The following is a 57,671-nucleotide window of genomic DNA, read 5'->3' on the forward strand; positions in this document are numbered from 1 at the left end:
AATAGGCTTGAGAAATCTGCTTTTGAAGATCTATCTCCATTATCATCTGCTGGAGAATCCACTCCTTCAGTTTCATCTACTGTTAATGTTATATTATTAGCTTGTTTATCAGTTACTACCGTTGCATTTAATCCTGCATCTGGTCCATCATCTTCAATTTTAAAAACATTTTGAGATAAATCTAAATTTGCACTTACTTCATCATCATCAAAATCTGTTATTGTTTGTTTTAATACTAAAGCATCTTTTGCTGCATTTAATACTGAGACATCATCGTGATCTGTTGTATTAGAATGCCATACATTCTCTACTTGTGTAAATGTCACTTTTCCATTTACATCTGAACTAATTGTGAAATATGTTATACCATTTGCTGTACCGCTTATAATACCTGTTCCTAAATCTTGATTAAGTACTATTTCTGTACCTTTAGCTCCATTTATTCCTAAGGCATAAATTCCAGTAGATACATCTGTTCCAGTTAATACTAATGCATAAGATACACTTCCTGCTCCGTCTGCTCCATAATTTACTGGTCCAAAATTATCTGCATAATTTGCAAATGCAGTTTTAATTCCATCACCATCTGTTGGAACAGGAGACTCATCTACTAATATTTCTTCAGCTGATACAATTTCACTATTAACTTTAGGTACATCATCATTAAAACTAATTGCTGAACTAATATCTAATGAATCTGAGCCTGTTCCAAGATCTCCATCACTATCTATTACTGTTACAGTTGCTGTTAAAATTACATTACCTTGTATTAATCCAATATTATTTACATCATTATTTGTTGCATCTCCATCAACTAATTCACCTACATGGTCAATTTCTGCATTCTGTGTTAATGTAATATTTCCTGAGCTATCTACAGAAACTGTAAAAATTGGTTCTAAAATCCCTGCTACATTACCTTCAATTACTCCAGAAGCATTTACTGATAATACAATTGGTAAACCTTCATGTGTTAATCCACTTACTGCGCTTGTTACTGATAATGTATAGTCAATAGTTTTAGAAGTTTCGCCAGTATTATCATCTGCACCATAAGTTGAGTCATCAGTAAATAAGCTTGCAAATGAAGCTGTTGCAGTATCACTATTTGATCCAATTGTATCTTCATCATCTGTTACTAATGTAGGTATTTCATTTTCATTGAAATAAATATTAGCATTTGGAACATCATCTATAATATTAATTACTAATTGTGCACTTGCAGTATCTCCATCTGGATCTTCTACTGTTATAGATATAGTATCTATGATATTATTTACATCATCATTTGTAGCACTTCCATCAGCTAATTCATCGTCATGTTCTAAATTATCTATTAATTCATAAGTATAACTAATTTCAGCTACTCCAGTTGATATTTGAGTATATCCATTAATTACAATATTTCCTTCTCCTGTCGGAATATTAGTAGATTCTGTTGTATTTGTATCCAATAACTGTGCTTCTGTAAATACACGTCCACCAATTGTAATACTTCCTATACCATCCGGAGATTCAACCCTAAAACTTCCATCATAAAATTCATCATTATTTGCACTAACTAAACCACGTTCAAATACAGTACCAATATCTCCAATTATAATAGGAGTATTATTCTCTCCACTCTCAATTTCACCATTAGGGTCATTAGGATCTACAGTTGTACCTCTACCTCTTCCATCAACACCATATACTTGTCCTGAAGGATCAATAGTATCATTAGTGAAACCAGAACCTTGTCCTAGTTCTCCCCCAGCTGCTGCTGCATCTAATCTTTCAAGTAAAGCACCAAAGTCATCAATGATAATACCATTTTGGTAATCTTCATCAGGATTTGTCGTATCAGCTAATAACTCTTTTAATTCACTAATTACTTTATCACCCTGAAAATCATTGTTTAATGCAGTTTCATTAAGTTCTTTCATACCATCATTATCATCCATGATACCTAGAACGGTTTTTGTATTTTCATTAACTGCATCATCAGATTGCTTAATTAATTCTGCCATACCTTTTAGGTTTAATACTAGTCTTTCACCATTTCCAGCAAAAATAAGTTCAACAGATTCATCTCCATCACTTAGATTGAAAGTATATTTTCTACTTCCATCCGTATTATCAAAATAAAACTGTTGTCCTGCACTTGGACTCAGTGTTGTATCCTGAGTAATCTCTTTCGTAGTTTGTGAACCGTCTGGGTTCTTAATTATCAACTTGATCATGACTATATCCTTTGATTTTTTTCTTTTATACCTTATTATATATAAAAAAAGTCTCTAATAAGTCTCTATATATAAATTTAATAATTTTTAATAAATGATAATTCAAGTGGCCATTTTTTGGGAATTTTACCTAGTAATATATTTAGAAAGTAATAAAAATAACTAAATTATTTTTAATTTTTTGGAGTAATTATTTTAAAAAGTGCTCCTTCTTTTGTATTTTCTACCCAGAGTCTTCCATTCATATTATTTTCTATTATTAGTTTTGACATAAATAATCCAATCCCTGTTCCTCCTTTTTTTTCATAAGTAAAAAAAGGTTTGAAAATATTTTCAATAGGCTCTACATTGACGCCACCAGCGTTATCTTCAATAGAAATAAGAACATCCTTTTTTGTTTCAGTAACAATTATTATTATTTTAGGGTCTTTGATTTTTCTTTGAATTAATATATCTTTTGCATTATTTATTATATTTATAAGTACTTGAGTATATTCATTTTTATATCCAACAAGTGTTGGGTTTTTCTTAATTATAATTTCAAGCATAATATTATTTGCTTTTAAACTTGAACTTATAATATTAAGTGAAGCATTTATTTGTTCAGATAATTTAAACTTCTCTTTTTCTTTAGTAGTTGCGAAAAAGTCTCTAAAATCATCAATTGTATTTGACATATATTTTGTTATGTCATTTAATTTTAAAATAGATTCTTTTAATTCTTTTTTATCAAGTTCTAAGTCAAAATCAAGCTTTGCTTGAATTGGGATAAATAAAGACGAAAGTTCCATCAAAGGCTGTCTCCACTGGTGTGCAATGTTATTTAACATTTCTCCCATTGAAGCCATTTTATTTTGTTGAAACATAATCTTGTCTTTCTGCCTATTTTTTTCAACTTCGACAGCAACAAGTTTTTCTAATTCTTTATTTTGTTCCTCTAATTCTAGAAAATCGTCTAATTTAGTTTGTCTCATAATAAATTGATACTATCAATTTATGGTAGGGAGACCCACCATAAATTAGAAATTTTCTCCACGTGAAAAGATTGTTTTAGTAATCTTTTCACCTTCTTCATTAATATATGCAACGTGTCCATTACCAACAACTTTTGCATAACCTTTAGAAAAATCATATGCATATTCATATTTAGGTTCAACTACAACTTTACAATTATCATTGATATATCCCCATTTACCATCTTTAACAGTTCTTGCAAAACCATTATGAAGGTTATATATTTCATCATACACATCATTTATTTTTAGGTCCATATCTTTTGTAATACAACCCCATTTGCCATTTGCATTAGATTGAACAAAAGCTACCTTACCTAAAAACTCTCTAGCATTTCTGAAAATTGGTTTTTGAACAACTTCAAATTCATCATTTAAATAACCAAATTTTTCATCAAGTTTAATCACAGAGAAACCATTAAATAGTTTCGTAATAGAATCATAAATTGGTTTTACAACCATTTCATTATCCTTATTTACGATTCCATATTTTCCTTTATACTCTGCAATTGCATAATCATCGCCATAATAGTTATGAAGCCAATGTAAATTGATTATATGAGGATGATCTGTTTTGATATTTTTATTTTTTCTATCATCAAAATTAGATAATTCATCATATACAGGCTTAATTATTACTTCACTACTATTTTCTAAAGCCCCATATTTTCCTTTTTCATTAACAATTGCAACTTCTTCTTTAGTTGAACAACCAGTGAAGAATAGCACTGCTAATGAAGTTGTTATTAAAACTTTTTTGAACATCATTTATATCCTTATTTATTTGGATCAGTTTCTATTCTAAATTCTACTCTTCTTGATAATTCAATATTTTCCGAACCATCTTCATTAAGAACTAATTCAGAAGAAGACTTACCTTCTGGAACAAATGCTTTCTTGATAAATAATTTATTATCAGAAACAGCAGGATCACTAATATTAGACATATAACCTAGTACAGTATCAGCTCTTTTTTGTGATAAAATTCTATTTTTTTCAAATTTTGCTTCAGGTGTTGGAGCACTTCTATATCTTGAAGATGTATGTCCTTCAACATTTACACTTACAATTTCAGATTCATAATCTTTTAGGATATTGATATATCTTGGGAAAAAGCTATTTAAGATCTCTTTATATTGAGTTCTAATTTTACTACTTCCTCTTGTAAACATAAGCGCTGGATTTTTAAATCTAAAAGTTAATGTATCTTCATCTAATTCAGCATTCCAATCAGAGAAATCTGGTCCAAATTCATTATTTAATGCATTATATAAGTCATTTAATACGTGAATTGTTAAATCATCTTCAGCTTTTCCTCTTTGATTAGCTGAATTAACTGCCATAGCTTGTGCTGTATAATCACCATTTGCTAATTTTTCTTCTACATCTGCACACCATCTGTTACCATCAATGTTACCATCAATTACAGATTGTCCACCATCAAATGATAATTGAACTTTTTGAACATCAGAATCAAGAACATTACCACAAATTTGAGGTGTATTATCATTGATTACTTTATAATCGTCAATTGTAATTAAATTATAAAATTGCTCTTGTGCTACTGGTGCTTCAGCCATAACTTTTTCTGTACACTCAGCTTGAACATTTTCAGCTCTTAACAGTTGTGCAATTTTAACATCATTTGTTTTTGATGCATAATGTAAAGGTGACATGTCATATTTGTCTAATACATCTCTTGATGCACCATTACAAATTAATAACTTTGACATATTTGTATAACCATTTCTAGTAGAGTCAATTAATGGCGTATCACCATACTTATCAATACTATTAACTCCTGCTCCATTTTCTATTAACATAGTTGCTGCATCAAAATGGTTAAATCTAGATGCTAAATGTAATGGAGTATAACCAAATCTATCTTTTTCATTTAAATTGATTTTTTCATCAATAAAAAATTTAACTAATTTTAAATCATTTACTCTAACTGCATCGTGAATTGTTGATTCAGTTAAAATGTCTTTATGACTTAAACCTGTAATTTTATTACCTTGTGCCATGTTTCCTTTGTCGCTCATTGCATTTTCATTTTTAGCTGTACAACCAGTAAAAACAATTAATGCTGCAACACTTAATCCAAATAAATATTTTTTCATTTTTGTCTCCCTTTTTAATTTATCTTTCATGTAATGAATTTTGTTTAACTTTCAATATAGGTTTTAAAATAAAATCCAATATTGTCTTCTTTCCAGTTATAATATCAACACTTGCAATCATACCTGGAATAATTGGAAGTTTATTTCCATTTCTTTCTAAATAGTTCTTCTCTGTTTTGACAATAACTCTATAATAACTCTTTCCCTCCTTAGATTCTTTATCTACGATACTATCTGCTGATATTTCTACAATTTTACCATCAAGCCCACCGTAAATTGAAAAATCATACGCAGTGATTTTTACAATTGCTTTTTGACTTGGATTAATAAATGCAATATCTTTAGGATCTATTTTTGCTTCTACAAGTAATATATCACTTTGTGGAACAATTTCAACTAAATCCATACCAGATTGAACTACACCTCCTATTGTATTAAAGTTAAGTTGTTTTACAATTCCATCAACTGGAGATATAATAGTTGTTTTTGCAACTTTATCTTCATCTCCAACTAATTTTGCCTCAAATTTATTAATCAAACTTGCTGTTTTTTGTAATAAGTCAGAAGCATCTGCTCTAAAAGCATTTAATCTTTCAGATATTCTATTATTTGCTTCTGAAATAGCTAATTCTGATCTTCTAACAGATAAAAGTGCAGCTTCTAAATCTCCACTTACATTTGTATATTCTCTTTCAATATTCAATAAGTCAAATTTTGATTTAACACCTCTACGTGCTAACTTCTGGATTTGAACTCTTTGTTCTTTTATTAAAGAAAAACTCTTTTTTAAGTTTTTAATTGAATTTTTAATTTCTCTTAATTCTTGTCTTTTTTGACCTAATTGAGTTTTTAAAACACTTGCTGATGATTTTAATTCTTTATATCTACTTTCAAGTAAATTCTTTTCTAATTTATCATATCTTGAAGGATCTTCTAATACTTCTTTTGGAAAAACTATTTTAGGTAATTTTTTTCTTACATCAATTTTTGATTCTATTTCAAGTCTTGTTTTGACAGCAAGTAAACTTAAATACTCTTGTTTACTCTCTTCTAAAGTTGCTTGAAACCTCGTAGTATCAATCTTCATTAAAGAAGCACCTTTTTTAATAATCTGTCCTTCTTTTACTAAAATTTCAGAAATAATACCACCATCAAGTGATTGGATTCTTTGAATTTTATCAGAAGGTATTACCTTTCCATTTCCACGTGCTAACTCATCAATCTCAGCTAAGGCAGCCCACGTTATTGCTCCTGCAAAAAATAGTGTTATAAATAAAAAAACAAAATTTGATATTCTATTTGGTTGTTCATTTGCATTTGAATAGCTTGAATAGACAAAATCTAAATCTTCATCTTCTTCATCTGAAAGTCCATACATTCTTCCTAGCCATCCAACTCTCTTTTTAGTTTTTAGCTTTTCAGAAGCTTCTTTATATGTAGAATTATTATCAAAGTTATCACTTGTCATTTTATTCTCTTCAATATCCTGTGGTAATTGATTTTTATTATCCATTTTTACCACCTATATTTGATTTAAAAACTTCTTCTTTTGGTCCATCAAAAGCTACTTCACCATTTTCTATAATAATTACTCTATCTACTAATTGTAATAAAGAAGTTTTATGTGTAACTATTACTAATGTTTTTTCTCCAATAATTTTTTCAATTTTATTAATAAATGCTTTTTCTGTCTGTCTATCCATTGCATTTGTTGGTTCATCAAGCATTAAAATATTTGGATTAGAGATAAGTGCTCTAGCTAAAGTTACTGATTGACGTTCACCACCACTTAAGCCTTCACCACGTTCACCTACCATTAAATCAAAACCTGCTTCATGTTTTCCTAAAAATTCATCTAAGCCAGCAACTTTAGAAACTTTTAGTAACTCTTCATCAGCTACGTATTGTTCTCCAATTGTAATATTATCTTTAATAGTTCCCATAAATAAAAATGGCTCTTGTGGTACACAACCTACTGCATGTCTTAAATCAATAGGATCAATTTGTCTTGTGTCAACACCATCGATTAAAACTGAACCACTTTTTGGTTCATATAAATTTAAAATTAATTTTAATAATGTAGATTTTCCAGAACCTATTTTTCCTAAAATAGCAACTTTTTCACCCTCATTTATAGTAAGATTTAAATTTTTAATAGTTTGATGATTCTGATCTTTGTATGAAAACATCACATCTTTTAATTCTATTTTACCTTTTAAATCAGGTCTGTTAATATATGCTTTATTCTCTTTTTCAACAGGCATTTTCATAACTTCATCAAGATTATTTAAAGATAACATTGTTTTATCAAATTTTATAATTAACCCTACAAGTTGAGAAACAGGGGCAATAACTCTTCCATTTAATATCATAGCTGCAATAATTGCACCCATTGTTATTTCACCCTCACTTGCTAAATATACTCCACCAGCAACAATAGCAATATTCGAAAACTGAGAAATAAAAGCAGTAAAATAAGTAATTGTTTGAGATAAAAAATGACCTTTATCTGCATAGTGTACAGTTTTATTTACTGATTGATCCCAATTAGTTCTCATTCTATTTTGAGCTCTAACACTTTTGATAATTTCTAAACCAGTTACTGCTTCAATTAACGTTGTATGCTTAATCTGCTCTTCTTTTACAGATTTTTCAATAAGTGTTTTAAGAGGTCTTTGCATATACCATGAAATCAATAAAGATATAAAAACTGTTGCAATTGTGATATAAGCTAATGGCCCACCAATATAAAAAATTACTAATATAAAAATAATTACAAATGGAAAATCTACAAAAGCTGCTACAGTTGCACTAGTAAAGAACTCTCTTACACTTTCAAAAGATTGTAATCTACTTACAAACTGTCCAGTTGAAGCTGGTTTTGAATCAATCTTTATATTTAAAACATGATTAAATATTTTATTTGAAATTATAGTATCTGTTCTTTTACTAGCAATTCCTAAAAAATATGACCTTAGTAATTTTAAAATAAAATCAAATACCATTACAAATGTAATACCAATAAATAAAGCCCATAATGTTTCAACTGCATTATTAGGAAGAACTCTATCATATACGTTCATTGTAAATAATGGAGTTGCCAATATAAAAAGATTTATAAAAAGTGATACTATTATAACTTGCTTATAAATCCCTTTATTTCTGAATAGTGTTCCCCAAAACCATTCTTTTGGATTTTCTACTAAAACCTCTTTTTCTACTCTATTATTAAAATCAAATTCAGGTTTTATAATAATTAATTCACCTGTATACTCTGAATTTAATTTATCTAAAGTCAATACTGTTTCCCCAGAACTAAGCCCTGGCATTATTACTTTTGCTAAATTTTCTTCTTCATCATAATCTAATAATATACAAGATCTATTTTTCTCTAAAATTAAAACAGCAGGTAAGGCTAATTTTGTAAGTTTATTAATTTTTCTTTTTACTATTTTACTTACTAATCCTATTCTTCCTGCAGATTGTACAAACATATCTACATCAAAAGATCTATTATGAATAGGTAAGTCAAATTTCAAAGACTCAGCAGAAGTTTCTCTTTTATGAAATTTTGCAAGAAAAAGTAGACACTCTAAGAGCGTATCTACTTTTCTTCTATCTTTTAGGGTGTTAAGATTTTTTTCTGTCTCTTTTATATCTTGCAAATTATGCCTCTAGTATTAATTGTACTTAGCGTATAAAGCTTGATGCTTACTAATGTTATCAATATAAGGTTTATTAGCTAATACTGCTGAACCTAAAGATTTCATTGCTGCTTTAGCTTCTTTAACTGAGCTATAAACTCCATATAAAATTTTAGCACTACTCATACTTGGTCCAAATTCAAATGCATAAGCATCATCACCAAGATTATTGTCTTTTATATATTTACTAGCTGCTGCCATACCATTTTTTGTAGCAACATTAATAGTATAATAACTTTTAGGTGCATCTAAAAATGTTTTATATTCTGACGTAGCCATTTTCATAGCATCACTTGAAGCTTTTTCTGTAACTTCTGTATCTAAACCTAATTCTTCACTAATAATTGAACTATCTGTATTACTAATTAATCCATCTAATTCTGATGTACTTTGTTTATCTTGTTCTTTTGGTGTATAATCTAATACTCTTGGAGCAACATTATCACAGATTTGGTTAGCAGAAGATAGAACTGTATCAGTTAATTGAGACAAGTTAAACATTAAATCATAATAATTATTTAATGCTGCATATTCCATGTTAATTAAACTAGTACTTGAATTATATAATTCACTCTCAGCATCTAAAATATCAACAAATGTTCTAGTACCAGCTTCAAACTCATTTCTATATACTTCAACAATATTTACATTTGCTACAACATATTTTTTAAGAGCTTCTATTCTTTTTTTGTTTTTATAGAATTTGCTATATAAAGATTTGATTTCAGCAACTACATCATTTGTAATTTCATCTAATGTTTTCTTTTGCTCTTGTAAGAAAATAGTTTCTTGTTCAGATCTAATACTATCTCTATTTCCATTGAATAAATTCCAGTTAAGATTTAATCTAGCATATCTATCTTTTTGAGTACCTTGTTCATCTAATTCTAAATCATCATCAATAGAAGCTTTTAATTCTAAATTTAAACTTGGTAAAAATCTTGCATCATATTGAGCAATTTTTTCTCTTTGAAGTTTAATTCTTTCAATTTGTTCTAAAATTCTATGATTTCTAATCACTGCAATTTCTATAGCATCTTTTAAAGTTTCAGGAACTTTAGTTTCGTCTATAGCTGGTCTACAAATAGTTCCAGTTGGTTCTTCTCCAACATATTTAATATATTGTGCAATACCACTCTCTTTACTATCTTGCTCTTCTATATATTTATCCGTAGTAAAATTAAGTTTTGAACTTACTTGATATGTTTCTAAAACTTCACCACTAATCTCTTCTTTTTCTTTTGCAGTAACAAGATTCTCTTCTTGTGTTTTAATCATATCATATGTTAAAGCTAACTTTTCATCAGATTGAACTAAACCATTATAAGCTTTTACTGTTTCTAGAATTGTATTTTCAATTGCATAGAAACTTCTATGTTTATTTGCTAATTCTTGATGTTTTACTTCAGCAACTTGAGCAGGTGTTGAACCTCCATCATATAAATATTGTCTAAAGATAATTGCAGCATTATATCCATCTTCAGTTGTATTAGTATCTGTAAGACCTGAATCATCATCATAATCTTTCTTAACTCTGTTCTTTTCAAGATAAGACTCAATATCAAGAGTTGGCAAATATAAGCCCTCCCTATCATCTACATACTTTCTATAAGCTTCTTGATTTTTCTTTTCAGCAATAATATCTGGATTTGTATTTATTGCTTTTTCTACACTATCCCTTAAACTTACCGCATAAGATGAACTAACTAGCAGTGACAGACATAGACCTGTTAAGGCAATTCTTTGTTTCATGTAATTCTCCCCTAATAGAATTTATAACCCCAAATTTATATAAAAAGTTAAGTTTTTCTTATATTTAGATTAACTTTCCTTGCAATATAAATTATTTTATTATATAATTTCCTATATTTTATCATAAAAAGTTTATAATATGGTTACATTGGACAAAAATAATAAAAATTCTTTTAAAATTATGCTAAAACATCTCAACGTTTTATATATAGAAGATGAAAAGAATATAAGAGAAAATATTGCAAAAACTTTGGAGCTACTCGTAAATAGAGTCTTTTCTTTAGAAAAAGTTGAAGATGCAGTGGAAATTTTAGATAAGAATAGAATAGATATAATTATTTCAGATATTAATCTTCCTAAAATAAGTGGTATTGACTTCATAAAAAAGATACGCGAAATGGATTGTTACATTCCCGTTATTTTATTGACTGCGTATACTGAAAAAAATTATTTATTAGAAGCTACAAAACTAAAGCTTGTTGATTATTTAATTAAACCTATTGACTTTAATATATTAAATGAAGCACTTTTAAAAGCTTCACAAGAAATAATAAACAATGCAAAATATATTGTAGATTTTGAAGAAAACATCTCATATAATGTAATGCATAAAAAACTTTATACAAAAAATGACAATATAGAAATAGATTTAACTGCAAAAGAGATTGATTTATTAGAATATTTTATTCAAAATAATCAAAGAGTAATCTCACACGAAGAGATTAAAACAGAAGTATGGCATGATAATTTCGAAGTTACAGATTCTGCTTTAAAAAATGTATTAAACAAACTTAGAAAAAAAGTAGGCAAAAATACTATTAACAATATTTCTGGAGTTGGTTTTAGAATACAATTTACTTAGTAATTAAATTTTAATTCTTTAAATTCTTCTATTAAATTCATTTCTCTTTGATAAATATATTTCTCTAAAATCTTTTTATTTCCTAAACTAAAATCTAATGAACACATAACTTTAGTAAGAGAATCTGGAAGTTGTATGATTTTCAAAATCTTACCTTTACAAGTTAATCTCTCTTTATGTATAATTTCATTTTCATAAGCAGCTTTATATACTGTAGTAAAGCCCATCACAATATCAACCTCATCTCCAATAGTAAACGGTTCATTAAAATGTTTAGTTTCAAACAAAATTGATTTACTTGATAACGCAACTGGTTCATATGAAAATCTCTCACTATTATAAAAAATTGATGCATTAAATAACTCATCAGGACCTACTGTAAAATCCATAATATCGCTTTTACATATATCTAACTCTATAAAATCTTTAAAAACTAACTCTTGATTTTTTTCATTATAATCATAAAGACTAGCTTGAATAAAAGTTCCATTGACTTCTAATATCGTGCTTTTTTCATATCTTATTGCTTTTACTTGTATTGCTTCAGTTTGCAAAGATATCGTATTACTAGTCATATTACTAATAAAAGCGACATGCACTAAAGGTAAGCCTTTAAATGAATTTATTAACTCAATTTTTTCTCCACTTCTTTTAATATCATTTAATTTTTCTAAAGTTTTATTCTCAAAGATTATATCTTTTGAATTATTATCTATTAACTCTGATTCAAATTCATCTATAGCTTTTATTAAAGATTTTATTAAAAAAGGAAAATCTATAGGTTTTTGTATAAAACCAACAACTCCCATATTTTTAAATTTTGTGACATTCTCTTCATAACCATGTGCAGATACAATAATAATTTTAGATTTAGGACAAACTTTTAATAACTCTTCTACAAACTCATGTCCATCCATTTTTGGCATAGTTAAATCAGTTAAAACTAAATTTGGTTTTTTCTCTTTAAATACTTCTAATCCTACTAAACCATTTTCTGCTAAATAAATTTCTTTAAATAACTTTCCTAGAAAGTTTTTCATCTGTTTTTGAATATGAATGCTATCTTCAACTACTAAAACACTATAATTATTGGCTTTTTCTTTTAAATAAACTAACTCTGACATTTATTCTTCCTTATAAGCTTTAAACACTATTTCAAAACATGCACCATCATCTTTATTGTAGGCTCTAATCGTTCCATTTAAATGTTTCTCTACAATTGTTTTAGACATATAAAGACCTAAACCTGTCCCTGCTAGTTCATTTTTTGTAGTAAAATATGGATCAAATATTTTTTCAAGAATATGCTTAGGAATTCCTCCCGCATTATCACTAATCTCTATGACAACCTTATCTTTATCTAAATATTCATTTATTTTTATAACTTTTTCTTCTATATTATTTTCAATTAATACTTCTTTTGCATTCTTAATAATATTAATAAATACTTGAAGAACTTCCCTTGAAAAAGTTTCAATTTTAGCATCTGAACTATATTCTTCTTCTAATTCAATATTATTATTTTCTAAAGTTTTGCCAATAACTCCTAAAGCTTCAGCAAAAATAGATTTAATTGTTAATATCTCTTTCTCTTTATCTGGTTTAAAGAAGTTTCTAAAATCTTCAATAGTTTGAGACAAGTATTGAGTTTGATTTATAATATCTTCAGCATTTTCTTTTAAAGTTTCATTATCAACCATATCAAGTTCTATATCAGCAAGTATATTATTTGCACCCATTCCAACAACAGATATTGGTTGTCTCCATTGGTGAGCTATCATACTAATCATTTCCCCCATCGCAGCGTGTCTAGATTGGGCAATCATTAATTCTTCTTTATCTTTTAACTCTCGTTTTAAATAAACCTCTTTTGTAATCTCTTGTTTTATAGCTAAATAGTTTTTTATTTGATTATCTTTTTCAGAAATTATAGGAGAGATAAAAGCTAACTCCCAAAACTCCTCTCCGTTTTTATCAATATTTCTAAAAGTTCCACTCCAAGTTTTACCATTTGATATTGTTTGCCAAAGATTAGCATACTCTTTATCTTCAATAAAATCTGATTTTAAAATTCTTGGATTTTTACCAATTGCTTCTTGGGCACTATATCCTGTTACTTTGGTAAATGCTGGGTTAACATATTGTATGTATCCATCAATATCTGTAATTACAAAAGTAATTGGTGCTTGTTCCACGGCTTGTCTTAAAATAAATAATTCATTTTGAACTAATGCAAATTCTGTTACATCTTGGATGGTTCCTATTGAAGTGATATCTTTACCATTTCTGTCTTTTATGTGTTCCACATTACAATCAACATACCTTATTTCTTTGTCATTTTTTCTCACAATTTTATATTCTATTCGATAAGGTTTTCCCTTTTTAATAGAACTTAAATATTTATTCAGTACTCTCTCTTTATCATCATCATGTACTAAAGTCTTTAATAAATCGTTAACATCTATTTTATCCTTCTCATCAAGACCCAAAATATCTTTTATAGAAGAAGAAACCATTAGTTTTTTCGTTTTTATATCTAATCGCCAATGACCAAGGTTTGCCATTTTTTCAGCTTTTTCAAGATTCTTCTGACTCTGTTTTAATGTAAGTTCTAACTCTTTTTGTTTTGTAATATCAGTATGAAAACCAACCATTCTAATAGGAGTACCATCTTCAAAAATAGTTCTTCCTCTATCTAAAATCCAAACCCAATAACCATCTTTATGTTTTAATCTATGAATATTTTCATAATAATGAGTTTTACCTTCATGATTAGCTTTTATATCTTGTCTAGCTTGTTCAAAATCATCAGGATGCACTAGCCATTCCCATGTTTCCAAAGAATTTGCTAACTCATGTTCTTGATAACCTAACATACCCTTCCAAATTTTTGAAAAGTATACTTTATTTGTTAATAAATCCCAATCCCATAAACCATCATAAGAACCATTAATCGCGTATTCGTATCTTTGAGATAATATTTCATGTTTCTTAGACATTTTTATAATTGTTTCATGCTTCGAAAAAATACTATTTATAAACCAAATCAAAATTAAAGCCAATATCAAAGAAATGATTATAATAAACATATAAATATATCTTTTTTTCACCTCTATTTGATTATTAAAATCTCTATACTCAAAAGTAGGAATTGTTACTCGAATTCCTCCTCTAATATCTCCTAACATATAGCCTTGTAAGGCATGACATTGTAAACAAGATTGAGTAACCTTTAGTGCTCCAATATAATTAAATTTTGTTCCACTTTTATTAAAAGCCGAATATTCAAGAATTTTTTCTTTTTCAAATTTTTCTAAAGCTTTTTTTTCGAATTTATTTGCACGATTATCTGGATTTAATGGATTTAAACTAGTGATTTTATAATTATATTTACTTCTAATATTTAATAACTCAGATATTTGTCTTGTCATCCAAGAATGATTCACTTTTACAAGAAGCTCTCCATTTTCAGTATAGTCATGATTATCCAACAAATATTTATTAGGTCTTAAATCATCTCTTGCTTTTATATAAACCCCATTATGTTTATCATTCCAACTTCTTGTTACAACAATATTATCAAAATGTGCACGTGCTTCTTGCAATAGCATTTTTTTAGATAAATCGTGTTGTGAGTTAACCGAAACATAAACATAATAAGCTGATAAAAAAGCACCTATTATAATCAAAAGAATCGTTAAACTAATAGCTTTTAATTTGGTCATTATTTTTCTTTCATATCTAATGTTATTCTAAAAGTAGCACCTTGATATTTTATATTATCATATTCAAAGCTTTCATTTAAAGCCTCTAACTTTCCTTTTAAATGTTTTACGATAATTTCTTCACTCATATAAAGCCCAATTCCTGTACCTTGGGACTGATGTTTAGTACTAAAATATGGTTCAAAAATTCTTGAAATAATATCAGTAGGAATACCTCCTGCATTATCTTTTATTAAAATTATTAATTGTCCATCTTCTTCAAAAGCATCTATTAATATTAATCTTCGAAAACTATCATTTTCAATTTTTACCAATTCATCACGTGAATTATTAAATATATTTAGAATCACTTGTATTAATTCATTTTCAAGTGTAAGAAAATCTATATCTTCAATATTATAAATTATCTCTATATTTTTAGTTTGATATTGTGCTTTTACTAATTTAATAGCCTTTTGAAAAAGCTTTTTTATATTAGTAAAATTCTCTTCTTTATCTGGTTTAAAGAAATTACTAAAATCATCTATTGTTCTAGATAAAAAAGTTGCTGATTCCATTATTCCATCAACAGAATCATTAAAAAGTTTATCACTTAATACTCCAATTTCTTTTTGTACTTTCATCCCTGTTGCAGCAGTTGATATGGAAGATAAAGGCTGTCTCCACTGATGTGCTATATTTCCTATCATTTCTCCCATTGCTGCCATTTTTGATTTTTGAGAAAGTAAATTATGTTGTCTAGTATTATCTTCTATATGTTTTTTTATCTCTTTTTGATAGTTTTTAAATTTTTTTTCCAAAATCACTGAAATATATTTTGATAGCAATAATAATAAAAAAGTTATAAGAATACAAATTAGTATCATATTAGCTATATAATTGTCATATTTATTATCGTACTCTATCCTTTTTCTTTCAATCATCGCCTTTAATTCATCTTCATAAAAACCTGTCCCAATTGACCAATTTAAATCCTCTAAACCCTTTATGAAGGAAGTTTTTAATTCTATATTTTCTTTTTCTGGATTAAATATTCCTGGATATTGTAAATATCCTTCTCCTTTTTTAGCAATAGATATAACATCTTTAGCAATTTGATGACCTGCTAAATCTTTCATATTTAAAAAGTTTTTACCTTCAAACTTAGGATTTATGTGAACAAGTGAATTCCCTTTATAATCTACTACAAATATATAATTTGTTTTTTCAAAGCGAATATCTCTTATGTGACCCAATATCTTATTTTCAATAGAGTTTTTAAATTCATCTTCATATTCTCCTGTACCGATGAACCAATTAAAAGGTTCAAACTTTTTAAAAAATCCTACCTTCTTATATTCTTTCTCTTTATCTGTTGGCTTATTCCAATACCAACTATAATATGTTTCATCACTCTTTTTTAATATTTTATTCATTTCTTGAAGAAGATAGGTTCCTTTTAAATCTTGATAATTCCAAAGATTTTTACCTTCAAGATTAGGAAAACCCGCATTTAAAATATTTTTTCCTTCTAATTCAAAAATAAAAAAATATCCTCTATTATCATTAAACCTTAAAGTTCTTAGAGCATCTTTTATCATTTTAATTGTTTGTTCTTTAGATTTATCAATATTTTGATTATAAATATTTTCTATAATAGAATATGCTTGATAAACTTCATCTTTTAGTGATTTTTTCAATTCTGCTTCAGTTTTATTTATAGTTTTTACAGCAAAATCGTATGTTCTATAGACTCGATTTTTTATCTCATTTTTACGATTTTCTCTATATTCATTTTGTAAATTGATTTTTTCAATTTCAAAACTATTTGTTTTTTCAAAGTATAAAAAAGAAGTTACTATAATAAGCATAATTAAGATAAATAATGAAGGACCATATTTTATAAGATTTAGAATTTGAGTTTCATTTTTATACTGCATAGTTTGCTTTCAAAAATTATTTTCAATAATTAATTATATATTTAATTGCCTTTTATTAAGTTTTTATAGTAATATGTCTTAATATATAAATAGGAGTAGTAATGTCTTTATTTAAAAATATTAACTTATTACTATTCACTATTATTTTTTCTACTACATTATTTTCTAAAGAGATAATACTTACAAAAAAAGAACAAGATTTTTTAAAAAACAATCCAACTATAATATTAGGTACAGATTCTACATGGATACCATATGTAATAAAAACTGATACTGGTGAAATATCAGGCTATGATAATTCTATCTTACAAAAAGTCAACCAATATACTGGTGCAAATTTTAAACTTATAACTGGGAAATGGAAGAATATTGTACAAAAAGCAAAAGATAGAGAAATTGATGGGCTTACAACTAGTGCAATTCATAAAGAAAGAGAAAAATATTTTAACTTTTCAGACTCTTATATAAGTTCTTATAGAGTATTAATAACTTCAAAAAAAAATCCAAAGAATATTAAGTCTATAGACGATTTAGAAGGAAAAACTATTGCCATACAAGAAGAAAACCTTTCTGATGAAAAAATAGTAAAAAATATAAAAAATACAAAGATAATAAAAGTAAAAGATTATAATAAAATTATTGAACTACTTATTTTAGGAGAAGTAGATGCAACTATTGGAAATGAAACATTAAATTATTATATTGAAGAAGAAAAACTCTCTTATATAAAAGTAATTAGTGCTTTTGAAAACTCAAAACTTAATTTAGTATTTTCTATAAGAAATGATTGGCCAGAAGCTTTATCTATTTTAAATAAAGGATTAAGGGCTATTCAAAAAGTAGAAAAACAAAAAATCCAGAGCCAATGGTTTTTATATAATAATCTATCTGAAAACAAAACTATACGAGAGAATGATTTATATAAATTTACAAAAAAAGAATTTGAGTATATAAAGAAAAATAAAGAACTAACTATGTGTATAGATCCAGACTGGATGCCTTTTGAAAAAAATGATAAAGGTAAGCATATAGGAATGACCGCAGATTATTTTAAACTAATTGAAAAAAAGACAACTATTACAATTAAAATGATTCCAACTAAATCGTGGTTACAATCTTTAGCATATGGGAAACAAAGAAAATGTGATATTTTCTCACTAGTAATTCCAACCCCAGAAAGAGAAGAATACTTAAACTTCACAAAACCATATTTAGAAATACCTCTTGTCCTTGCAACAAAAACAAATGAATTGTTTATAAATGATATAACTGCAATTAAAAATAAAAAAATGGGTATTGTAAAAGGATATGCATATGGAGAACTTTTAAGAATAAAATATCCTAATTTACAATTAGTAGATGTACGAAATATTTCTGATGGTTTAGAAAAAGTTAGTTCTGAAGAACTATTTGGATTTATAGGTTCCCTTTCAACTGTGGGATATAATATTCAGAAAAACCATATTGGTCAACTAAAAATAGCCGGAAAATTTGATGATAAATGGAAACTAAGTATAGGAGTTAGAAATGATATACCTATATTAACTTCCATACTGGACAAAGCAATTTCTTCTATATCTTCAGAAAAACACCAAGAAATATTAAATAAATGGCTTTCTGTAAAATTTGAAAAAGTTTCTTATGAATATCTTTTTGAAATATTAGCTTTTTCTTTAGTAATAATTCTAGCCATCCTTTTTATAAATAGAAAACTTTCAATCGAAGTTAACAAAAGAAAAGAAGTGGAAAACTACTTAAACTTAATTATAAAAGGTGCAGGATTAGGTACGTGGACTTGGAATCCTCAAACAAATAAAAATATTATAAATGAAACTTGGGCAAATATCATAGGCTACACAAAAGAAGAAATTGATAAAAAAAATGACTACTTATTTTTTATCTTAGAAGAAGATAAAAAAAATATTAGTAAAGCATTTGAAGAACATTTTAAAGGAAACAAAGATACTTACGAAACAGAATTTAGAATGAGAGCTAAAGATAATTCCATTAAATGGGTATATTCAAATGGTAGTATTGTGCAAAAAGATGAAGAAGGAAAGCCTTTATTAATTGCAGGAATTCATCAAGACATAACAGAAAAAAAAGAACTAGAAGAAGCAATAAGAAAACAAAATGATTTTATTATACAACAATCAAGACAAGCTGCTATGGGAGAAATGCTTGAAAATATTGCACACCAATGGAGACAACCATTATCTGTGATTACGACTTCTGCAAGTGGAGTAAAAATAAAAAAAGAGTTAGATGCACTAACAGAAAAAGAGCTTCTAGAATTTATGGATCAAATACTTAAAAGTGGTACTTATCTATCTCAAACAATAGAAGATTTTAGAGCATTTTTTAGAAAAGATAAAATTCATACTAAATTTACAGTTGAAGAACTTTTTGACAAATCATTACAATTTCTTAAGTCTAAAATAATAAATAAAAATGTACAAATAATAAAATCAATAAATGATAAAACTATCTATTCTTGTGAAAATGAACTAGTTCAAGCTTTAATAAATATTTTTAATAATGCGGTAGATGCATTAGAGAAACTTGAAAAAGATAGATATATCTTTATAGAACAATACTCAGATGAAACAAATACAACTATTATAATAAAAGATAACGCTGGAGGCATAAAAGAAGATATAATCTACAAAATTTTTGATCCATATTTTACAACAAAGCACAAAAGTCAAGGAACAGGAATAGGTTTACATATGACAAGAGAGATAATAATAAAACACTTAGAAGGTACAATTGAAAGTTCTAATGAGGTATTTGAATATGAAAATAAAAAATATAAAGGTGCTCAGTTTTTAATTAAACTTCCTAAAAAACAACATGGTTAAATTATGTTTAGATTTTTAAAATATAGTACTTTCTTTCTAGTTTTAATAATTCTTCTAACACTAAGTATCTCTAATTTCTTACACTATAAAATGAAAGAAGAACTACCTACGTATCATCTACTTACAAAGGATATGAATCTTTTAAATGATACTTATTCTTTATGTAGTGGACTTCTTAAAACAAATCCTTCTGAAGAAAATATAAGCAGTTGTAATTTAGTTTTTGTAAATATCAAAAATAAAGTTAATGAAATAAATGAAAAATGTCCCTATATAACTTTTTATATAAAATTCTTCGATAGCTCAAAAAATAAATAACTTATTTTTTATCTTAAAATAGGACTTTCTTTACATTAATAATTTTTTATGCTAAAATACGTTGTTAGTTGCCAAACCTAAAGTGATTTAGGGACGGAAAGCCACGAGTCTCAAGATAGATAGTCGGGTTGCCAAAATATCCCCTAATATTTTGATATACACACATTTTGAGACTTCTAAATTAAAAAGGAAGAAGTCATGTCATTTTTGAAAATAAGCTCAATAATTAAATTTTTCGGTTCAAATTTTTTTATATGGAGCATGCCACTTGCAGTTATTATCCTCAATATTTTTAAAGGTCGAGAAATATTTGAAACAAACGTTTTAATTGGATTAGTTATGGGGTTACTTATAAATTTTATTTGGGATATGGTAAATACTAAAATAAATAAAAAAGAGTACCATAAGAATTTATTATAGTACTCTTTAGATATGCATGAAATTAATCAAGCTAATTATATGCATTTTTACTTTGTTTTAACTTAAATAAATATAATTTTTACTTATAATACTATCAGTAATTGCTATCCCATTGAGTATAATCCTCTGGAATGCCTAATTTTGATGTATCTATCAACTCTTTTGTTTCAAAATGTTTAACAGATGCCGTTTCATTATTTAATAAACTATCTACTGCTTCTTGTACAGAAGAATAACTTCCTAAAGATTCATCATTATATATAGGATGATATTTTTTATCAACAGATTGTCCTATATCAAAAATTCCTGCGTCTGTAGGATAAGATAATAATATTCTCAAAATAACTCCTTTTCATTCTTAATATATCAAAATATTTATAAAACCATTTAAAGATTATAAAAGGTTGCATATGCAATAATTGCATATGCAACTAAAAAAAGGATTTAAATGAATTATGCTTTAAAAAATTCTATAGCTTATCGATTTATACGTGGAGCAAATAGTGTTAATAAAACATTAAATAAAAAATTAAGTCCTTATGATATAGCAATAGAACAAAGAGCAACTCTAGAAATTATTAAATTTGAATCAAACGTTAATCAAACAACAATTGCAAATCTTTTAGGAAAAGATAAAACTACAATAAGCCGTTCTTTAAACTCTTTAGAGAAAAAAGGTTTGATAAGAAAATCTGAAACCCTAGGGGATAAAAGAAGTAATAATATTGAACTAACAAATGAAGGTGAAATAATACTTGAAGAGACTATATCTGAAGTTACTTCTTTTAGAGAATCGTTAAATGAAAAATTAACTCAAGAAGAAATTAAAATGTTTTTTAAAATTATTGATAAATTAGAACTCTAATAATTTTTTATTAAATAGTTGCATATACAACCAAGAGAAAATATTATTAAAAGGATAAGAAATGAAATACTATGAAAGAATGAATAGATATGTAAGAATATCAAATGAGCTTTTTAAAGAGTTCGAAAAAATATTCAAGAAAGAAGAAGAATGTGAGTTAGTTTATTTAAACAACAATAATGACAAAGTAAACATAAAATCAAAAATCCTAGAGTTTTTGAATATAGAGGGTTCAGAGTACATGGATACAAAAGAAGGAACAAGAATTAGATTAGATAAAATTGTTTCACTAAATGGTGAAGATATTAAATATTTAAACCACTACTAATAAAGTTTTTAATTTATTCCATAAAAAAAGGGAAAAGATTTCAAACCTTTTCCCTTTTCTTCAATATGTTATAAATAAAATATATATTTATAATATTTACTTTATAGTAAATTATTTTTCGTTTAGTTTTTAACAATACTAAAAATGAGAAACCTTCATTTACACCTCCATATTGTTTGTGTTAATAAAATTGTAGCACTTTTTACATATAAAAAGCAAATAAAATTGTAATTTTTTTATAAAATCATAAATCTTAGTGAAATAATTTTGGGAAAGTGGAGGAGCTAGTCGGACTCGAACCAACGCATACCGGATTTGCAATCCGGGGCATTACCAGCTTTGCTATAGCTCCAAAGTTATAAATAAAATTAACAAATTCATTTCTCCCATTTTAACAATAAAAAGATAAAAGGGGATTTTAGTGGCAGAGAGCAAGGGATTCGAACCCTCGGAGGCGTGAACCTCGCCGGTTTTCAAAACCGGTACATTCGACCAACTCTGTCAACTCTCTAGCTATAAAAATGAATTTGTATAATAGTGGTGCGAATGGTCGGAATCGAACCGACACTCCGAAACCGGAATTGGATTTTAAGTCCAACGCGTCTACCTATTCCGCCACACTCGCACTATTGGTAGTCTCTAAGAAGTGTTCTTTCTTAAATTGGACTGGAATTATAATCAAAAAATATTTATTTGTCAAGGATTTTAATAAAAAATTTCAAAATTTTTGTTATAATCTTTTAAATTAAAAAAAATCAAAAGGTTTCATATGAGAAGTGATGAAGTAAAAAAGGGCTTTGATAGGGCTCCACACCGATCTTTATTAAGAGCAACAGGTTTACAAGATGAAGATTTTGAAAAACCATTTATTGGAGTAGCTAACTCTTTTATTGAATTAATTCCAGGACATTTTTTCCTAGATAAAGTATCAGCTATTATAAAAGAAGAGATTAAAGCTAACGGATGTGTTCCATTTGAGTTCAATACTATTGGTGTAGATGATGGTATTGCTATGGGTCATGATGGTATGTTATTTTCACTACCTTCAAGAGAATTAATTGCAAGTTCTATTGAAACTGTTATGCATGGTCATAAGCTTGATGCTATGATTGCAATTCCAAACTGTGATAAAATTGTTCCAGGTATGATTATGGGTGCATTAAGAGTAAATGTTCCAACTGTATTTGTATCTGGTGGACCAATGGAAAAAGGTTATACTAAAGATGGTACACCTATTGATTTAGCGACAGCTTTTGAAGCAGTTGGGCAACATGAAGCAGGTGAAATATCTGATGAAGAGTTACATGATATTGAGTGTAATGCATGTCCAAGTGGTGGTTCATGTTCTGGTATGTTTACAGCAAACTCGATGAATACACTTATGGAAGCTATGGGTATTGCTCTTCCAGGAAACGGTACTATTTTAGCTTTAACTCCAGAAAGAGAAGTATTATATAGACAAGCTGCAAGAAGAATCTGTGAAATTGCAAAAGATAATGCTTCAAGAGAAAAATACAAATTAAGAAATATTTTAAATGAAAATGCAGTAAGAAATGCTTTTGCAGTTGATATGGCAATGGGTGGTTCTTCAAATACAGTATTACATATGTTAGCAATTGCAAGAGAAGCAGAAGTTGATTTTAACTTAGAAGATATCAATAAAATCTCTAAAAGAGTTTCTCATATTGCTAAAATTTCTCCATCTTTATCTACTGTTCATATGGAAGATATCAACAAAGCTGGTGGTGTAAATGCAGTTATGAAAGAGATGACTAAAAGAGGTGATGATATTTTATTAGACAATCCTACTATTTCAGGAGAAACTCTTTTAGAAAAAATTGCAGATTCATATATCAAAGATACAAATATTATCCATACTATTGATAATCCATACTCAGAAGTTGGGGGATTAGCTATTTTATATGGTAACTTGGCAGAACAAGGTGCTGTTATTAAAACTGCTGGTATTACAGGGGAGAGAGTTTTCACTGGGAAAGCAGTATGTTTTGATGGACAACCAGAAGCTATTGCAGGTATCGTTGGTGGAAAAGTTACACACGGTGATGTAGTAGTTATTAGATATGAAGGTCCAAGAGGTGGTCCAGGTATGCAAGAAATGTTAGCCCCTACTTCTCTTATCATGGGAATGGGAATGGGTGATACTGTTGCACTTATTACTGATGGTAGATTTAGTGGAGCTACAAGAGGAGCATCTATTGGTCACGTATCTCCAGAAGCTGCGGAAGGTGGAATGATTGGTTTACTTAAAGATGGTGATGAGATTCACATCGATGTTGATCAATATATTTTATCTGTAAATTTAAGTGATGAAGAAATTGCAAAAAGAAAAGCAGAATTTATTCCACTTAAAAAACCTCTAACTTCAAAATGGTTAGGACAATATAGAGCACTTGTAACAAATGCAAGTTCTGGTGCAGTTTTAAAAACTGACCTATAAAACTAAAAGATAATATAGTTAAAAAACTATATTATCTTTTTCACCTTACAAACTCCATTTAGTATATATTTTACTTTATAATTAAATTTTTAAAACACTAATTGGACACTTATATCAAATAATATATATTATTAAACAATAGGATTTTACATGTTAAAAGGAATCATCACTCTATTAGTATTCCAATTTTTAGGAGAATGCTTAGCAAAACTTTTTTCACTTCTAATTCCAGGGCCAGTTATTGGAATGATTTTACTACTTATATTTCTAATACTTAGAAAAAGTAGCTTCCCTAGTCTTGACACAGCAATATCAGTACATCTTAAATATTTACCACTAATTTTTATACCTACTGCTATGGGGATAATTACACAGTTTGACATTATTGCAAAAGAGTTTTGGGCTATTATAATTTCTTTAGCCTTAGGAACTATACTTGCCCTTGCCTTTAGTGCAAAATTAATGGACTATCTTACAATCAGACAAGAAGAAAAATCATGAATTTTGATGCATTAATAGAATATATAAATACAACTCCATTAACTTGGCTTATACTAACATTGGTTTCATACAAATTTGGAATTATAATCTATACAAAATTTAATAAACATACTTTATTACAACCTATTATCATTTCATATATTATTATTCTAACTACTGTATTAATAACAGATACTCCATATAAAGATTATTTTAAAAGTGTAGAAATAATCAATTTTTTTTTAGGACCAGCAACTGTATCTTTAGCTTTACCATTATTTAACAATTTAAAACATATTAAAGCACTATTTATACCTATTATAATAACACTTAGTATTACAGTGTTATTTTCTATAGCTATTACAGCTAGTTTATTATGGATATTAGATGCACAATTAGCAACTATACTATCAATGACTACAAAATCAGTAACAGCACCTATTGCTATTATAACATCAGAACAAATTGGAGCTATCCCTTCTCTTGCTATTGGGTTTGTTATTATTACGGGAATCCTTGGGGCTATATTGGGAACATCTATTTTTAAATTTATGAAAATCAAACATGATAGCTCAAAAGGTTTTGCACTAGGAATAATCTCTCATGCAATAGGAACAGCAAGAGCAATTGAAATAAGTGAAAGAGCAGCAGCTTTTTCTGCTTTAGCAATGGGAATAGGAGGTATTTTTACTGCAATTATACTACCTCTTTTAATAAGTTTTCTCCCATAATTTTTAAGTTTAAACCTAAAAAAGCTTTAAAATTAACTTTTTTTATTATGATTTAGATTTAAAATCCAAAAAACTTTAAAATATAAAAAGAAATTTTAAAATTTTTTTTTATATTTTTTCTATATTTTTTATTACATTTACTTTCCTCATAAAATAAATTTCAAATAAGTAATACTTTTATTTTTTAACTTAAGTTATTACTCCATTAGTAGATTATATTTTTTATTTATTTTTTCAAAGAATAATTATTTAAAAAAATTCTTTTATATTTTTTTTGCACAAAAATGACTAAATCAAGGGCTCTGTAGTCACTTGTCATTTGATATTAGTCAAGAAGCTTTATTAAAAATGATTTTAAAATTTCAAAGTACTTTAGATGATTAAGTATTGAAAAGTAAATTTAAATAGGTGATTTTACTTTAAACTTTTAATTATTTATAAATTTCAAACAAGGAGAAATATATGGCACTTTCAAGAAGAGAATTTCTTAAAAGTTCAGCAGCAGCATCTGCTGCAGCAGCAGTTGGAATGAATATACCAAGTGAACTACAAGCAGCAGCTAATAATGCTGAAAATAGTTGGAGATGGGATAAGGCAGCTTGTCGATTCTGTGGAACAGGTTGTGGAATAATGCTTGCAACAAAAGGTGGAAGAATCGTTGCAGTAAAAGGAGATCCAGCATCTCCAGTTAATAGAGGACTTAATTGTATTAAAGGTTATTTTAATGCAAAAATCATGTACGGAGCTGATAGATTAAAGCAACCTTTATTAAGAGTAAACTCAAAAGGTGAGTTTGATAAGCAAGGAAAATTTGCTCCTGTATCTTGGAAAAGAGCTTTTGATGAAATGGAAATTCACGCTAAAAAAGCATTAAAACAAAATGGTCCAGAAAGTGTTGGTGTATTTGGTTCAGGTCAATATACTATCATGGAAGGATATGCCGCACAAAAAATGATGAAAGGTGGATTTAGATCAAATGCCATCGACCCAAATGCTAGACACTGTATGGCATCTGCAGTTGTTGGTTTTTACCAAACATTTGGTATTGACGAGCCTTCTGGTTGTTATGATGATATTGAACTTACAGATACTATAGTTACGTGGGGTTCAAATATGGCTGAAATGCACCCTATTTTATGGTCAAGAGTTACAGATAGAAAATTATCTGACCCTAAAAATGTAAAAGTTGTAAATATCTCAACATATAGACATAGAACTTCAGACTTAGCTGATATGGAGATTATTTTTACTCCTCATACAGATTTAGCATTATGGAATTATATTGCACACGAAATTGTATTTAACAATCCAGAAGCTATTGATTGGGATTTTGTAAAAAAACATATTGTATTTGCAGCATCACCAGTTAATATGGGTTATGGAATGAGAAAAGAAAATGAAAAATCTATGGACAAATATACAGCCAAAGAAAAAGAGACTATGGCTAAACAAATGTCTAAAGTAATTTCTGAGACTGAAGCTCCTGCTTTAAAACCATATGGTTATAATGCTGGAGATAACATGGTAAATAAACCTGCTGGTTTAAAACACTGGGAAATCTCTTTTGAAGAGTATAAAAAATTCTTAGAACCATATAACTTAGACTATGTAGCTAAAATTTCAAAAGGTGACCCTGATGAAGATATTAATGAGTTTAAGAAAAAACTTAAAACTTTAGCTAACTTATATATTGAAAAATCAAGAAAAGTTATTTCTTTCTGGACAATGGGAATGAACCAACATACAAGAGGAACTTGGGTAAATACTTTAGCATACAATGTGCACTTCTTGTTAAATAAACAAGCTAAACCAGGTTCGGGAGCATTTTCATTAACAGGGCAACCATCTGCTTGTGGTACAGCAAGAGAAGTTGGTACATTTACACATAGATTACCAGCAGATATGATGGTAAAAAATCCAAAACATAGAGCTATTACAGAAAAAGGTTGGAATATTCCTGCTGGAACACTAAACCCAATTGGAAACCAACATATTATGAAAATCTTTAGAGATTTAGAAGATGGATTTTTAAAATTTGCATGGATTCAAGTAACAAATATTTTCCATACTACAGCATCTGCCTCACATTGGATTAAAGCTGCAAGAGAAATGGATAACTTCATTGTTTGTTCTGATCCATATCCTGGTATTTCTGGAAAAATCTCTGATTTAATTTTACCAACAGCTATGATTTATGAAAAATGGGGAGCTTATGGTAATGCTGAAAGAAGAACTCAACATTGGAGACAACAAGTATTACCAGCAGGTGATGCAATGACTGATACATGGCAAATGGTAGAATTTATGAAAAGGTTTACTATAAAAGATTTATGGGGTGAATATACTCTTAGAAATGGTAAAAAATTACCTAGTGTAATTTCAGCAGCTAAACAAATGGGATATAAAGAAGATACATCAATGTATGAAGTTCTATTTGCAAATAAAAGAGCTAAATCTTACAAGTTAAGTCAAGATGATCCAATCCAAAAAGGTTTTGATAATACTGAATGTTTAGGGGATAGTAGAAATGTTGTTGGTTCAGATGGGAAAGTATTTAATGGATATGGATTCTTTATTCAAAAGTATCTATTTGAAGAGTATGCTGACTTTGGACGAGGACATGCACATGACTTAGCTGACTTTGATACTTATCATAGAGTTAGAGGTCTTAAATGGCCTGTAGTTGATGGAAAAGAGACTCAATGGAGATTTAATACTAAATATGATCCATATGCTAAAAAAGCAAATCCAAATGGAGATTTTGCTTTCTATGGACCATTAGCTAAAGCATTATCGCAAGGTGATTTGCTTGGAGTAAAAGATAAAGCTAAAAAATCTCTTAAAAATAAAGCTAAAATTTTTGCTAGACCATATATGGATCCACCAGAAATGCCAGATAAAGAGTACCCATTATGGATGTCTACAGGTAGAGTACTTGAGCATTGGCATTCAGGAAGTATGACAATGAGAGTTCCAGAATTATATAGAGCTGTTCCAGAAGCACTTGTATATATTCACCCTGATGATGCTAAGAAATTTGATGTAAAACAAGGTCAGCTTGCATGGGTAGAATCTAGAAGAGGAAGAGTAAAAGCTAGAGTTGAAACTAGAGGAAGAAACAGACCTTCTAGAAATCTTATTTATGTTCCTTTCTTTGATGAGAAGGTATTTATTAATAAAGTATGTTTAGATGCAACTTGTCCTCAATCAGGACAAACGGACTTCAAAAAATGTGCTGTAAAAGTATATAGAGCCTAATTTATAAAAATAGAAAAATGGAGAAGAAAATGAAATTAACTAAAATAACTTTAGGATTTTTTACAGCAGCTACTATTCTTATTATTGGATGTTCTGCTACTCAAACAATAAGTGAAGAGTCTTTAGGTATAAGAAAAACTAGTTTATATTCTGAGAATGATGCATTTCCAGTTAAAACAGAATATATCAAAAAAGCAGCAGGGGAAAGTAAACTAATTGAGAGGGCATTTGAAAATGCTCCTCCTATGATTCCTCATAATGTAGAAGGAATGTATCCAATTACAACTAATAATAATGCTTGTACAGGGTGTCACCTTCCTGCTGTTGCAGAAGCAATAAATGCAACAGTAATCCCTCAGTCACATTTTACAAACTTTAGACCAGACACATCTTTAGCAAAAAATGGAAAAATTGCTAAAGAAGGTAAAGCTGTAACTAATACAAGTGATTTTAAAGTTATTGGAAAGCCTTTAACTAAATTATCTGGTACAAGATTCAACTGTACTCAATGTCATGTTCCACAATCAATGACTTCAAGTGCTCCTAAAAATGAATTTGAAGTAAAATTTAGAGCAGTAGAACATAATAAAAAATCTAACTTAATTGATAATATCAACGAAGGTGTTGATACAATTAACTAGTTAAGAAAGAGAGTTTTTCTCTCTTTCTAACTTTTTATTAAATCCCATCAAACAAATCTAAAAAATCTTTTTATATCTTTTCTATATTTTTTATACAATACATATAATAGTCCAATTAATTCATCATAATAAAACATACACCCATACAATATATCCTTTTAATAAATCTAAATTTATATTATAAATTTCTTTATACTTTTTTTGCACAAAATTACGTTTTAATGGTACTTGCAGAAGCATTTTATTTGATTTTAGTCAAGGGTTTTAACGTAAAAGAGTTTTATAATTTCAATGTGCTTTAAAGATATTAAAATGAAAACTTACCGCAGATAAGATTGATTTTTAAATTATACAAAAGAAGAAAACTTTTCCTTCTTATCTTTAAACTAACTGATGGCATTTATTTCTCCTTATAAAAATTTATGCCATCTCCTGATTTTAATTTAATTATATTTTTCTATACCACCAATTGGACACCAAAAATAAATATAGTATATGAGTAAATATAAATTTATATTTTATTACAACCTTTAAATATATATGGAGAATAAAAATGTTAAAAAGTTTAAATGTCTTATATGCAGAAAATGAAGACATTATACGCGAAAATGTTGTGGAAGCCTTAGAATTTATGTCAATGAAAGTGACATCAGTTACAAATGGGGAAGAAGCATATAAAGAATATCTAAAAAATAAACCAGATATCATAATTTTAGATATAGAAATACCAATTTGCAATGGACTAGAATTAGCAGAAAAAATTCGTATAAAGGATAAAGATACACAAATCATAATTGCCACAAAATCCACAAACTTAGAATACCTATTAAAAGCAGTAGAGCTTAATCTTGTAAAATATTTATTAAAACCTGTTTCTTTAAATGATTTAAAAAGTACATTGACAATTTGTATAGATAACTTAAAGTATAAAAGTGAAAGAATCAACAAATATTTTAATGACAATGATTACTATAATCTATCTGAACAATGCCTATTTGTAAATAAAAAAATTGTAAGACTAGATAACCATGAAAGAGATTTCTTAGAATTACTATTAAGAAACCACAAAAGAATCGTATTTTATAGTGAAATAGAAAAACAAATATGGAAAAATAAAATGAGTAGTGCAGCAATAAGATCTTTAGTACGTAATTTACGAAAAAAACTTCCAGATAATGTAATAGAAAATGTCTCTAAAACAGGATATAAAGTAATTATAAAAAATTAATTTGAAAAAACACTATAAATAAAAAGTCATTTATTACCTTAAAAATAAAATATTTTAGCTATCTAAGCCCCACAAAAACTCCACACTGTATTAACAGTTTATTAACGTTTTATTCAAAAATAGTTTACATTTAGGTAATATAATTTTTTAATCATTTAATTAAAAAGGAATTTAAATATGACAAAATCAATTATTATAGCAATATTATTTGCTACAAGTGTATTTGCAGATACTATAGATTTTCAAATGGCAGAAAAATCTGTCAAAAGAGTATCTCCAAGTGAACAAAATCAAATACTTTCTTTTCACAATAGTATAAAAAAACCAATGAAATCTGTTGTTAATATAGCAGCAAAAAGAAAAGTATCTTCAAATGCAGGAAATATTCCATTTCAAATGTTTAACGACCCAATGCTAAGAAGATTTTTTGGAGACCAATTTAATGAACAATTTCAACAAAATAGAATTCAAAGGTCATTAGGTTCTGGTGTAATTATTTCAAAAGATGGATACATTGTTACAAATAACCATGTAGTGGAAAATGCAGATGAAATTACAATTACTATTGCTGATAATCCAAAAGAATATAATGCAAGAGTAATAGGTAAAGATTCTGATAGTGATTTAGCTGTTATCAAAATTGAAGGTAAAAACTTTGATGCAATTAGTTTTGGTTATTCAAACACACTTGAAGTTGGAGATTTAATTTTTGCAATTGGTAATCCATTTGGTATAGGAAGTACTGTTACTCAAGGTATTATTTCTGCATTAAATAAAGACAATGTAGGAATTAATAGATATGAAAACTTTATTCAAACAGATGCATCTATTAACCCAGGGAACTCAGGTGGTGCACTTGTAGATAGTAGAGGAGCATTAATTGGAATTAATAGTGCAATTATCTCAAAGTCTGGTGGAAACAACGGTATTGGGTTTGCAATCCCTGTTGCAATGGTTAAAGATGTTGTAAAAAAATTAATTACTGACGGTAAAGTTACTAGAGGTTATTTAGGTGTAGTAATTGATGATTTAAAACAAAACCTAACTAAACTCTATAAACGAAATACAGGTGCTTTAGTTCTAGATGTTGCAAATGATACTCCAGCTAAAAAAGCAGGTCTAAAAAGAGGTGATTTAATTTATTCAATTAATAATAGAGAAATCAGAGATAGAAAAGGTCTTCAAAATGTAATTGCATCATTTAAACCAAATGAAACAATCACAGTAAAACTTGAAAGAGATAAAAAAGATATTATTATAAAAATTACATTAGGTAATAGAGCTGGTCTTATAACATCAGATGCAAATAATGGTAACTTCCTAGGTGGATTATTTCTATCAGAAATTGATGCAAATATGATAAAAAGATTTAGATTAAGTTCAAATGTTAGTGGAGTATTAATTACAGCAGTTGAAGCAGGTTCAGAAGCTGAAAAAGTAGGTTTTCAACCAGGTGATGTTATCATTCAAGTAGAAGATATAGAAGTAAAAAGTTTTGCTAATGTCCAAGAGGCAATTAGAAAATATAATAAATTAGACAAAAGAATATATGTAAATAGATATGGACAAACTATTCTTTTAGCTATAAAATAAAGGATAAGCCATAGTTCAAGTTCTAATGATAGAAGATGATTTAGAGTTAGCTCAAATCATCACTGAATATCTAGCTTCATATGATATAGAAGTAACAAATACAGATAGCCCTTATAATGGGCTATCTATGCTTAACCTAAATGATTATAAACTATTGATTTTAGACTTAACTTTACCAGAAATAGATGGACTTGAAGTTATTCCAAAAGTAAGAGAAAAATCTGACATTCCAATTATTATTTCTAGTGCTAGAGATGATATATTAGATAAAGTTATGGGATTAGAAAGAGGAGCAGATGATTATCTTCCTAAACCATATAATCCAAGAGAACTACAAGCTAGAATCAAAGCAATTTTAAAAAGAATAACTCCTGTTGAAAAAAAGGAAGATGTAAAACCATCAGATTTTGTATTAAAAGAAGATGATATTCAGATTTATTTTAAAAATGAACTTTTATCTTTAACTCTTGCAGAATTTGATATTTTAAAATTGATGATTCAAAGAAACGGCGCAGTAGTTGCACGTGAAGATTTTATTTATGCAAGTGACCATATAGAAGATGATAGTAGTCTAAAAAATATTGATGTTATGATTTCAAGAATACGAAACAAACTATCAAAGGTTGATGATAGTAAAACATTTATTAAATCAGTAAGAGGAATTGGTTACCAACTTTTATGATTCGTAATATTTCCATCTCTGCATTTATCAACACTATTTTTATTTTAGCATTAATTGCTATATCAATTACATTTGCTATTTTTATTAAACTTGATAAGCAAAGATATAATATTACAATGCAAAAAAAATATGAACTTGTATCAGAAAGCGTATTAAAATCACTAGAAGCAAACCCTTCTAAAAGTGGTATAAAAATTATAATAGATCAGTTCAAAGTTAAACAATTAGAAGACAGTGATTTAAAACTAACAATAATCAATGATGCCAAACCAATATTAATAAGAAAAACAAACTTTGGTATGTATAGAATATTTAGTTTAGATGATGTTTTATATATCTATGTTCAAAAAGATGGTTATAACTTGATGTTGCAAGATACTCAAAACTATTCATACAACTTACTTATTATTTCACTTGCTATTGCTTTATCCCTTGGTATTTTACTATCATTGTATTATATTTTAAAAAGAAAACTAAAACCTCTTAGGGTTTTAAATAATGAGATTAAAAAATTCTCAAATGGTAATTTAAATATAAAAATAAAATTTAATAGTAGTGATGAAATAGGAACAATTGCCAAAACCTTTGATGAAGCTATCACACATATAAATAATCAAACAAAATCAAAAGAACTTTTCATGCGTAATATGATGCATGAGCTAAAAACTCCTATTACAAAAGCAATGTTCATAGCAGAAACACTTGAAGATGAAAAGAAAAAAGAGATGCTTCAAAGAGCTTTTCATAGAATGGATGATATTATTAAAGAGCTTGCAATGGTTGAAAAGCTTACATCAAATAATACTTTTGTATATAAAGAACTTACATCTTTCTTTAAAATCTACACAAAGACAATTGAAATCACTATGATAAATGCAGATAAAATCACATCTAAAATAAGTGATTTTAAATTAAATGCTGATACTGCAATGTTCTCTGTTGCACTTAAAAATTTAATAGATAATGCAATTAAATTTTCTCCAAATAAACATGCAACAATAAATGCAAATAAACATCGTATAGACGTTATTTCAGAAGGAGAGCCTCTAAAATATGACCTTGAATATTATACAGAACCATTTTCTCAAGAAGAAAAAAGAAGTGATGGTTTTGGATTAGGACTTTATATTGTAAAAACAATTGCTAACTTACATGATTATAAACTAATTTATAAACACACAAAAGGCAAAAATATTTTTACGATTTTGATAGATTAACATCTTTCATAATTTCAAACCAATTTCTATTAAAATTCTTTTTAATATATTTTTCTTTGTGTGGAACTAGACAAGCAGAACAATTTTGATGAATATAATCCTCTCCTATATACTGTGCACCATCTTTAGAATCAATACCACAATATGAAAAAAGCGTTTTATCTTCTTGTTTTTCTATCCCGTCAACATCAAATCTAAAGTTTGGACAGGCACATAAATAACAGTTTAATTCTTCATAATCATGGCATTTTTTATTATCTTTATATAAAGGACAAAAATCATTCTCTTTTTCAACCATATTATCAAATCTAAAATATTTAATAACCTCATCATCACTTAAATCTTTAAGTCTTTCCATAATCTTTGCATGCTTTTCTCCATGCGTATTAAACCACTCTGTATATGTCATTAATTTAATTCCTCTGAATCTATTATAAAAGTAACCGGTCCATCATTTTGGATACTAACATCCATCATAGCACCAAATTCTCCTGTTTGAGTATGTACTCCTACTTTTTCTACTTCTTGGACAAACTCTTCATATAAAGCATTTGCAAGCTCTGGTTTCTCACTATCATCAAAACTAGGACGTCGTCCTTTCTTTACATTCCCAGCAAGTGTAAACTGTGAAATAATCAAAGCTTCACCTTGAACATCTAAAAGTGATAAATTCATTTTTCCATTTTCATCAGAAAAAATTCTAAGGTTTACTATCTTATTTACAAGCTTTTCAATATCTTTAGATGTATCACCTTTTTTAATACCAAGTAAAATGTTAAGCCCTACTCCAATTTTCCCTACTATCCTATCATCAACTTTCACACTTGATGAACTTACTCTTTGAATAACTACTATCATTTATATTCCAATCTATTTACTACTAACTTTTTATTCTTAAATGGATCTATAAACGCTTTTATCTCATCAAACTTATACTTCAAAGGAAAACCTATAGAAGAATTCTTTGCGGTACTTTCTAACTTATAAAAAGGTTTTCCATTTATATACAGAGCTTTTTTATTTGGTAAAATTATTCCTAAATTTACTACTACAAAAATATGTTTTGGAACTAATACAAAATAAGCTTCATAACCTTTTGCATTTAGTAAAGAAATTAAAAGATTACTCTTATCATCGCAATCTCCAAAATTCTGTTCTAAGACATTTTTCCCGCTTCTTGCTACAGATTCATTTATCTTATAAGGAATATTTGTCACAAGATTTAACATACTTTGTACTTCACAAACTTTTGTTTGACAATCTTTAGTTAAATTCTTTGCTAATTTTTTCGTATAGTCATCAGTTCTAACTTGATTTACATAAGTTAAGCCATCAATATCTATATATTGATTCTTTACAATAAAAAAAGATTTATAAATTAAAAAACCAATAAAAACTACTGATAAAACTGAAACTACAATCGACATGTAGTAAGCAATCTTACTTTTAAAAAGCATTTATAACCTCTTTTAACTTTCTAATATTTTCTTGTGAATTTACATAAATATTAATAAAATACTCATCAATAAAATCATATTTAGCACAATTAGAAAGTTTAATACCTTTCTCTTCTAACATATCTATAAACTCTTGTGAGCTTATATCTTTTAGTTTTATCAAAATTGAGTTTGTGTTACTTTTAAAAAGACAATCCACATATTTACAATCCTCAAAAATCTTTTCTATCTCTATTCTATTTTTAATATTTATACTATTTGAAATAGCTTTAAACCTACTATCTTTTATAGACTCTTCTAAATATTTAATATCAAACTTTGATAATTTATTCTCTGGTTCAAACTTCCTTAAATTACCTATGTTTTCTTTATTTGAGAATATTGTTGAAATATTTAATTCAGCATTCGAATAAAACTCACTTAAATCTTTTATCACATATACTTTTGAATACTCATTAAAAAATTTTATTGAGGATTCATTATTAGAAAAATCTAATAAACTCTCATCTAGAAGAACAGTTGCCTCCATTGAAACCCAATACTCAAAAAGTTTTTCTAAATCGTAATATGTACCATCTAAGGATGAAGGGTTTGCAAAGATAACAATACTTTGTTTTTTAATAGGTAAAAATAAATTCTCAAATCGATTTATTAGTCTTACTTCATAGTCTAAGTTTGAAGCTGCTTCTTTATATTCTAAAGTGCAAGGAGAATATATAAAACAGTATTTTAGTTTTAAAAATTTTAGTATTGAATATATAACTGAACTATATCCATTAAAAAGCTCTATTTGATTTTTATTTATCTTATATCTATACTCTAAAAGTTTTAATAAACTTTCATAATTTGTATTTTTTAAACTATCTATTTTATTATAATCAATTTCAATATTTGGTTTTAAAAAATTTATTTTATTAGAAAAATCTATCATGGGAGACCCTATAAACTTAAAAAGTTTTTTATCCCTGTAAATACTATTTGAGCCGAAAGAGCAGCCAAAAATAGTCCTATAATTTTAGATATGATTTGTAGCCCTTGTTTACCAACTGCTTTATTTATTATATTTGAAAAGTAAAGCATAATACCCACAACTATAACTGCAAAAACAATACCTAAACTACCTACAAACATTTGAGATGCTGTTTGAAATCCAGCTCCAAAAACCATAAGAACACCAATAGCACCAGGTCCTATTATAATAGGAAGGGCAAGAGGTACAACGGCTAATTCATTTAGATTTGAAGCATCAACTTTTTGACCATCTTTTGTTCCTCTAATTAAATCAACAGCGGTTAAAAATAGAAGTGCCCCAGCACCTATTCTAAAAGCATCTAAGGTAATACCAAAAATTGAGAAAATATGTTGACCAAAAAAAAGTAAAATAAGACAAGTTATAATTACAGATATTGTGACTTTAACTGCTAATGTGTGTTTCTCTTTTTCTGTAGCTTCTTTAGTTACAGTTAAAAAAACTGATAAAACAAAAAAAGGTGTCATTATAAAAAACATTTTTAAAAATGTTGAAAAGAAGAGTTCCATCTATACTTCCTAAAACAATATATTATTTTTAGGAAGTATATCTAAATTATGAATAATTTATTAAAAATGTTTATTTACTATTTTTAGAAAATCTTCTGCATTTTTATATCCAACTATTTGAGAAGATTTAATTTCTTTATTATCTTTATCCCAAAAAATCAACGCAGGAGGACCAACTACACTAAATCTCTTTTGCATAGCTTTATCATCATCTGTATTTTTTGTAACATCTGCTTTAATTAAAGTAAATTCATTTAACTTTGCAAGAACTTTTGGATCTTTAAAAGTAATTCCTTCTAACTCTTTACAAGAGATACACCAATCAGCATAGAAGTCTAACATCACAGGTTTACTTGAAGCTTTTACAGCTGCATCAATTTGGGCATTTGTTTTTACATAATTCCATTTTAATTTTGAAGTATCTACTTGCCCAACTACAGTTTTAGAAGTTAATTTACTTAAAGGGTCAAGCGGATTTGAAGCTCCACTTACTGCTCCAACAAATACTAAAACTCCATAAATTAAAATCACTGTTGTAATAAGTCTTGCAATAATATGTTCAAATACTTTTAAATATAAAGCAGCCCCAATAAATAACAATGCCCATAAATACATCACAATATTTGCACTTAGTACTCTATCTAGCATCCAAACTGCAACTGCAAGCATCACTATACCAAAGATTTTTGATACAGAGTCCATCCATCCACCAGGTTTTGGCATATATTTTCCAGCTCCAAGACCTATTAATAATAGTGGTGCTCCCATTCCCAAACTCATCACAAATAAAGCAGCTCCACCTAAGAAGGCATCTCCTGTTTGTCCAATATAAACTAAAGCACCTGCAAGTGGAGGAGCAACACAAGGACCAACGATAAGTGCTGATAAGAATCCCATAATTGCAATTCCTGCAATTCCTTGGTTTTCTTTTCCATCTGTTGTTTTATTTACTTTGTTTTGTATACTTTGAGGAAGTTCAAGTTTAAAATATCCAAACATTGAAAAAGCAAGAGCAACAAAAATAGCTGCAAATACAACTAATACGTAAGGATTTTGAAGTGCTACTTGTAAGTTTGCACCAAATAAACCTGCTAAAACTCCTGCTATCGTATACGCAACAGACATTGCTAAAACATATACTAAAGATAAGAAAAAACCTTTTGAAGCAGTTAAGTTTCCACTATCTCCAGCTTTTACAATAATTGAAGAAAGAATAGGAATCATAGGAAAAACACAAGGAGTTAATGAAAGTAATAAACCAAACCCAAAAAACGTAGCTAGCACTAAAAAGAAACTTCCATTTTTAAGTGTACCAGCAATTACATCAGTTTCATTTTGAGCAATAGGTGTTGCTTTTTCAACTTCTTTTTTTTCTTCAACAACTACATCTGAGAAATTAATTGTTTTCATCTGACTCATTGGTGCATAACAAAGTCCAGCTTTTGAACATCCTTGAAATTGAACTTCTATTTCTACATCTGAAGCTTTAGTTTTTGATTGAATTAAAGAAAAAGGAATATCAATTTTTAAATCATCAAAATGAACTTGCCAAATTTCATAAGGAATAGGTTTAGGTAAATTTACTTCTTTAGAGATATCGATTTTTTCAGGTTTTGATATGAATACTTTAAGCTTTTCATCATAAAGATAAATATCTTTTCCTAATTCTAAATTAAATATTATCTTATCTTTACTCTCTTCAAACTTTGGTTTAAAAGCCTCTTCTGGTTCTAAAAAATTTTGCTCAACGGCAAAAGCAAAAATCGAACAAAATAAAAATAATAGTATCTTTTTAATCATTTTAAACCTTTATTTAAAATATTTCATAGAATTTGCAGCTAGTTGATTAACATCTTTTATTCCAACTTCTTTAGCTATAACTTTTCCATCTTTAAAATAAATCAATGTGGGTAGACTTCTAACATTATATTTTTTCGCTAAATTCATATATTCGTCAATATCAATTTTATAAATAACTACATCTGCTGGTTTAACTTTATCAAATAGTATTAAATTTTTTGCTAAAACTTTACATGGAGGACACCAAGTTGCATAAAAATCTACAATTGCATTTTTACCTTTTAATTTTTCGTCAATATTATTTGTTTCTAAATGTTCAAATGCAAATAGTGATATAAAACTAAAGATTAAACCTATTAATACCTTTTTCATATATTCCCTTTAAATTTTTAAGATATTATAGTAAATATTTGTAAAGAGTTTGTTAATACACCTTAATAAGATTTGGAAATTTTAGTATTATAATTAAAAATTATACTGAAATTAAATTTACTATGATAAAATCTTATCTTTTTAGAGAAAAAGTACTAGGGTTATAAGATGAATAAATTAATAGATTTACCACCTAAAAGTGTTGAATATATGGGAAATGATAATATCGTTATGATTGATGTTAGAAGACCAGAAGAATGGAAAGCAACTGGAGTTATAAAAAATGCTCATAAAATGACTTTTTTTGATATGTTTGGTAACTGTGATGTTCCTGGTTGGCTAAATGATTTTGAAAAAATTGTTACATCAAAAGAACAACAATTTATTTTAATATGTGCACATGCAAATAGAACACGTACAATAGGTAATTTTCTAATTCAAAACCACGGATATACAAATGTCACACATTTAGAAGGTGGTATGGCTTTATGGTTAGATGAAGGAAGAGAAGTTATTTTTGATTAAAAAAGACTCTTATTAAGAGTCTTTTTTATCTGCACTTGCTTTTTGTAAAATAGCAATCACATCATCTAAATTTTCATAAGGAATATGTGATTTCCATTCGATATCTTTACCATTTAATGAAATACCAATACTTACAATATCTGATGTACCTTTACCATATGGTTCACTTACATTTGAAACTGAAATAACACCTTGTTTTGTTCCGTGTAAAGGAAGTGTTCCTAATTCTGTTGTTGCCATAAAAAATCCTTATATTAATTTTATTTTATTATTTTTACTAAAAGAAACTTTTATTCTCTTAAATTTATTTGATTAATGGTTCAGGTTCACCTAAATAATAACCTTGAAATTCATCAATCTCTAATTCTTTTACTATCTCATATACTTCTTTAGAATGAATAAATTCTGCAATAGTAGTAATACCTAATGATTTTGAAAAGTTTACAATAGATTTAACCATCTCATAAGAATTTGGATCAATATCTATCTCTTTAATTAAAGAACCATCTATTTTTATATAATCTGGTTTTATTTTTAAAATATGTGAAAAATTTGAAAAACCTGTTCCAAAATCATCAATTGCAATTCTAATTCCTTTTTCTCTATATTCAAAAATAAAATTATCTAACATCTCGTAATCTGATACAAAATCACTTTCTAAAATTTCAAATACAACTTTTTCTCTTTGGTTTTTTGTTAATTTTTTTATCTCTTTATCTATAAATTCAATAAATTCAAGATTTAGAACATCTGCAAAACTAATATTTATTGATAAGTCTTTACCTAATTTATCAATATTTCTAAAAGATTTTTCTATTACTAATTGATTTAATTTAAAATATTGTTTTGTTTTTATAGCTACCTCAAAAAAAGTCCCAGGAGACAAATAATAAGGTTTGCCATCAACTTCATCTAATATCCTCATCAATGCTTCATATTTTATAATTTCATCTTTATTATTATATATTGCTTGATAAAAAGGTATTATCTTATCTTCTTCTATAGCTGTTTTTATTTTCTCTCGCCAATACATTGTTTTTTTAATATTATCTTTTGTATCTATTTCTTTATTATATACTGTATATTTTACACTAGATTGTTTTGCTTTTTTTAAAGCGATATTTGCACTTTTGATTGAATCTGATTGAGAAATAGAAGTTCCAATAGTTACATATAAATAAATATCAATATCTAAACTATCAATATGAATCTCTTGTTTGAATATCTCTTGAATTTCTTCTAAGACTTTATCATAAGACATAAAAGAAGTAATATTTGTATCTAAAATCGCAAAAACATCAGAATTTAATCTATATAAAGATTGGTTATTTACAGAAGAAAAACCTTTTAACATCTTCATTACTTTTATTAAAATTTCATTTCCAACATCAAATCCATATAATTCATTAATATCATCAAACCCTTCAATATCTATCAAACTTAAAGCAGTAAACTCTTCTTTTTCTAAATCTAATCTCAAAGATTCTCTATTTTTCAATCCCGTTAGCTCATCATAATATAGTTTATGTTTTATTTCAGCTGTTCTGGCCTCAACTTTGTATTCTAAATCTCTAGTATTTTTTTCTATGTAATCAAGCATTTTATCGAACTGATTACCTAAGAGACCTAGTTCATCATTTGTATCAATATTATTTCGAACTTCAAAATTACCCTCTTTTACTAAATTTGCATTTTTAGATAAAATAGTAATTGGTTTCAATAGTTTTTTTATAAAAAGCATTGCAATAAATATTAAAATTATAAGAATTAAAAGAGAAACATTTATTATCATCCCATTTATTTCTTGAGATTTCAATTCTAAATCTTTTTTATAGATTGAAGATACAATATACCAATCAAAAAAGTCATTATGATTTATCCATGCAATTTTTTCATAAGAATAATTCTTCAAATCATCAGGTTTATTCCATTTGTAATTCCAAGACTTTTTATTTTTATATGCACTTTTTAAACTATCCACTATAAATTTATCAGTACCTTGTTCTTTTATATTAGATACATTTTTACCTACTAAATTTTTGTCTTGATGAATTAATAGTTCATCTTTTCCATTTAATATAAAAATATATCCCATCTCACCTAATATAATTGATTTAATCAAGGGACTTAATTCTAATATAACTTTCTTTTTTTCTTTTTCTAATTCTTGCTTAATATTTTCTATATAAACACCAGATGATATTATAAAACCTAAAGGTTCAAAATAAACACTATGTACGATTTTTTCAGAGATAAAATTACTATTTAATTTTGACCAAGAATACCTAGTAAAAGTTTCAGAGTTTTTCATACTATTATGAATTAATTCACCTACAAATAGTTTTCCATTTGCATCAGCAGTATAATATATGTTTTTTTTATTAAATTTTTTATCTGGATGAAATACTAATTTACCTTTTTCATCTAAAATAAAAATATAATCATCCTCATGCCCATACTCTATTTGAGATACTGTTTCAAAGAAATATTTTATTGCTTCTTCTCTTGTTATTGCTCCACTTTTATACATCTGATAATAGTTATTTATAATATTATAAGCAATTAGGGATATATTACGTATTTCATCTTTATGTTCTGCAGTTCTAGCTTTTTTAAAGTCTTTTAAGTACTCTTCTTTAGAATCAACAATTGCACTAATTCTATCTAGTTGAGTTTTAGCTTGTTTTGTTTCTAAATCTATTAAATAAGTAGATATTTTTGGAGATATTACAAATGTTGTAAATAATATATATATTAAAATAATTGAAACTAGTACAGCTCCTATTTTTAAAAATATTTTATTATTCATAACCTATATCTCCTAATGTAAGATTAATAAATTATAACATCTTTCAATATTTTTTTGCTATAACTTGACCAAATTTTACTGAATTATTTAGCAAATCTTCCAATTCTACAAAGTTTTCTTCCCAAACCATTACAACTGTAGAACCCATTTTAAAGTAACCTAAGCAGTCACCTTTTTTAACTTCTTTATCTTCATACTCATAAATTTGGATATCTCTTACATCTGTGTTAGTCTCAACTTTAGGTTCAAATGTAAATACCATTTGTCCTACATTTAGTGCTCCTACAAAAACCATATAAAAAAGTTTTTCATTATGAACACACTCTAAAATAACTCTTTCATTTTCGATAAAAAGGTCAAGTTGTTTATTTAAATATTTTATATTAACAGGATAAAGTTTTCCTGGAACATGAATAAGTTTATTTATTTTAAAATCAATTGGAGCATGATATCTATGATAATCCTTTGGAGATAAATAAAAATTCATATAAGAACCGTTGTTAACTTTTTCAAAATTATTAGCACAATTATATGTCAACATCTCTTCAACTGAATATTCCATTCCTTTTATTTGAAGAAGTAACTCTTCTTTTATTTTTCCACATTGAGTAATATAACTATCAGTTGGAGAAATAAACGTTTCTTCACTTTCATCTATTTGTCTTGATATGGCTAATTCTCTAGTAAATAGATCATTTAATGAGTTGTAAAATTTTGCATTTCTAAATTCACTCATATCTAAACCTAAACTTTTTACGTAAGTGTTATTAATGAATTTCTGAATAAATGATGGAAATTTTGTTTTGGCAAACTTCCCAAAAATTTGTGAAATGGTATTTGTAATGTGCATTTGTTTCCTTGTTGAAATATTAAAGGTTATAATTTTAGCTAAAACTATCTTGATTATTTTAAAAATCCTATTTAATAAAAAAGTATAAGAATTACTCAAAAATATTTTGATACCCTTCATTTACCAGTTTAAGGTTAAAATATTTTATTAAAGGACTCAATAAATGCATAAAGTTATTGTAGAAAATGTATGCGGTTGTTTTAAAAGAAGTGACTTAAAAAACTATATGGAAATTCCCGTAAAAGATGAAGCATTAAGTACAGCTATTAAAATGAAAAATCAAATGAATCAAGAATTCTGTAGAAAACACGAATTTCAATTAGTTGAAGATTCAAATAATTTTGTAATATCTTTTAGACCCCAAGAAGCAAGTTCATGTTGTGGAACAGGATGCTGTTCTTAGAGTAGTATAGCTTAAGCTATATTACTCATTTGGTACTAAAATTGTAAGTTTACCTTTTTCCTTCATTCCACCAGCTTGAAGTTCAGCATCACTACCATTTCCAAAGAAAAAATCTGCTCTTATTTCACCTTTAATAGCTCCACCAACATCAGCAGCAACCATCAACCTATTAATTTTTTCTTGAGATACTGAACTCTTTGTATTAATAAATACAGGCATTCCAAGAGGAATATATCTTCTATCAACAGCAAGGTTTCTTCCAGCAGTTAATTCTGTTCCCAGTGCTCCTGTTGCACTTTTTTTATTTTCAATAAAGAAAATATAACTTTTGTTTTTGTTTAAAATCTCTTCTACTCTATGTGGATTCTGTTTTAAATACTTTTTAATCCCTTGTAAGGAAGCTCCAGTTTTCTTTAAAACACCCTCTTTTAAAAGTGCCCTACCAATTGCAAAATATTTATGTCCATTTTGATTTGCATATCCTACATTTATAGTTTCACCAGTATCTAAAGCAACTTTTCCTGAACCTTGTATTTGTAAAAAGAATAAATCTATTTCATCATCAACATAAACAATAGGCTCTAAATCTGTTCTCTTATTTAACTGTGCTCTATCATCATATGCAACTATTTTTCCATTTACTAGCTTTCCTCTTAATCTTCTATATTTTTTTAACTCAGGATAGGCAGCACTTAAATCTATAGGATACATATCTTTTGGTACTTTATAAACAGGGTATTTATATTTTTCACTTTTAATTCTACTTCCTTGTAATAAAGGTTCGTAATACCCAGTTATTAAACCATTGTTTGTACCATTATTGTTATATAATTCATAGGCAGTAAAATTTTCACTAAAAAATTGAGATGGATTTAAAAAACTTTCGGCTTTTAAACAAATATCTTTAAAGAGTTCATATCTTTTTGCTCTTTTACAATCTTTTTTAAACACATCAAAAGCTAATGATAAATCATCTTCATAAAAACCTTCAATATCTTTTATATCAACTTTTTTTACCTTTGCTTTAGATATACCTTTTAAAGTTTCTAATTTAAGAGGTTCCTTTTGAGAACATCCTGTAAATAATATAATAAATAGTATTGTAATAATAGAAAGAGATTTCATAATATAATAGTTTCCTTTTAAAAAATTAAGGAATTGTATCATTAAAAAGTTAATAGGAATTAAATATAAATAAGAAAAAAGTTATTAAAAAAAAGTTTTAAGCTTGAGAGTAAACTTCCTTTAATCCACAGGCTTTACACCTATATTCAATATCATTTACACCAGAGCAACCGCCACCTTTTAAAAGTTTTGCACTTATTACATCTTGTTTAAATGTTGTTCTTGTATTTTCATCATAAAAAGTTCTTGTTTTTTCTCCACAAGTGGGACACTCTCCATTATTTAATTTATCAACTCTTGAGTGTTTATTTTTGTAATATAGAAGTACCGAGAAGATTACTATTAAAAAAGTTAATAGTAAAAAAATTATAGTTTGCATGAAGTAGAGGTTTACTCTACTTCTGCATCGATAACATCGTCATCTTCTTTTTTAGCTTTTTTATTTGGTTGTGCACCAGCAGCACCTGCTTGATCACCACCCTCTTTTTTATACATAGCTTCTGCTAATTTATGAGAAACTTCAGTTAAAGCTTTTACTTTTTCTTCAATAGCTTCTTTTTCGGCATTTTCATCTTTTAATACTTCTTCTAAAGCTGCAGCTGCATCAACGATTGCTGTTTTTTCTTCTTCATTTACTGCATCTTCATTTTCTTCTAAAGTCTTTCTAGTTGAATGTAATAAAGCATCAGCTTGGTTTCTTACTTCAATTACTTCTTTTTTCTTAGCATCTGCTTCTTTATTTGCTTCTGCTTCATTTACCATTTTTTCAATTTCTTCATCAGATAATCCAGATGAACCAGAGATAGTAATTTTATTCTCTTTTCCAGTACCTTTATCTTTAGCAGATACATTTAAAACACCATTTGCATCAATATCAAATGTTACTTCAATTTGAGGAACACCTCTTGGAGCTGCTGGAATGTCAGATAATTCAAACATACCTAAAGATTTGTTATCTTTAGCAAATTCTCTTTCACCTTGACCAACGTGAATTGATACTGCTGGTTGATTGTCTTCAGCAGTTGAGAACACTTGAGACTTTTTAACAGGAATTGTTGTACCTTTTTCAATAAGTTTAGTTAAAACTCCACCTAAAGTCTCAATTCCAAGTGATAAAGGAGTAACGTCTAGTAATAATACATCTTTAACATCACCTCTTAAAACACCAGCTTGAACAGCAGCACCAGAAGCAACTACTTCATCAGGGTTAACACCTTTATTTAAATCTTTTCCAAAGAACTCTCTTACAATTTCATTTGCTTTTGGTAATCTTGTAGATCCACCAACCATAATGATTTCTTCAATTTCACCTTTATCTAATCCAGCATCTTTTAAAGCAACTTTGATATGGTCTAAAGTTTCAGTAATTAAATCTTCAGTCATAGCTTCAAATTTTGCTCTAGTTAATGATTTAACTAAGTGAACAGGACCAGCATTACCCATAGAGATAAATGGTAGGTTGATTTCAGTTGATTCTGCAGAAGATAATTCTTTCTTAGCATTTTCAGCTGCATCTTTTAATCTTTGAAGAGCCATTTTGTCATTTTTAACATCAAAACCATTTTCAGATTCAAACTCTTCAGCTAACCAATCAATAATTGCGTTATCAAAATCATCTCCACCTAAGAATGCATTACCATCAGTTGAAAGTACTTCAAATGTTCCATCACCAATTTCAAGAACAGTAACGTCAAATGTACCACCACCTAAATCATATACTAGAACTTTTTCTTCACCTTTTTTATCAAGTCCATATGCTAATGAAGCAGCTGTTGGCTCATTGATAATTCTTAATACATTTAAACCAGCAATAGTACCAGCTTCTTGAGTTGCTTTTCTTTGTGCATCATTGAAGTATGCAGGAACTGTAATTACTGCATCAGTAACTGGGCTTCCTAAATACTCTTCTGCGTCTGCTTTTAATTTTCCTAAAATTTTTGCAGAAATTTCTTGTGGAGTATATACTTTATCTCCAATTTCTACTGCTGCTGCACCGCTTCTGTCAACGATTTTATACCCAACTTTAGACTGTGCTTCTTGAGCATTTTTTTCGTCCATCATAAGACCCATAATTCTTTTAATAGAATAAATTGTTTTTTCTGGGTTTGTAATAGCTTGTCTTTTTGCAGGATCACCAACTAAAACTTCACCTTTATCAGTGAATGCTACAATTGATGGAGTAGTATTTTTACCCTCTTTATTAGGGATAACTTTAGCTTCTCCACCTTCATAAACTGCCATACAAGAGTTTGTTGTACCTAAATCAATACCAATAACTTTACTCATTTTATTCGTCCTTATTAATTTTATTATTATTTTTAATTTTTATTAATAGTTTTTTGACATTGCGGTCAAATTCTATTTGTTTAAATTAGTTAGCAATACTAACCATAGATGGACGTAAAAGTCTATCTTTAAACATATAACCTTTTTGCATAACTTGCACAATTTCACCAGCATTTTTATCTTCTGAATCAACTTGCATAATTGCATTATGGAAGTTTGGATCAAACTCACCATCAGTTTCTACAATAGAAATATCATGTTTTTCAAAAGCTGTATAGAAGTTTTTGATTGTTAATTCAACCCCTTCTTTTAACTTAGCTAATAACTCTTCAGCTGGTAAATCAGCTGATGCTTCTTCTGCTGCAAGTGCCATCTCTAATGTATCAATTGGAGACAGTAAATCTTTTGCAAATTTTTCAGATGCATAATCAATTGCATTATACTTCTCTTTTTCTAATCTTTTTTTAATATTTTCAAAATCAGCATGAACTCTAAAATATTTATCTTCTGCTTCTTTTACTTGTGCTTCTAATTGTGCTATTTTCTCTTCCGCACTTAACTCTTTATTTTCTGAAGCTGATTCTTCAACTACTTCTTCAGTTGTAGTCTCTTCTTGAACTTCTTCATTCTGTTCTATTTCTTCATTTAATTCTTCTTTGTTTTCACTCAAAGTAATTCTCCTAAACCATACTAATTTTATTATAGAAATATTCGTAATCTTTTGATAGTTCGCCTACAACTAACATCTTTGTATCTGTATTTCCAACTTTACAGTTGTGACAAATACCAATGTAGCCATTAGGAACGATATTATCAAAATATAAACCTTCTTCAATTGAGTCTAAAACTTTCCCTTTTAAAAATGAAGTTATACTATCTTCATCAAAGTTATATCTAAGTGCTAAAGAGAAAAACTCTTTTGTATTGTAAATATGAAAATCTTTATTTTGTAAATGTTGACTAACTTTTTCATAAATTTCAAAAGCTCCAACTTGCTTAGAAATATTTACAATATGTATTAATTCTAAACCAATCATGTCACTTAAAAATCTATATAAAGCATCTGTAAACTTTACGGTAATTGCAAATGTAGTAAACTCCAATATCATATATCTATTTTCTACATTTAATATATCTTTTAAAGTATCAGATTTTTGATCTTGAATAAATACTGATAAACCTATTTCATTAGATAAATACGCAATTGCTTTTTCATCAACAAAATCGAGTTTAAAATTTAATTTATTTGCCCAATATTGTTTTAAAGCTTCAGTTGTAGGTGTTCTTCCTGAACTTACATGTTCTTGAGCAAGAAAACCTTCATCCCCTAACTTTTTAAAGTAACCTCTAATAGTTGCAGGAGAATATGTAATATCATACATAGACTTTAGTTGAGAAGAACCAATAGGTTCTAAATGCTCAATATAAGCTTTAATAATTGAATGTAATAAAAACTCTTTTTTGTCAATCATTTCATAATCACTTTTTTGTTTTTAGCACTTATAATCTTAAACTGCTAAAAATATTATACTATATGAGTCATCAAATGTCAAGTTGTTTTTAGCAAAAGAGATATAAAAGTGCTAATTTACTTTTTTGGCCTTTTTTAATTTATTAATTTCTAACAATTTTAGGAATACAATACGACAGAATTTAAAAAGGATTGTAAATGTACGAAAAAATAAACGAACAATTTGCAAGTGATAATTATTCACAAATTTGTCCTGAAGTATTAGAAAAAATTGTTGAATTAAATCAAGACAATGCACAAGCCTATGGAAATGATTACTATACAAAATATGCAGCAGATAAATTAAGAGAACTCTTCGAAACTGACTGTGAAATATTTTTTGTATTTAATGGTACTGCGGCAAACTCTCTTAGTCTTGCAGCCTTGTGTAATTCATACCATAGTATTATCTGTAGTGAAGTTGCTCACATAGAAACAGATGAATGTGGTGCACCAGAATTTTTTTCAAATGGTTCAAAACTATTACTTGCAAAAACAGATGATGGGAAGTTAAAACCAGAAGATATAGTGCATCTTGCTACAAAAAGGGATGATATTCACTACCCAAAACCAAAAGTAATATCTATCACTCAATCAACAGAATTAGGAACTGTTTATACTATTGAAGAGTTAAAGGCAATAAAAGAAGTTGCCAATAAACACAATTTACTCATTCAAATGGATGGAGCAAGATTTGCAAATGCTGTTACATCTTTAAATTGTACACCAGCAGATATTACTTGGAAAGTGGGTGTTGATGTTCTTTGTTTTTCAGGAACAAAAAATGGTATGGCAATGGGAGAAATTGTTATATTTTTTGATAGAAAGCTAGCTGTTGATTTTGATTATAGATGTAAACAAGCAGGACAACTTGCTTCTAAAATGAAATTTATCTCAGCACAATGGATTGCTTTATTAGAAAATGAATTATGGAAAAGAAATGCAACACATGCAAATAATATGGCTAAATATTTTGAAGAGCAACTCTCTTTTATAAAAAATATTCAAATTAAATTTCCTGTTCAATCAAATAGCGTTTTTATAGAAGCACCAGTAAAAATTTTAGAAGAAATAAAAAAGAAAAATTGGATTTTTTATAGTTTTATTGGAGCAGGAGGAGCAAGATTTGTTTTTTCTTGGAATTCTACAAAAGAAAGAATTGATGAATTTATTCTTGATTTAAAAAATATTTCATCTTTATCTTAAGACCATTTATTAGCTAGTTATATGCTAAAATTTAACTAGCTATAGATACAATAAATAACTAAAAAAAACACTTATACACTAAAAAACTAATCCCAGTATTTAAGTTTTAATAAATTTTTTATATGTTAAATTGTCATATAAATTGTAACTTTTATGCAATTTTCATGTAATTTTATAAAACTAATATAATATATTTACTTATATAGTAATTGAAGTATGTTACAATATAGTTGTATTATTTTAGATTTATCTAAATTAAACTTAACCAACTTCAAGGAGAAAATATGAAAAAAATCGCTAGCGCTGCTTTAATTACGGCATTAACTATCCCAGCATTTGCTGCTGAGTTCATTACAATCGGAACAGGAAGTGTAACAGGAACTTACTACCCAACAGGTGGTGCAGTTTGTAGACTTGTAAATAAATACAAGAAAGAGACTAAAATTAGATGTTCTGTTGAATCTACTGGTGGTTCTGAATACAATATTAACACTATTAAAAATGGTGAATTAGATTTTGGTATTGCTCAATCTGATGTTGTATATAATATGGCTAATGGTCTAAAGAAATACAAAGGTAAACAAGTTAAAAAACTTAGATCTGTTATGGCTATTTACCCTGAGTTATTTACAGTAGTTACAAGAAAAGAAGCTGGAATTAAATCTATTAAAGATATTAAAGGAAAAAGAATCAATGTTGGTAACCCAGGAAGTGGTCATGCTTCAACTGCTGCAACATTATTCCCATACTTAGGTATGTCTAAAAAAGACTTAGGATTTGCAGGAGTTCTTAAAGCTGGTGAATCTCCAGATGCATTAAGAGACAACAAAGTTGATGGTTATTTCTATATGGTAGGACATCCAACTGCAAATATCAAAGATGCTTCAAACTCTGTTGACATAGCAATTACGCCAGTAGTTGGTCCAGAAGTTGATAAAATGATTAAAGACAACCCATACTTTGCAAAAGCAGATGTACCTGCTGGACTATACAAAGGTATAGATACTCCAGTTTCAACATTTGGTGTTAAAGCTGTATTAGTAACAAGTACTGATGTAAGTGATAAAGCTGTTTATACTTTAGTTAAAGCTATTTTAGAAAACTTTGACGCATTTAAAAAGTTACACCCAGCATATGCAAATATTACTAAAGAATCATTACTTGATGGTTTAAGTGCTCCTCAACATGAAGGTGCAAAAAAGTACTTTAAAGAAGCGGGATTATTATAATCCAAAAAATTTCAAAGGCATTATGCCTTTGAAATATTTTATTATGTGTTAATTATAAAAACAATTAACTAATACATAATAAAATGAATTAATCATTTTAAGGAACCTACAATGGCTATTTACGAAGAAAAACCACACACCCTTGACGAACTTGAACAAGAACAGATAGATGAAGCAGAGAATGTCTTAAATGAATTAGAAGGACAAAGAGTATTTGGAAAAGAACATTACGAATTTTGGATGATTTCAATCATCGCTCTTTTATGGTCTTTATTTCAATTATATATTGTAATTGAACCTACAAACTCTACAATTTCACGTTCTATTCATCTAAGTTTTGCATTAACTCTTGCATTTATGATTTATCCAATGATGAAAAAACCTTACTTTCTTACTAAAATTAGATGGTTTGGTTATATGTTTGCAGCCATTGGTTTATGTACAGCAGGATATATTGCTTATGCCTTTGAAGAGTTAGCGGAGAGACCTGGTGATTATACAAACTACGATATTATAATTGCACTTGTTGGTATAGTAATTTTACTTGAAGCAGGAAGAAGAGTTTTAGGTCTTGCACTTTCAATTATTGCTATTCTATTTATCTCTTATGACATGCTTGGGCCTTATATGCCTGAACTTATTATCCATAAAGGTGCATCATTAAATAAACTTGCAGGACATATGTTCTTAACAACAGAAGGTATTTTTGGTGTTCCACTTGGAGTATCAACTGGATTTGTATTCTTATTTGTACTTTTTGGTTCACTTTTAGATAAAGCAGGTGCTGGTGAGTATTTTATTAATTTAGCATTTGCAATGCTTGGTAAATTTAGAGGTGGTCCAGCAAAAGCATCAGTTGTTGCATCTGGATTTACTGGAATTATGTCTGGTTCTTCTATTGCAAATACTGTTACAACAGGAACATTTACAATTCCACTTATGAAAAGAACAGGATTTAGACCAGAGCAAGCAGGAGCAGTTGAAGTTGCAGCTTCAACCAATGGACAATTAATGCCACCTGTTATGGGAGCAGCAGCTTTTATTATTGCTGAGTTCTTAGGTTTAGCCTATACAGATGTTATCTTTGCAGCATTTATTCCTGCTTTTGTTTCATACTTTGCACTATTTTATATTGTTCATCTAGAAGCATTAAAACTTGGTCTTAAAGGAATGAATGATGAAGATTTACCTCCAAAATGGAAAACATTTATTACTGGTATTCATTATTTAGTCCCTATTTTCTTCCTTCTCTACACCCTTATGGTATTAAGAGAATCTGCAGCAAGTGCTGCTTTTAATGCAATTATGTTATTGATGTTATTAATGGTTGTTCAACATCCATTTAGAGCTATATTAGCAAAAGAAAAAATGACACGAGACATTATGTTATCTGGTTTTGTTGATATTCTTGCAGGTATGATTGCAGGTGCACGAAATATGATTCCTATTGCTGTTGCTACTGCATTAGCAGGTATTGTTGTTGGTTCTATTACATTAACAGGATTAGGACAAGTATTATTAGATGTTATTGAAACACTGTCAGGTGGAAATATCTTTATAATTCTAATTTTAGCAGGACTTATTTCACTTATTTTAGGGATGGGTCTTCCTACAACTGCAAATTATATTGTAATGGCATCATTAACCGCACCAGTAATTTTAATCCTTGCACAAGAGAATGGATATTTAATTCCAGCTATTGCAGCACACCTATTTGTATTTTACTTTGGTATTCTTGCAGATGATACCCCACCAGTTGGACTGGCTGCATATGCAGCAGCTGGTATTGCAAAAGCAGATCCAATTAAAACAGGTATTCAAGGATTTAAATATGATATTAGAACAGCAATTCTTCCATTTATGTTCTTCTTCAACCCAGAATTACTATTAATTTCAGGAGTTGATGCACTTAATCCAGCTGATCCTAAAGGATGGATTTGGATTACAAATCCACTTGAAATAGCCACAATATTTATTACAGCATTTATTGGAATGATGGCATTTTCTTGTTTTACTCAAGGATATTTTATAACAAAAACAAATATTATAGAAAGATTTATATTTTTAGGAGTAGTTCCATTTATGTTCTTACCTAAAATAATGGGAGATTATTTTCATCTTCCATCTCACTATTTATCTTATGTTATTGGATTAGGTATCTTTGCACTTATATACCTCATTCAAAAAGCTAAAATGAAAGCACAAACAGTATCACCAAGTGAAGTAGAGTTATAAAAAAGCGCATAATGCGCTTTTTTATTTTATTTAATTTTTAGTCTATATTTTTATTTTTTTACTAAAGGCTTTTCGATTATGTAGCCATAACCTTTATGAGAAATGATAAAATCATCATCTTTAACTTTATCTTTTAATCTTTTCATAACTGTTCTAAAAGCAGAATCATTAGTATTAATATCATCCCATACAATTTCTTTAAACTTCTCAACAGGGACAACCTCTCCTATTTTTTCAATTAGAACTTTTAAAATATCTAATTCTTTTTTAGAAAGTTTTACAATATTCTCTTCATTGTAAAGTTTGTCATTGACTTTATTATATGTATAAATTTTATTTAAAACAAGTAAGTCATTTTCTTCTGATGAAACAGCATTATCTGCTAATACTTCTTCTTTTGCTTTTTTAAGCATTTCCATCATATTATCAATATTAAGAGGTTTTACAAAATATCCAAGAACCCTTAGATTAATCAATTTTAGTAAATCATCTTCATTCTTATGTGCACTTACAATAATAAATCTTTGATTAGGTACAAGATTTCTAATATCATCAATCATTGATATACCATCTTTATTTGGCATTTTTAAATCAGTAAGAACCAAATCAAACTGTTTATTATCATTAAAATTGGTTTTAAATATAGAACTTGCTTCTTCACCATCGCAGGCTACAACAACTTCATCGAAAATTGTATTCAAATAAAATGAAAGAGTTTTTCTAGCAACATCTTCATCTTCTACTAATAAAACCCTTGTAGAGTAATTTTTCATGTCTTTATTTCCCGATATTTATTTTGCAAGATTATATCAAAAAAGTTATTTTAAAGTGGTAAATTAATGATAAAAGTAATCCCGTCCTTAATGTTTTTAACATTTATATTACCATTCATATTTTTTTCAATAATTGTTTTTGCCATATAAAGACCTATTCCTGTACCCTGATTTTCGAACTTTGTAGTAAAGTAAGGTTCAAACATACGTTCTTTTATTTTAGGTGAAACCTCACCACAATTATTAGAAAGTTTGATAATGGCTAAATCGTCTCTTTCTTTTTCAATAATAATATTTACCTCAGGAGAAAAATCAATAGTTTTCTTTTTTATAATAGCTGCATCACTTGCATTATTCAATATATTTAAAATAACTTGTTGAAATTCATTTTTATAATTTACAGTTTCAATTTCATCTCCAAGAATATTTAATATAATTCCACTTTCTTCAAACTGAGTATCAATTATTTTTGAACTTTGAATTATTGCTTCTTTTATATCAAATTTAATTTTATCTTTTGTTGGTTGATAAAAATTCCTAAAATCATCAATTGTTTGAGACATATAATCTATTTGTATTTTAGTATCTTTTATAATATCATCTAATTCATTTTTTGAAAGTTCTCCATAATTATCCCTAATAAAATGTGTTAATAGATTGATATTATTTAAAGGTTGTCTCCATTGATGAGCAATATTTCCGAGCATCTCTCCCATAGCTGCAAGTTTACTTTGATGTACTAAAAGTCTATCTTTCTCAGTATTTTTAGCAACTTCATCTTGAATTTTTAATGTTAATTCTTCTTCATGTAATTTCATTCTTGTAATATCATTTATATATCCATAAAGATGTGTGATATTTCCAAAATCATCTTTTAGAAAAATAGTTCTATTAAATACCCATCTTATTTCACCATCTTTATCTTTTACTCTATGTACTTGAGTGAAAGATTTCTTATCATTTCTAATTGCTTCTTGAATATCATTTTTAAAATTTTCTAAATCATCTTCATGAATAAACTCAAAATATTTTATATTACCTTTCTCAAAATCATCAACATCATAGCCGTATGAATTTATACTTTTTGAAGTGTATTGAACTGAGAACTCTTCATCATTTTTCCATTTAAAAATTACTATTCTTCCATATTCAACAAGTAAATCAACATATTGAAGTTCTTTTGTCAATTTTTTTCTTTGTTCAATATCCATAGACATCATTAACATACGTTTTAGCTTTCTTTCTTTATCTTCAAAAGCTTTACCTCGAACTAAAATCCATTTATAGTTATTTGATTTATCTTTTATTCTATATTCAGCTATATAATGATCACTCTTACCTTTAAAATGCTCTTTTAATCTTTTTTCAACACTTTCTCTATCATCAACATGAATTAGGTCTAACCACTCATCTAATGTATTTACATCACCATTTTTATAGCCAAACATATCTAACCATTTTCTAGAAAAATATATTTGTTTAGTTTTTAAATCAATATCCCACAACCCATCATTTGAAGCAATAATAGCTAATTCATATCTATCTTTCCATTTTTTATATAAAATATTTTTTGTTTCTAATCTTTTATTATATCTATGAAAAATTTTATTTATAAATTTAGAAAAAATAATAGAAGCTACTATTAAAAAAAATGCTATTAACATTACAATCGCAATTGCAATAGATAGTTTTGAATTGTACTCATATTCAAGAGTTGAAACTTTTGAAGGAAAAGCATAACTTTTAACAGAAACTAAGAAGTTATATTTTGTAAAATTATATATATTTGAAGACTTTTGCACGTCTTCATTTTTTTTATATTTTCTTAAAATTTCATTTGAACTATTTAATCTATCCTTTTCTAAAATATATTTAGCATTGAGTCTTTGTCCTTTATTATAATAATTGTAAACATATCCTAAATCATAATCATAGAACCAAAAATAGCTTTCACTATAATATTTACTTTTCTGTACAATTGAATTTAGTATCGCATCTCTTGTAGAATCTTTCATATCATCTATCTTTGAAAATGCTCCTAAAAACCAATTTTTATTCTCTATATTTTTAAAATAACTTAATCTAATTTTGTTCTTTTGATTATCAATCCAATAAATTAAATTATCATCACCTATATATAGAATACTTTTTAACATGTGATATTGAAAATTACTTAACTCTAATTTTGAGTTGGTAATTACTTTTAAATAGTTAATAATATTTTCACCATAAAAAATATTGAAACTTGTTTTATCAAAAATTACAAATTCTAAATTAGTATGCTCTTCTATACTCTTTAATTCACTTTTTAAACTTTTAAAATCTATATCTTCATTTGCATATTTAATATATCCACTTAATTGTAATACAGCTTGATTTAAACTAAATTCTTCTTTATCAAAAGCTGCACTTGCAGTTGATTTTATATCATCTACATATTGATTTAAAATTAGCTTTTGATTAAATGTTTCTTCTTGTGAGAATAGTTTGATCTCATTATTTTTATTAAATTCTAATATAAATATAATGACAATAATTGATAAAGCTGAACTTATAAAAACAAAGACTAAAGGAGTAAATACTAGCTGTTTTCTAATATCAGAAAGTGTATAGAATTTTCTTTTTTTTAAAAACATTAATAAAACACCTTTGTTAAATAAAGACCATATGGACTAGCAGGAATCCTAAAAACACGTTTTTCTTTTTTTAGTTGTGCTTTTAAGTCTTCAATTGATAATTTACCTTCACTAAGTTTTAGTAAACTTCCAACCATTAGCCTTATTTGTGACCTTAAATAAGAGTTCGCTACAAACTTAAAAACATAAATATCTTTGTATTTATAAAATTTTGCATCAAATACAATTCTAACTGTATTATCTTTATCACTACCTTTCTTATGAAAATATTCAAAATCATGTGTTCCAATAAAACAACTTATAGCTTCTTTTATTTTTTCTTCATCTATTTTTTCATAAAAAGATATATACTTAGAATTAAAAACACTTAACTCTTGTTGCGTAACTATATAACGATAAACTCTTTTTTTCGCATGAAATCTTGAATGAAATGAATCTTCAACTTCAACTATCTTTTTTATTTTTATAGAATCAGGAAGATGTTTATTCATTATAGATTTAAGTTTATTTAAATTTTTC

The 57,671-nt window shown here is 27.5% G+C and carries 49 protein-coding genes, 3 tRNA genes and 1 riboswitch (1 of these 53 running past the window's edge); of the genes, 20 read left to right on the forward strand and 32 right to left on the reverse strand.

The window, feature by feature from the left end:
* The 7 genes from BT997_RS12610 to BT997_RS12640 all read right to left on the reverse strand — a co-directional run.
* A partial coding sequence (locus tag BT997_RS12610) for a DUF5801 repeats-in-toxin domain-containing protein (protein WP_072682306.1) occupies window positions 1-2,222 on the reverse strand: 2,222 nt, incomplete at its 3' end.
* Between the two features lie 173 nt (window positions 2,223-2,395).
* Window positions 2,396-3,196 carry a sensor histidine kinase gene (locus BT997_RS12615; RefSeq protein ID WP_072682307.1) on the reverse strand — a complete coding sequence of 267 codons (801 nt, stop codon included), beginning with the start codon at window positions 3,194-3,196 and terminating at the stop codon, window positions 2,396-2,398.
* 45 nt (window positions 3,197-3,241) lie between these two features.
* Window positions 3,242-4,003 carry a WG repeat-containing protein gene (locus BT997_RS12620; protein WP_072682308.1) on the reverse strand — a complete coding sequence of 254 codons (762 nt, stop codon included), beginning with the start codon at window positions 4,001-4,003 and terminating at the stop codon, window positions 3,242-3,244.
* A gap of 8 nt (window positions 4,004-4,011) precedes the next feature.
* On the reverse strand, window positions 4,012-5,355 hold the full coding sequence (locus BT997_RS12625) for an ankyrin repeat domain-containing protein (RefSeq protein WP_174247242.1): 1,344 nt from the start codon (window positions 5,353-5,355) through the stop codon (window positions 4,012-4,014).
* A gap of 19 nt (window positions 5,356-5,374) precedes the next feature.
* On the reverse strand, window positions 5,375-6,868 hold the full coding sequence (locus BT997_RS12630) for an HlyD family type I secretion periplasmic adaptor subunit (protein ID WP_083568733.1): 1,494 nt from the start codon (window positions 6,866-6,868) through the stop codon (window positions 5,375-5,377).
* Window positions 6,861-9,020, reverse strand: coding sequence for a type I secretion system permease/ATPase (locus BT997_RS12635; protein WP_072682310.1), 2,160 nt, complete (start codon window positions 9,018-9,020; stop codon window positions 6,861-6,863). Before BT997_RS12635 ends, BT997_RS12630 begins: the two co-directional genes overlap by 8 nt.
* A 15-nt stretch (window positions 9,021-9,035) precedes the next feature.
* Entirely contained in the window at window positions 9,036-10,811 is a 1,776-nt protein-coding gene (locus BT997_RS12640; protein ID WP_072682311.1) for a TolC family protein, read from the reverse strand.
* A gap of 139 nt (window positions 10,812-10,950) precedes the next feature.
* Here BT997_RS12640 and BT997_RS12645 point away from each other — a divergent pair, with 139 nt between their 5' ends.
* The gene (locus BT997_RS12645) at window positions 10,951-11,673 is read left to right on the forward strand and encodes a response regulator transcription factor (RefSeq protein ID WP_072682312.1); all 723 of its coding nucleotides are present in this window, start codon (window positions 10,951-10,953) and stop codon (window positions 11,671-11,673) included.
* On the opposite strand, the gene BT997_RS12650 is transcribed toward BT997_RS12645, so the two are convergent.
* The 3 genes from BT997_RS12650 to BT997_RS12660 are packed head-to-tail and all read right to left on the reverse strand — an operon-like array spanning window position 11,670 to window position 17,317.
* Window positions 11,670-12,797 carry a response regulator gene (locus BT997_RS12650; RefSeq protein WP_072682313.1) on the reverse strand — a complete coding sequence of 376 codons (1,128 nt, stop codon included), beginning with the start codon at window positions 12,795-12,797 and terminating at the stop codon, window positions 11,670-11,672. The genes BT997_RS12645 and BT997_RS12650 overlap by 4 nt on opposite strands.
* A complete protein-coding gene (locus BT997_RS12655) occupies window positions 12,798-15,398 on the reverse strand; it encodes a PAS domain-containing protein (protein WP_072682314.1) in 2,601 nt (866 codons plus the stop codon).
* Window positions 15,398-17,317 carry a cache domain-containing protein gene (locus BT997_RS12660; RefSeq protein ID WP_072682315.1) on the reverse strand — a complete coding sequence of 640 codons (1,920 nt, stop codon included), beginning with the start codon at window positions 17,315-17,317 and terminating at the stop codon, window positions 15,398-15,400. The genes BT997_RS12655 and BT997_RS12660 overlap by 1 nt, the downstream gene beginning before the upstream one ends.
* A 101-nt stretch (window positions 17,318-17,418) precedes the next feature.
* Here BT997_RS12660 and BT997_RS12665 point away from each other — a divergent pair, with 101 nt between their 5' ends.
* The 3 genes from BT997_RS12665 (at window position 17,419) to BT997_RS12675 (ending at window position 20,916) form a co-directional block, all read left to right on the forward strand.
* The gene (locus BT997_RS12665; RefSeq protein ID WP_072682316.1) at window positions 17,419-20,178 is read left to right on the forward strand and encodes a transporter substrate-binding domain-containing protein; all 2,760 of its coding nucleotides are present in this window, start codon (window positions 17,419-17,421) and stop codon (window positions 20,176-20,178) included.
* Between the two features lie 3 nt (window positions 20,179-20,181).
* The gene (locus BT997_RS12670; protein WP_072682317.1) at window positions 20,182-20,496 is read left to right on the forward strand and encodes a hypothetical protein; all 315 of its coding nucleotides are present in this window, start codon (window positions 20,182-20,184) and stop codon (window positions 20,494-20,496) included.
* Between the two features lie 60 nt (window positions 20,497-20,556).
* Window positions 20,557-20,632, forward strand: a riboswitch (cyclic di-GMP riboswitch).
* 62 nt (window positions 20,633-20,694) lie between these two features.
* The gene (locus tag BT997_RS12675; RefSeq protein ID WP_072682318.1) at window positions 20,695-20,916 is read left to right on the forward strand and encodes a hypothetical protein; all 222 of its coding nucleotides are present in this window, start codon (window positions 20,695-20,697) and stop codon (window positions 20,914-20,916) included.
* Window positions 20,917-21,010: 94 nt separating this feature from the next.
* Here BT997_RS12675 and BT997_RS12680 read toward each other — a convergent pair whose 3' ends face one another.
* Window positions 21,011-21,256, reverse strand: a complete 246-nt coding sequence (locus tag BT997_RS12680) for a hypothetical protein (protein ID WP_072682319.1) — start codon at window positions 21,254-21,256, stop codon at window positions 21,011-21,013.
* Window positions 21,257-21,364: 108 nt separating this feature from the next.
* Here BT997_RS12680 and BT997_RS12685 point away from each other — a divergent pair, with 108 nt between their 5' ends.
* A complete protein-coding gene (locus BT997_RS12685; RefSeq protein ID WP_072682320.1) occupies window positions 21,365-21,781 on the forward strand; it encodes a MarR family winged helix-turn-helix transcriptional regulator in 417 nt (138 codons plus the stop codon).
* Between the two features lie 61 nt (window positions 21,782-21,842).
* Window positions 21,843-22,109, forward strand: coding sequence for a hypothetical protein (locus tag BT997_RS12690; protein ID WP_072682321.1), 267 nt, complete (start codon window positions 21,843-21,845; stop codon window positions 22,107-22,109).
* A gap of 276 nt (window positions 22,110-22,385) precedes the next feature.
* On the opposite strand, the gene BT997_RS12695 is transcribed toward BT997_RS12690, so the two are convergent.
* The 3 genes from BT997_RS12695 to BT997_RS12705 all read right to left on the reverse strand — a co-directional run bounded on the left by BT997_RS12695 (window position 22,386) and on the right by BT997_RS12705 (window position 22,734).
* A tRNA-Cys gene (locus tag BT997_RS12695) sits at window positions 22,386-22,461 on the reverse strand.
* 70 nt (window positions 22,462-22,531) lie between these two features.
* Window positions 22,532-22,620: transfer RNA gene (locus tag BT997_RS12700), tRNA-Ser, on the reverse strand.
* A gap of 27 nt (window positions 22,621-22,647) precedes the next feature.
* Window positions 22,648-22,734 (reverse strand) — tRNA-Leu (locus BT997_RS12705).
* 144 nt (window positions 22,735-22,878) lie between these two features.
* Here BT997_RS12705 and ilvD point away from each other — a divergent pair.
* From ilvD to BT997_RS12750, 9 genes are all read left to right on the forward strand, one after another.
* Window positions 22,879-24,567: a dihydroxy-acid dehydratase gene (gene ilvD / locus BT997_RS12710; protein WP_072682322.1), complete on the forward strand. Its 1,689-nt coding sequence runs from the start codon at window positions 22,879-22,881 to the stop codon at window positions 24,565-24,567.
* Window positions 24,568-24,717: 150 nt separating this feature from the next.
* Window positions 24,718-25,068, forward strand: a complete 351-nt coding sequence (locus BT997_RS12715; protein ID WP_072682323.1) for a CidA/LrgA family protein — start codon at window positions 24,718-24,720, stop codon at window positions 25,066-25,068.
* A complete protein-coding gene (locus BT997_RS12720) occupies window positions 25,065-25,778 on the forward strand; it encodes an LrgB family protein (RefSeq protein ID WP_072682324.1) in 714 nt (237 codons plus the stop codon). The genes BT997_RS12715 and BT997_RS12720 overlap by 4 nt, the downstream gene beginning before the upstream one ends.
* Before the next feature lie 462 nt (window positions 25,779-26,240).
* Window positions 26,241-29,036, forward strand: a complete 2,796-nt coding sequence (napA, locus tag BT997_RS12725; RefSeq protein ID WP_072682325.1) for a nitrate reductase catalytic subunit NapA — start codon at window positions 26,241-26,243, stop codon at window positions 29,034-29,036.
* Window positions 29,037-29,065: 29 nt separating this feature from the next.
* Entirely contained in the window at window positions 29,066-29,677 is a 612-nt protein-coding gene (locus tag BT997_RS12730; protein WP_072682326.1) for a nitrate reductase cytochrome c-type subunit, read from the forward strand.
* A 553-nt stretch (window positions 29,678-30,230) separates the two neighbouring features.
* On the forward strand, window positions 30,231-30,905 hold the full coding sequence (locus tag BT997_RS12735; RefSeq protein WP_072682327.1) for a response regulator transcription factor: 675 nt from the start codon (window positions 30,231-30,233) through the stop codon (window positions 30,903-30,905).
* A 177-nt stretch (window positions 30,906-31,082) separates the two neighbouring features.
* Complete coding sequence (locus BT997_RS12740; RefSeq protein WP_072682328.1) at window positions 31,083-32,498, forward strand: Do family serine endopeptidase; 1,416 nt, start codon at window positions 31,083-31,085, stop codon at window positions 32,496-32,498.
* 10 nt (window positions 32,499-32,508) lie between these two features.
* Complete coding sequence (locus BT997_RS12745) at window positions 32,509-33,180, forward strand: response regulator transcription factor (protein ID WP_174247245.1); 672 nt, start codon at window positions 32,509-32,511, stop codon at window positions 33,178-33,180.
* Entirely contained in the window at window positions 33,177-34,397 is a 1,221-nt protein-coding gene (locus BT997_RS12750; protein WP_072682330.1) for an ArsS family sensor histidine kinase, read from the forward strand. The genes BT997_RS12745 and BT997_RS12750 overlap by 4 nt, the downstream gene beginning before the upstream one ends.
* On the opposite strand, the gene BT997_RS12755 is transcribed toward BT997_RS12750, so the two are convergent.
* Genes BT997_RS12755 through BT997_RS12785 form a run of 7 tightly spaced genes read right to left on the reverse strand, consistent with a single transcriptional unit; the run spans window position 34,378 to window position 39,565 of the window.
* Window positions 34,378-34,806: a hypothetical protein gene (locus BT997_RS12755; protein WP_072682331.1), complete on the reverse strand. Its 429-nt coding sequence runs from the start codon at window positions 34,804-34,806 to the stop codon at window positions 34,378-34,380. The two genes, BT997_RS12750 and BT997_RS12755, sit on opposite strands and share 20 nt — an antisense overlap.
* Entirely contained in the window at window positions 34,806-35,255 is a 450-nt protein-coding gene (gene dtd, locus BT997_RS12760; RefSeq protein ID WP_072682332.1) for a D-aminoacyl-tRNA deacylase, read from the reverse strand. The genes BT997_RS12755 and dtd overlap by 1 nt, the downstream gene beginning before the upstream one ends.
* Complete coding sequence (locus tag BT997_RS12765; protein ID WP_072682333.1) at window positions 35,252-35,854, reverse strand: transglutaminase domain-containing protein; 603 nt, start codon at window positions 35,852-35,854, stop codon at window positions 35,252-35,254. Before BT997_RS12765 ends, dtd begins: the two co-directional genes overlap by 4 nt.
* On the reverse strand, window positions 35,844-36,785 hold the full coding sequence (locus BT997_RS12770; protein WP_072682334.1) for a hypothetical protein: 942 nt from the start codon (window positions 36,783-36,785) through the stop codon (window positions 35,844-35,846). The genes BT997_RS12765 and BT997_RS12770 overlap by 11 nt, the downstream gene beginning before the upstream one ends.
* 8 nt (window positions 36,786-36,793) lie before the next feature.
* Window positions 36,794-37,393 carry a MarC family protein gene (locus BT997_RS12775; RefSeq protein ID WP_072682335.1) on the reverse strand — a complete coding sequence of 200 codons (600 nt, stop codon included), beginning with the start codon at window positions 37,391-37,393 and terminating at the stop codon, window positions 36,794-36,796.
* Window positions 37,394-37,453: 60 nt separating this feature from the next.
* Window positions 37,454-39,193: a protein-disulfide reductase DsbD gene (gene dsbD / locus BT997_RS12780; protein ID WP_307190082.1), complete on the reverse strand. Its 1,740-nt coding sequence runs from the start codon at window positions 39,191-39,193 to the stop codon at window positions 37,454-37,456.
* 9 nt (window positions 39,194-39,202) lie between these two features.
* Window positions 39,203-39,565, reverse strand: a complete 363-nt coding sequence (locus BT997_RS12785; RefSeq protein ID WP_072682336.1) for a co-chaperone YbbN — start codon at window positions 39,563-39,565, stop codon at window positions 39,203-39,205.
* Window positions 39,566-39,733: 168 nt separating this feature from the next.
* Between BT997_RS12785 and BT997_RS12790 the strand changes: the two genes are divergently transcribed.
* Complete coding sequence (locus BT997_RS12790) at window positions 39,734-40,090, forward strand: rhodanese-like domain-containing protein (RefSeq protein ID WP_072682337.1); 357 nt, start codon at window positions 39,734-39,736, stop codon at window positions 40,088-40,090.
* Between the two features lie 12 nt (window positions 40,091-40,102).
* Here BT997_RS12790 and BT997_RS12795 read toward each other — a convergent pair whose 3' ends face one another.
* From BT997_RS12795 to BT997_RS12810, 3 genes are all read right to left on the reverse strand, one after another.
* Window positions 40,103-40,330, reverse strand: coding sequence for a hypothetical protein (locus tag BT997_RS12795; RefSeq protein WP_072682338.1), 228 nt, complete (start codon window positions 40,328-40,330; stop codon window positions 40,103-40,105).
* Between the two features lie 64 nt (window positions 40,331-40,394).
* Window positions 40,395-42,899, reverse strand: a complete 2,505-nt coding sequence (locus BT997_RS15375) for an EAL domain-containing protein (RefSeq protein WP_083568735.1) — start codon at window positions 42,897-42,899, stop codon at window positions 40,395-40,397.
* Window positions 42,900-42,942: 43 nt separating this feature from the next.
* Entirely contained in the window at window positions 42,943-43,749 is an 807-nt protein-coding gene (locus BT997_RS12810; RefSeq protein ID WP_072682339.1) for a phosphatidylserine decarboxylase, read from the reverse strand.
* 163 nt (window positions 43,750-43,912) lie between these two features.
* On the opposite strand from BT997_RS12810, the gene BT997_RS12815 reads away from it, so the two are divergent.
* Window positions 43,913-44,152 (forward strand): hypothetical protein, encoded by a 240-nt coding sequence (locus tag BT997_RS12815; protein ID WP_072682340.1) that lies wholly within the window; start codon window positions 43,913-43,915, stop codon window positions 44,150-44,152.
* Window positions 44,153-44,173: 21 nt separating this feature from the next.
* On the opposite strand, the gene BT997_RS12820 is transcribed toward BT997_RS12815, so the two are convergent.
* The 5 genes from BT997_RS12820 to BT997_RS12840 all read right to left on the reverse strand — a co-directional run bounded on the left by BT997_RS12820 (window position 44,174) and on the right by BT997_RS12840 (window position 49,035).
* Window positions 44,174-45,277: a murein transglycosylase A gene (locus tag BT997_RS12820; protein ID WP_072682341.1), complete on the reverse strand. Its 1,104-nt coding sequence runs from the start codon at window positions 45,275-45,277 to the stop codon at window positions 44,174-44,176.
* Between the two features lie 97 nt (window positions 45,278-45,374).
* Window positions 45,375-45,656 (reverse strand): hypothetical protein, encoded by a 282-nt coding sequence (locus BT997_RS12825; protein ID WP_072682342.1) that lies wholly within the window; start codon window positions 45,654-45,656, stop codon window positions 45,375-45,377.
* Window positions 45,657-45,667: 11 nt separating this feature from the next.
* Window positions 45,668-47,563 carry a molecular chaperone DnaK gene (dnaK, locus tag BT997_RS12830; RefSeq protein ID WP_072682343.1) on the reverse strand — a complete coding sequence of 632 codons (1,896 nt, stop codon included), beginning with the start codon at window positions 47,561-47,563 and terminating at the stop codon, window positions 45,668-45,670.
* Window positions 47,564-47,648: 85 nt separating this feature from the next.
* A complete protein-coding gene (grpE, locus tag BT997_RS12835; RefSeq protein WP_072682344.1) occupies window positions 47,649-48,233 on the reverse strand; it encodes a nucleotide exchange factor GrpE in 585 nt (194 codons plus the stop codon).
* A gap of 10 nt (window positions 48,234-48,243) precedes the next feature.
* Complete coding sequence (locus BT997_RS12840) at window positions 48,244-49,035, reverse strand: HrcA family transcriptional regulator (RefSeq protein ID WP_072682345.1); 792 nt, start codon at window positions 49,033-49,035, stop codon at window positions 48,244-48,246.
* A 197-nt stretch (window positions 49,036-49,232) separates the two neighbouring features.
* On the opposite strand from BT997_RS12840, the gene BT997_RS12845 reads away from it, so the two are divergent.
* The 3 genes from BT997_RS12845 (at window position 49,233) to BT997_RS12855 (ending at window position 53,743) form a co-directional block, all read left to right on the forward strand.
* Window positions 49,233-50,279 carry a low specificity L-threonine aldolase gene (locus tag BT997_RS12845; RefSeq protein WP_072682346.1) on the forward strand — a complete coding sequence of 349 codons (1,047 nt, stop codon included), beginning with the start codon at window positions 49,233-49,235 and terminating at the stop codon, window positions 50,277-50,279.
* A 284-nt stretch (window positions 50,280-50,563) separates the two neighbouring features.
* On the forward strand, window positions 50,564-51,508 hold the full coding sequence (locus BT997_RS12850; protein WP_072682347.1) for a TAXI family TRAP transporter solute-binding subunit: 945 nt from the start codon (window positions 50,564-50,566) through the stop codon (window positions 51,506-51,508).
* A 111-nt stretch (window positions 51,509-51,619) separates the two neighbouring features.
* Window positions 51,620-53,743 (forward strand): TRAP transporter permease, encoded by a 2,124-nt coding sequence (locus tag BT997_RS12855; protein WP_072682348.1) that lies wholly within the window; start codon window positions 51,620-51,622, stop codon window positions 53,741-53,743.
* 50 nt (window positions 53,744-53,793) lie between these two features.
* Here the strand turns inward: BT997_RS12855 and BT997_RS12860 are convergent, their stop codons facing one another.
* The 3 genes in view from BT997_RS12860 to truA are tightly spaced (at most 50 nt apart) and all read right to left on the reverse strand, a layout consistent with a single transcriptional unit that may run on beyond the window.
* A complete protein-coding gene (locus tag BT997_RS12860; protein ID WP_072682349.1) occupies window positions 53,794-54,516 on the reverse strand; it encodes a response regulator transcription factor in 723 nt (240 codons plus the stop codon).
* A 50-nt stretch (window positions 54,517-54,566) separates the two neighbouring features.
* Window positions 54,567-57,152 (reverse strand): PAS domain-containing protein, encoded by a 2,586-nt coding sequence (locus tag BT997_RS12865; RefSeq protein ID WP_072682350.1) that lies wholly within the window; start codon window positions 57,150-57,152, stop codon window positions 54,567-54,569.
* A protein-coding gene (gene truA, locus BT997_RS12870) for a tRNA pseudouridine(38-40) synthase TruA (RefSeq protein ID WP_072682351.1) crosses the window boundary here: on the reverse strand, window positions 57,152-57,671 show its 3' portion. Its footprint extends 203 nt past the window's final position; only the last 520 of its 723 coding nucleotides appear in the window; its start codon lies beyond the right edge, outside the window; its stop codon occupies window positions 57,152-57,154. Before truA ends, BT997_RS12865 begins: the two co-directional genes overlap by 1 nt.

Source organism: Arcobacter sp. LA11, assembly GCF_001895145.1.
In the GTDB taxonomy this organism is placed as follows: domain Bacteria; phylum Campylobacterota; class Campylobacteria; order Campylobacterales; family Arcobacteraceae; genus Halarcobacter.

Excerpts from the sequence above, each read along its gene's own strand:
- BT997_RS12665 (WP_072682316.1), top strand. The coding sequence starts at position 17,419 with ATGTCTTTATTTAAAAATATTAACTTATTACTATTCACTATTATTTTT.
- BT997_RS12815 (WP_072682340.1), top strand. The coding sequence starts at position 43,913 with ATGCATAAAGTTATTGTAGAAAATGTATGCGGTTGTTTTAAAAGAAGT.
- BT997_RS12715 (WP_072682323.1), top strand. The coding sequence starts at position 24,718 with ATGTTAAAAGGAATCATCACTCTATTAGTATTCCAATTTTTAGGAGAA.
- BT997_RS12670 (WP_072682317.1), top strand. The coding sequence starts at position 20,182 with ATGTTTAGATTTTTAAAATATAGTACTTTCTTTCTAGTTTTAATAATT.
- BT997_RS12795 (WP_072682338.1), bottom strand. The coding sequence starts at position 40,330 with ATGGCAACAACAGAATTAGGAACACTTCCTTTACACGGAACAAAACAA.
- BT997_RS12625 (WP_174247242.1), bottom strand. The coding sequence starts at position 5,355 with ATGAAAAAATATTTATTTGGATTAAGTGTTGCAGCATTAATTGTTTTT.
- BT997_RS12675 (WP_072682318.1), top strand. The coding sequence starts at position 20,695 with ATGTCATTTTTGAAAATAAGCTCAATAATTAAATTTTTCGGTTCAAAT.
- napA (WP_072682325.1), top strand. The coding sequence starts at position 26,241 with ATGGCACTTTCAAGAAGAGAATTTCTTAAAAGTTCAGCAGCAGCATCT.
- BT997_RS12630 (WP_083568733.1), bottom strand. The coding sequence starts at position 6,868 with ATGGATAATAAAAATCAATTACCACAGGATATTGAAGAGAATAAAATG.
- BT997_RS12740 (WP_072682328.1), top strand. The coding sequence starts at position 31,083 with ATGACAAAATCAATTATTATAGCAATATTATTTGCTACAAGTGTATTT.
- dtd (WP_072682332.1), bottom strand. The coding sequence starts at position 35,255 with ATGATAGTAGTTATTCAAAGAGTAAGTTCATCAAGTGTGAAAGTTGAT.
- BT997_RS12730 (WP_072682326.1), top strand. The coding sequence starts at position 29,066 with ATGAAATTAACTAAAATAACTTTAGGATTTTTTACAGCAGCTACTATT.
- dsbD (WP_307190082.1), bottom strand. The coding sequence starts at position 39,193 with ATGATTAAAAAGATACTATTATTTTTATTTTGTTCGATTTTTGCTTTT.
- BT997_RS12735 (WP_072682327.1), top strand. The coding sequence starts at position 30,231 with ATGTTAAAAAGTTTAAATGTCTTATATGCAGAAAATGAAGACATTATA.
- BT997_RS12785 (WP_072682336.1), bottom strand. The coding sequence starts at position 39,565 with ATGAAAAAGGTATTAATAGGTTTAATCTTTAGTTTTATATCACTATTT.
- BT997_RS12690 (WP_072682321.1), top strand. The coding sequence starts at position 21,843 with ATGAAATACTATGAAAGAATGAATAGATATGTAAGAATATCAAATGAG.
- BT997_RS12645 (WP_072682312.1), top strand. The coding sequence starts at position 10,951 with ATGGTTACATTGGACAAAAATAATAAAAATTCTTTTAAAATTATGCTA.
- BT997_RS12655 (WP_072682314.1), bottom strand. The coding sequence starts at position 15,398 with ATGACCAAATTAAAAGCTATTAGTTTAACGATTCTTTTGATTATAATA.
- BT997_RS12640 (WP_072682311.1), bottom strand. The coding sequence starts at position 10,811 with ATGAAACAAAGAATTGCCTTAACAGGTCTATGTCTGTCACTGCTAGTT.
- BT997_RS12845 (WP_072682346.1), top strand. The coding sequence starts at position 49,233 with ATGTACGAAAAAATAAACGAACAATTTGCAAGTGATAATTATTCACAA.
- BT997_RS12775 (WP_072682335.1), bottom strand. The coding sequence starts at position 37,393 with ATGGAACTCTTCTTTTCAACATTTTTAAAAATGTTTTTTATAATGACA.
- BT997_RS12660 (WP_072682315.1), bottom strand. The coding sequence starts at position 17,317 with ATGCAGTATAAAAATGAAACTCAAATTCTAAATCTTATAAAATATGGT.
- BT997_RS12620 (WP_072682308.1), bottom strand. The coding sequence starts at position 4,003 with ATGATGTTCAAAAAAGTTTTAATAACAACTTCATTAGCAGTGCTATTC.
- dnaK (WP_072682343.1), bottom strand. The coding sequence starts at position 47,563 with ATGAGTAAAGTTATTGGTATTGATTTAGGTACAACAAACTCTTGTATG.
- BT997_RS12755 (WP_072682331.1), bottom strand. The coding sequence starts at position 34,806 with ATGACATATACAGAGTGGTTTAATACGCATGGAGAAAAGCATGCAAAG.
- BT997_RS12770 (WP_072682334.1), bottom strand. The coding sequence starts at position 36,785 with ATGATAGATTTTTCTAATAAAATAAATTTTTTAAAACCAAATATTGAA.
- BT997_RS12650 (WP_072682313.1), bottom strand. The coding sequence starts at position 12,797 with ATGTCAGAGTTAGTTTATTTAAAAGAAAAAGCCAATAATTATAGTGTT.
- BT997_RS12860 (WP_072682349.1), bottom strand. The coding sequence starts at position 54,516 with ATGAAAAATTACTCTACAAGGGTTTTATTAGTAGAAGATGAAGATGTT.
- BT997_RS12855 (WP_072682348.1), top strand. The coding sequence starts at position 51,620 with ATGGCTATTTACGAAGAAAAACCACACACCCTTGACGAACTTGAACAA.
- BT997_RS12750 (WP_072682330.1), top strand. The coding sequence starts at position 33,177 with ATGATTCGTAATATTTCCATCTCTGCATTTATCAACACTATTTTTATT.
- BT997_RS12810 (WP_072682339.1), bottom strand. The coding sequence starts at position 43,749 with ATGCACATTACAAATACCATTTCACAAATTTTTGGGAAGTTTGCCAAA.
- BT997_RS12865 (WP_072682350.1), bottom strand. The coding sequence starts at position 57,152 with ATGTTTTTAAAAAAAAGAAAATTCTATACACTTTCTGATATTAGAAAA.
- BT997_RS12615 (WP_072682307.1), bottom strand. The coding sequence starts at position 3,196 with ATGAGACAAACTAAATTAGACGATTTTCTAGAATTAGAGGAACAAAAT.
- ilvD (WP_072682322.1), top strand. The coding sequence starts at position 22,879 with ATGAGAAGTGATGAAGTAAAAAAGGGCTTTGATAGGGCTCCACACCGA.
- BT997_RS12790 (WP_072682337.1), top strand. The coding sequence starts at position 39,734 with ATGAATAAATTAATAGATTTACCACCTAAAAGTGTTGAATATATGGGA.
- BT997_RS12820 (WP_072682341.1), bottom strand. The coding sequence starts at position 45,277 with ATGAAATCTCTTTCTATTATTACAATACTATTTATTATATTATTTACA.
- BT997_RS15375 (WP_083568735.1), bottom strand. The coding sequence starts at position 42,899 with ATGAATAATAAAATATTTTTAAAAATAGGAGCTGTACTAGTTTCAATT.
- BT997_RS12720 (WP_072682324.1), top strand. The coding sequence starts at position 25,065 with ATGAATTTTGATGCATTAATAGAATATATAAATACAACTCCATTAACT.
- BT997_RS12825 (WP_072682342.1), bottom strand. The coding sequence starts at position 45,656 with ATGCAAACTATAATTTTTTTACTATTAACTTTTTTAATAGTAATCTTC.
- BT997_RS12765 (WP_072682333.1), bottom strand. The coding sequence starts at position 35,854 with ATGCTTTTTAAAAGTAAGATTGCTTACTACATGTCGATTGTAGTTTCA.
- BT997_RS12850 (WP_072682347.1), top strand. The coding sequence starts at position 50,564 with ATGAAAAAAATCGCTAGCGCTGCTTTAATTACGGCATTAACTATCCCA.
- BT997_RS12840 (WP_072682345.1), bottom strand. The coding sequence starts at position 49,035 with ATGATTGACAAAAAAGAGTTTTTATTACATTCAATTATTAAAGCTTAT.
- BT997_RS12685 (WP_072682320.1), top strand. The coding sequence starts at position 21,365 with ATGAATTATGCTTTAAAAAATTCTATAGCTTATCGATTTATACGTGGA.